Here is a 55,738-nt window from a genome sequence, read left to right as displayed (position 1 = left end):
CGGGAGGTGTACTCCAACAACGGCGTCTTCGTCGGGGAGATCGAAGACGTCCGTCTGGACGTGAACGGCAACACCGTGACCGGACTCGCCGTGGGCGAACTCAACCGCGAACTGTTCTCGGACGTCGTCGGACGCCGAAACGGCGTGATGATACCCTACCGGTGGGTGCGGGCGGTCGGCGACGTGGTGCTGATCAACGACATCATCGAGCGACTCCAGCGCCCCGAGGCCGACGAGCAAGAGGCGGCGGTCTGAGCCCGCCCGGAGCGGAGTCCGCTCGACCGTGGGACCAGTTCGCAATCCACCCCAACGTTTCTGTCGGCCGGCCGAGTAGAGCGCCCATGACGAGCCAGTCACCCGTCGGCGGTGACGTGTCGGACGCCGCGGTGAGAGGCATGGTACGGGCGATCGATCCTGACTGGACCGTCGAGTCCGTCGACCGGAGCGACCACGGCACCGATTTCGTCGCGACCCTCGGAGTCAGATCGCCCGACGGGTCCCGCCTCGTCGTTCTGAAGGCGACGACCGCCGATTTCGTCCCGCCGGAGATCGCCCGGTCGGAGCCCCGACTGCTCGAACTGATCGGGCGGACGACCGAGATTCCGGTTCCGTCGGTGGTCGGCTACCGCGACCGCCACGGGGAGTATCCGGCGCCGTTTTACCTCGCAGACCACGTCGGCGGCGACAACTTCGAAGGGCGACCGGGAGAGCTCTCGGCCGGCGCCCGCGAGCGAGTCGTCCGCGAGGCGGGCCGGAATCTCGCCGAACTCCACGACCTCGGCCCCCTGCCGGCGGTCGGCCGGGTCGGCGTCCGGGACGGCGAACTCGCCGTGCTCGACGCCGACGATCACCCGCGGTACGCCGACTTCCGCGAGTGGCTGGTCGACGACTGCGAGGAGGCCCTCGACGGCATCGCCGACGGCGGGTGGTACCCCGACCGGGCCGACGAGCCCGGGCGGTTTGCGGACCTCGTCCCCGACCTCCGCGAGCGCGTCCGTGAGCTAATCTCCGGGCTCCCGGCGCCCGAGGCGCCGACCTACTGCCACTGGGACTACCGCTACGGGAACCTGCTCGTCGATCCCGAGACGGGCGCGACCCGGGCGGTGCTCGACTGGGCGAACCTCCTGTCGGGCGATCCGGCCTACAACCTCGCGACGGCGGAATCGCACTTGCTGAGGCCCGAAGACGACGGCGAGCGCCGGACCGCGGCGCTCCGGGCGGCCTTCCGGCGGGCCTACGCCGACCGTCGCGACGGGTGGGCCTTCGACGCGGCCATCGAGGAGCGGATCGACGCCTACCGGCTCGCGTGCCGGATCGACGCGATGGCCTGCCTCCCGCTGTGGCACGAGGACGCCACCCCGACCGAACGCGACGAGCGCGCGGCCGAACACAGGGCCTTCGTCTCGCGGTATTTGTGAGTCGGCGGTGGTCGGGAGCCCCGACCGATCGCCGTGCCAGTTTTGTCGGAGCACTCCGAAGCGCCAGTATGACCAGCGACTCGACTCCCGAAGCCGACGAGGACGGCGCGCCCGAGACGACTCGCGTCGCCGAGATGACCTGGCGCGAGATCGAGACGGCGCTCGAACGCACCACCACGCTGTTGGTGCCGGTGGGAAGCACCGAACAGCACGGCACCCACATGCCCCTCGGCGTCGACGTGTTCATGCCCGAGGCCATCGGCGAACTGATCGCCGAGCGCAGTCCCGCACTGCTGGCGCCGCCGATCTGGTACGGCGTCAGCCCCCATCACACGTTCAAGCCCGGGACGTTCACGGTCTCGACCGAGACCTTCCAGCGGTACGTCTTCGACGTCTGTGCGTCGGCCGCCGACTGGGGGATCGAGAACGTCCTGTTGCTCAACGGCCACTACCTCGCACAGGACCCCGAGCTGGAGGTCGTGGTCCGCGAACTCCGGACCGAGCGCGACGTCGAAGCGTTCCACGTTCCGCTCGTCAACCTCTTTGGGGACGTCGCCGAGGAGATCCGGACCGGCGACGTCTCCTTTCACGCCTCGGAGTTCGAGACGAGCATCATGCTCGACCTGTTTCCCGAGCTGGTCGACATGGACGCCGCGGAGGCGGTCGAACCGCCCGAGGAATCGCTGGCCCTGACCGACTACGACGCGCTCGGGGACAACGAGGTCGGGTGGGCGCTCACCGCGGCGGACATGGCCGAACTCACGCCCGCGGGCAACATCGGCGACCCGACCGTCGCCACCGAGGAGAAGGGCGAGGCGCTCGTGGAGGCGGCGGTCGCGGGCGTCTGCGAACTGGTCGACGAACTCGAATCCGGGGAGTGAGCGCCGGGGGTTCGCCCGCCCTAGCTCCCGTTGCTCCCCTCGCCGCTCTCGACGCCCATCGCGTCGAACAGCTTTCGCTTGACCGCCTCCTCGGTCAGCCCGAGCAGGGTGTCGCGGTTGTCGTCGGTGGTCTCGATGCCGGTGAAGATGCCCAGCGGAATCTCGACGCTGGCCTGCGTCGAGTGACCGGCGGCCTCGCCGATCTCGCTGAACGCGTCCTGGAGCACCTTCCCGATGTTCATCCGGATGTCTTTCGACCGGGCCGCGAGGTAGATGGTGTCGTCGGCGATCCCGAAGACGGCCGTCGTCGTGATGCCTTCCAGATTCAGCAGGTGGGAGGCCGCCTGCGTGAGCGCGTCCCGATCGCGGATGAACCCCGCGTTGCTCACGAGGTGGCTCCCCTGGACCTCGCGGTTGGTGATGGCCTCCGCGAGCACGTCGAGGGTCTCTGGGGACATCGACGGCGACTCGACCTGTTCGAGGGTGTCGTGGTTCGCGAACGGGTAGAGGAAGGCGGCGGCGGTCAGGTCGGCCGGGGTGGTGTCGCGTTTGAAGTCGAGGGTCTCGGCGCGGATGCCGTACAACAGCGCGGTCGCGACCTCCTCGGAGACGTTGATGTCGAACTCCTGAACGTACTTCGTGAGGATGGTGGAGGTCGCGCTCACGCTCGGGCGGATGTCGACGAACTCCGCCTCGTAGGCCTCGTCGGGCTCGAAGTGGTCGATGAAGATGTCGACCGGCCGGTCGAAGGTGGCCTCGGTCGCCTTGGCGTGGTCGACGAGCGCGATAGTGTCGTACTCGTCGACGTCGACCTCGTCGTACGAGAGCAACTCGATGCCGAGCAGGTTGACGAACGCGCGGTTCTCCTGGTGGCCGATGTCGCCGATGTAGAGGATGTCGGCGCCGACGCCGAGGCTGTCGGCGATCGCCTGGAGCGCGACCGCGCTCGCGATCGAATCGGGGTCGGGGTTGTCGTGGGTGACGATGGCGAGCCGGTCGCCGGCGTCTTCGATGACCGACGCGAGCTGGTCGGCCTTGTACTCGAGCTCGCCGGTTTCGAGCGCCCGGAGCGCGGAGTCGGCGATCACCGTCGAGGGGTTGATGACCACGTCGGCACCGAGTTCGGTGAGCTCGTCCTCCGAGACGGGGTCGCTGGCCCGGACTACCACGAACTGGTCGCCGTCGTTCTCCCGGATGTTCCGGACCGCCGCCTTGTTGGCCTCGACGTCCGACGAGAGGATCAAGACCACCTCGTTGTCCGAGATGGTTTCGTAGATGTCGTCCTCGCGGATGTCGGCGGTGCGAGCGTTCAGGTCCTGATCGCGCAGGGCTTCGACGCGGTCCTCGTCGCGGTCGATGATGAGAACGTCTTTGCCCTGTTCGACGAGCTCCTCGGCAACCGCGTGTCCGACGCTCCCACACCCCAGAATAGCGTAATCGGACATCGAGGAGATAGTGATCCCGGCGCTCATGTTACTGACCGGTAGCCTCGGACCACACTTAACAGTCCCGAACTATAGGGCAGAGCGACGTATCGGCCACCTATTTACGATCCAATTCTTGGTAATGAAAGGGCCGCCGGTACCGATTCGTAGCGTCTCCGTCGCGGAGTTTCGGTTCGAATCGAAAGGGGTAACAGGCCGAGAAAACGGAAACGTATTTACGTCCGACGCGGCAAGTCGTGAATGCGTTGGGCCGGTAGCTCAGTTAGGCAGAGCGTCTGACTCTTAATCAGACGGTCGCGTGTTCAAATCGCGCCCGGCCCGCTTCTCGCCGCGAGCAAATCCGCGAGCGGTGAGCATCGGATCCGGCGAGATTTGAACTAGACGAGTCACAGCCCGCGCAGCGAGTGAAACGAGCGAGCAGGAATGTCTCGGCGTAGTTCATAATCGCGCCCGGCCCGTACTTCTTCGAGGCGCCTCAAAACTCTGCTTACGGCGTCCCATTCCTTGTCACTCCCGTCGGGTCTCCGTGATGTGAGTGCGTACTGTCGAAGAACGGAGCTCCCGCGACGAGTCCAGTGTCGCCCTCGGAGTCGTTAAAAGCCGGCCCCGGACGAGTCCACCGACGACTTGCCTCGACTTCCGTCGAGGGTCTTGATTTGCTCGGCGTCCGTCTCGGAATCGACAGCGCGGTCCACGTCGCCCCGCACTAGTATCGGGCCGCCGCGCGCTGGTCGTCGCCGTACTCTCCGACGACGTGCTCGCGGACGTTGGCGAGGCGTGTCGCCCCGCCGCGGTCGGCGTTGCTGTCGTCTCCGTACAACGACCGAGGGTATCCCAGACGGTGACACAGTATTTCACTCGGTGAGTACAGGCAGATGGCCCCGGTACTGACGACCGATGCAAAGAGAATCTACCGCCGATTCCGGGAGCGAACATGGAACCGCCTCTCCAAATCTGAGCCGGCGTAGAGTGCTCACAGCGACGGCTGGTCTCACTGTCGGTCTGGCCGGATGCACCGGTAGTAATCAGACGGAACCGGACACCGCCTCGTCGGACGACCGAGAAGACGAGGAAACTGTCGAAGACTCGCCCGATACCCCGTCTGGAAGCGTCTTCGAGGAACTCGCGTTCGACGGCCGTGAGCTGAAGGTCTCCGTCTCCGATAGTTCGGTCGCGAGGATCAACGCTATCCAGAGCGGAGAGCAGGTCGGTAGCGCAGAATTTTCGACGGGCGTCTCTGAGGCGGCTGTCTGGACGGCCGACCGGACACTACACGGGGACGAATTCGAGTTGGTCGCCGTCGACGAGGAAGACAACGAGATCGACTCGACAACCGCGTCGTTCTCCGCCCAGCCAGAGGTTTCCCGGCTCCGCACGCGAGCCATGAAGAACGACCGCGAGGCCACTGCGGAGGTCGCCAAGGAGTACACCGACGAGTTCGGCACCGCGCTCGTCACCATCGAGAACACGGGCGACGCCCCGCTGATCCTCGGCTCGTGGCGCTACAATTACGACGGGACGACCGTGTTTCTCACGGACGGTGTCCCGCAGGCAGTCACGGCCGAAAAACGCAGGAGTCTCGACGAGCCGAACGAACCCGTTCTGGTGCCCGCCGGCGGCTCCGTCGAGGTGGTTCCGTACGTGCCGACCTACAAGCATCTGAAGTTCAAGACGACCGGCGGCGAGCGTGACGCGTGGCCCGAATCCGTCCGCTCGATGGGCGAGTTCCCCGATGGATACGCCGATGGGGACGACGTCGACGTCCCGCTCGTCGTCGAGGACGACACCGGTGAGACGTTCGAGTTCACCGTGACCGCCACCTACGACGGCGGGCTCCTCGATCTGGGCGGATTCAACACTACCACCTACGTCCCGGCGGAGTTCTCCGCGTAGTAACGGGCTAAATTTGTTCTTTTTTCGCAGTGCGGTACCGGGAACGGGTTCGTTCGACCCGATCGATCGTACGCTGGACCCCGGCTTCGCGAGCGAGTTCCGCCGCCTCGTCGAGGCGCGACCGACCGCGGTCCGAGTCGCCTCGTGCGAATGCTACGAGCGACAGGACACGGAGCGTCTCAGCGGCGCCCTTCTTGCGACCGGTCGAACGATAGGTTTCCAGCCCCGCCTGTGCGAGTTCCGCCGCGGTTTCGAGTCGTCCCTCTTGATAGGCGATCCGTGCTTCGATCTCGTCACAGGCGGCGAGGCCGGCCTCTGTTTCCATCTCTTCGGCCAACGTTCGTGCCGCTTCGACATGCTCCTGTGCGGCGTGGTGGTGCTCTGCCGCCAGTTCGACGCGGGCAAGGTTTCGATAGGCAGCCGCCACCCCGTATTTGTAACCGCTTGCTTCGAACGCGTCCAGACTGTCCTCGGCGTACTGGCGGCTTTGCTCCAGATTCCCGCGCTGGCGCTCGATCTCTCCGAATAGATGGAGCGATTCGGTGACGACCCGTCGAACATCTACCTCTCGACTCAGCTCGAGGGCCTTCGCCGCGTGGTCGACCGCCGTTTCGAGATTTCCGCGCTCGGATTCGACACTCGCGATGTTCCACAGTGCGTTGGCTTCGGTGTGTCGTTCCCCTACCTCTCTGGCCAACCGTAGCTTCTCCCTGAACCGATCGAGCGCTCGCTCGAGTTCGTTTCTGTCTCGAGCCATTACACCCATATTTCCCAGTGTATTGGCCTCGTTTCGACGGTCGTTGATTTCGCGGGAGAGGCCGAGCGCCTGTTTGTATCGTTGGTTTGCCCGATCGTACTTCCCGCGTTCCGAGAGAATCGCCCCGGATGCAGTCAAAGCACGCGCGCGTGCCCTTTTGTCTCCGACGCGTTCCGCCGCTTCGATACAGGTCTCGTACCGATCCAGCGCCGCATCGAAATCAGCCCGTTTGTACGCAATATGGGCGTAGTCCAGTCGAGCAGATGGTTCCCGGTCGTCGAGTCCGCCTCGCTCTACGGCGCGGATAGCTTCTTCAGCGAATTCAGCGGCTTCGTCCAGTTTTCCCTGATCGCTCCGGACCGATGCCCTCCCGGATAAGCAGTCACACCGCAGTCGCTTGACTTCGTTCGACCGGAGTTCGGTCAGCGAATCCAGGCGCCTTTCGAGCATCTCGTATTCTGCGAGCGCCTCGTCGTACATCCCGTGAACGCGATACATCCGGGCCCGCCAACTCGATATTCGAGCGGCCATCACGTCGGAGCACTCTGACGGGAGTTCCAGTTCGGCATCAGTACTGGTGCCGAACATCGGAGCGAGCTGGTAGTGGGTCAGCCCGACCTGGAAGAGACGCGTGAGGAACTCCTCACTCCACGTTCCGGGATGGTATTTAATTTGGCTGAGATGCGGGGCGCTGTGGTCGAGGTGCTTCGAAACACGGTCTCGGCGTTCTCGCTCGTCCACGAGCGATACGACCGGCTGGATGCATCGTTCGAATCGAGCGGATGGGTCGGGATCCGAACGGACGAACTGTTCGAGAAAGCGGGCAGACCAGATCTCGCTGTTCGTCCGATATTCGAGCCCGAACCGCCTGTTCGTCGATTCGAACAGGAGCGTCCCCTCTAGCTTTTCGAGACCTCGTGAAACTGCCTCCGTATCGTAGTGGACCGACAGACTGTAGAGGAGTTCCGGCGCGATGGGAAGGCCTGCCGCGTTGAAGATGTTAACGAGAAGAGCGAGATCGCCGAGGCAGTCCGACTCGGCGTTGACGAACCGGTCGTACCAGTACAGCACGTCTTCTTCGAAAGTGGTTGCCGTCGACGTCTCGTACGGCGCCATCGAGTCGAGTCTGGTCACCAAGAACTGCTGCGCCAGAAACATCTCCCCCGGCGTTACCTCATCGTCCGTACGGTTGGCGTCGTGGACGCGTCGTACGATCGCCCTGCCGTCCAAGTCCATCGTTCCGTCGGTCGCCTGGGCAGCCGTATCGACGAGGCTCTGGGCTTCACTCTCCGTGAGTTCGGGCATCGACACCTGCGAGAGCACCTGCCGACGGACGGAGTTCAATCGCGCGTCTCTGAGCGGCTCTGTTGGATCGTCCCACTCTCGCTGTCGGGAGTCGAGCAGGAACGTTACGTCTCCGTCGTTTTTGAACGTCTCGACGACGGAGAGAATCCGACGGGACTCCAGACGGAGCGCGTCCTCGACGACCACCAACGTGTGGCCGTCGGAACGCTGTAGATAATCTTCGAGTACGGCGACCGACTCGAAGGATCGACCGTGGTCGGCTTCTCGATACACGACTGGGCCACGGTCACGGGCGTACCACTCGTGAGCGACCATCTTGCACACGGTGCTCTTCCCCGAACCCGGTGGCCCGAGGAGGACGGTATCCGTTCCTTCGCGTAACTGATCGACGAGCGCGCTCGTCAGAGAGCGTTCTTCGCCGTCGTCGGCCTCGATCGTCCGATCGACGGCCAGCCCTTCGTCTATCTCCCCAAAGGAGAGACCGACCCGAAGTGCGGTGTCTGGGGGAAGTCCGTCCGATTCGAAGTCGGCCTCCGAGAGTAACTCGAAGCCCCCCTCGCGAAGCTCGAGAGGGAACGTCCTCGACGTCGCTCCCGTGTGCGGGGACTCGTCCGCTAACGGCGACAGACGCGACTCCTCGCTCGTCGAACTCGCTTCGAAATCCTCTGTTCGGTCAGTAGCAGCGGATTCAAGCTCCCGAACTCGTTCGAGCGCCCACTCGACGCCCGAGTCGTCCTCCGTTGCTAGACCACCCTGCATCGCGCCCGCCTCGGAATACACGGTAACGGTGGCTTCGCGCTTTTCTGCAGCCGTGGAAACGACGATCCCGTAAGAAGGGCCGTCGACGAACTGTACTTGGAAGTCTCCCTCGTTGGCAAGTTCGCCGAGTATTCCGGGATAGTGCGATCCCAACGACTCGCCGAGTTCGGGCGAGACAAACAGGTTGAGTGATCCGCGTTCCTCTACTACGAGACGCCGGAAGACGCGGAGAAAGTGCGTGCCCGAGAGCGTCGGGAGATAGGCGTGGACGCGTTGGGCGGTAGTCATCTGGTTCGAGATGACTTCGAGTGGTCGAAACGGCGGCGACTCCCCAGACCCGATCGTTCGGGCGTTCGCAACGAACTCTCTGGCGACCACCTCCTCGTCCGGAAGCGATTCGAGCAGATGCCGGGCACCGAGTATCGATCGCGCTTCAGACTCGTAGTCCCGGTACTGCTCGGTCAGGAGCCCACCGTGTTGGGTAACGGTGTAGCCGTTCGCTCGTTTCTCTATCAGATCCGTCTCCTGCAACTGACGAAGGGCTCGCGATACTGTCGACCGCGAATGGGGAAGTTCCTCGACGATCTCGTTCGTCATCCATTCGCCGTCAGAGAGCAGGTCGAGAAATTCGATCCGCTGTGCAACCCGATCGAGAACATCGTCGAGATCGGCCGCATCCGCTACCATTTGACTCCTATTTCTCGATCCCCGTAGTAAGAAATCGACGGAAGCGGCCGAACTCCTGACACAGTGTGTCGGGGAGTGAAGGTAGGCTGTCTCCGACAAATCTTCTCGTCGTGAACGGAGCTACCCACGACTGAAATCACCAGGACCGATCACCTACACAACAGCCGGCCTTTCATCGCCCGAGCAGTTGGACAGGCGGATGACGGCCGTCGCGTCGAGGGACCCGGAACGTCGTACCTGACGAGAGACCGAGCAACCACCAAGGCTATCGCGGACGCCGAACAGTTCGACGCCGGGTTTCAAATACCGCCAGCGCGAGGTGCTTGCGACCGCCATCGGGTCGGGCTACTACCAGCACAAACGCGAGACCACCATCGAGAACATCGCCGACGACGTGGGAATCGCGCCGACGACCGCGTGGGAACACCTGACCCGCGCGGAGGCGAAAGTGATGGCGGAGTTGGGCGAGCACGTATCGCCGCCGGTGAGCGCCGGATCCGAGACGGAGTGACTCGCCGCGGCCCCGTCCGCGGGTCAGGCCGCCTGCGGGGCGGCCTGCGACACGGAGGCGTCCGAGATCACGATCCGGACCCCGTCGGTGTAGTCGGTGTCGATCGTCGAGTTCCAACCGTGGACCCGCGCGATCGTCTTCAGATTCGGCAGGGTCATCCCGGCCTCCGAGTCGGGGACCGCGCCGCCGTACTCCATGAACTCCTCGGCGGTGGCGTCGCCGGGCGGGTCGCCGTCGTCGGTGACGGCGAACCCGTCCTCGCGGAGCGAGACCGTCACCTCGTCGGCGTCGTTGTGCGCCGCGAAAGTGAACGCGTTTCGCAACAGCGCCGCCAGTCGGCCGGCGTCGGCCTCGATCTCGCCCTCTCCGTCGACCGACAGCGAGAGGTCCTCGGCCTCGACGCGGTTCCACGCGGTCGAGACCGCCGCGTCGAGATCGACCCACTGGGTGCGCTCGACCGTCTGACCGTGTCTCGCGAGCGCCGAGAGGTCCTCGACGATGTTCTCCATCCGGTCGCCGGCCGACGACGCCGACCGGAGCGACTCGCGGGCGGCCGAGACGTCGCCGTCGTCGAGCGACCGGCCCGCGATCGACACCTGTCCCGCGACGATCTGGAGGGTGTTGAGCAGTTCGTGTCTGATCGCGGCCGCAAAGCCCTCGAGCTGTTCGTTCTGGCGGTCGAGCTCCCGGCGCTGGCGCTCGGTCTCGGTCACGTCGGTGAACACGACGAGCTGGCCGATGTCGGCCTGCCCGAGCGAGAAGGCGGTGTCGCTGACGAGGTAGTACCGGGTTCCGTCCTCGCTGTCGCATTCGAGAATCGGCTCCTCGTCGCCGAGCACCGCCGAGACCCCCGGAAGCGCGGTCGAGATCGGGTCCTCGCGGTGGTCGGACAGCTCCGGGAATATTTCGAGGGCGGACCCGTTGAAGTCCCGGATGTGGCCGTCGGTGTCGAGATAGACGACCGCGTCGTCGACACCGTCGGTGAGCTGGATCGCGAGGAATCGCTCCTCGAAGAGGTAGAGCACGCCGATCGCGAACACCGCGACGCCGATCGGCTCGTAGTTGATGTCGAGGAGGATCGGCGTCGCGGCCCCGACGACGTCGAAGACGACCGGGAGGCCGGTGAGGGCCGCCACCCCGCCGAGCCCTCGGGTGCCGTAGTCGACTTCGAGGAACATCTCCAGCAGCATGAAGAACCCGACCGCGACCAGCGCGTACGACAGTCCGGAGACGATCCAGTGGAGAGTGCCGTGAGACACCGCGAGGTGGGTGAACGGAGCGTCGACGACTTCGGTAGTGAAGTAGAGTTGGTGGATCGGGTTGGTCGCTTTCACCGCCACGATCGAGAGATACGCCGCGAGCGCGCCGCGTCGGTACGCGGACTTGCGGTGGAACATCCGGTCGGTGTACGCCGAACAGAAGTACAGCCATCCCCCGACCGTCGCGAGACCGACGGTGAGGCTCAGGAGATAGGAGAGATACATCAGGTCCGGCGTCGGCGCGACGAGAGTTCCGACCTGAAACGCCGCCCAGCCGCCGGTAGTGGCGAACAGCCAGGTGAGCCCTCGCCTCGTCTCGGGGTCTTCGACCTTGCGGGCGCGCAGGACGCTCACCCCGCACGCTACCGCGGCAGTTCCGAACGCGAGCGCGTAGACGAGAAGGGGCCCCGAGATATTCGAAATCGCCATCTGTCGACGGTCTTAGGACTAAGCATACTTAAATTATCGTACGGCGGAGAGTGTTTCGACCGACGGGTGCGGTCGGTCTCACGACCGGGTCCGCCGGACGTACCGCGCCAGCGCGTCGATCGCGTCCTCGACCGACCGTCGCTCGGTGTCGAGTGTCAGATCCGGGTCGCGGGGCACCTCGAAGTCGGCATGCATCGCGTGGACGCCCCAGCGATCGATCGAGTCCTCGCGGTTTCGGTTTCGCTTCAGGCAAGTCTCCAGACTCGCCGCGACCGATACCAGATGGGCGTCGGGGAGGGTTCGGAACCGCTCGCGTGTCGCCCGGTCGTAGAAGGTGCCGTCGAGGAGCCAGTCGGCGCTCTGATGGGCGCTCACCCGATCGTACAGCCGATCGTAGGTGTTCCGCGAGAAGTCCTCGGAGTGGACCAGTTCGAAGTCGCCGTCGTCGAGTCGGTCGAACAGTCCGGTCGCGATCGTGGTCTTGCCCGCGCCCGGCGGCCCGCAGACGATGAGGATCACGGACGAACCGAGGGGTCCGACGCCGAAAACGCTTCTCTACTCGACGGGGGCCAGCCGCGCTCTCAGATCGCCTCGCCTCGGGGGGCGCTCACTCGCCCGGGCTGTAGTTGGGCGCCTCGTCGGTGATCATCACGTCGTGGGGGTGGCTCTCCTGTTGGCCGGCCGCCGAGACGCGAACGAACTCCGAGCGCTCTTTGAACTCCGGGATCGTCGCCGCGCCGACGTAGCCCATCCCGGACTGCATCCCGCCGACGAGTTGGTGGAGTTCGCTCTCCAGACTCCCCTTGTAGGGCTTTGCGGCCTCGACGCCCTCGGGGACGTACTCGTCGTCGTCCTCGGGCTCGTCTTTGAGATAGCGGTCGCCGTCGCCCGACGCCATCGCGCCGACCGACCCCATGCCCCTGTACTGCTTGTACTTTTTACCGTCGATGGTGATGACTCGCCCCGGCGCCTCGTCGGTGCCCGCGAAGTACGAGCCGAGCATGACCGCGTCGGCGCCGGCGGCGATCGCCTTGATCGCGTCCCCGGAGTACCGGATGCCGCCGTCGGCGATCACCGGCACGTCGCGGCCGGCGGCGACGTCCGCGACCTCGGCGACCGCGGTGATCTGGGGCATCCCCGCGCCCGAGACGACTCGGGTCGTGCAGATCGAGCCCGGGCCGATCCCGACCTTGAGCCCGTCGGCGAAGTCGACGATCTCCTCGGCGGCCTCGCGGGTGCCGATGTTGCCGACGACCACGTCGGCCTCGACCTCGGCTTTGATCTCGCGGGCGCCGTCGATGACGTTGCGGTTGTGCGCGTGCGCACAGTCGATGAACAGCACGTCGGCGTCGGCCTCGTCGACCGCGACCGCGCGGTCGGTCTCGAACGGGCCGACGGCGACGCCACACCGGAGCCGACCCGTCTCGTCGCGGGCGGCGTTGCCGTACTCCCGGCGCTGGAGGATGCCCTGCATCGTGACCAGCCCGAGCAGTCGGTTTTCCTCGTCGACGACCGGGACGCGCTCGATCTTGTGTTCGTACATCAGTTCGAGCGCCTCGCGGGCGGTCACGTCCTCGCCGGCGGTGATGACCTCGTCGGTCATCGCCTCGCGGACCTCGTCGGACTCGCCGACCTCCAGATACGGGCGGATGTCCGTCCCGGAGATGATCCCCAGCACCTCGTCGTCCTCGTCGACGACGGGGGCGCCGGAGACACCCTCGGACTCCATCATCCGATCGACCGCCCGGACGGTCTGGTCGGGGCTGGCGGTCACGACGTCGCGGATGATGAGCTCGTCGGCGCGCTTGACGCGCTCGACTTCGGCGACGACCTCGTCGACGTCCATGTTCCGGTGGAGCACGCCGAGTCCGCCGTGGCGGGCCATCGCGATCGCGAGTTCGCTCCGGGTCACCGTGTCCATCGCCGCCGAGAGGACCGGCACTTCGAGCTCGACGTTCGTCGAGACCTTCGTGCTCACGTCGGCGTCGTCAGGTTCGACGCGGCTCTCTTTCGGTCGGAGTAACACGTCGTCGAACGTCAGTGCCTCGGGGACGCGCAGCTTGTCGGTGTACTGCCCTTCGGGGTGAGAATCTCTCGCCATATAAGCCGAACGCACCCCCGACTCAAAAACGTTGCGAGATGCTGTCCCTTCGGCGGGTTCTCACTCCGAGATTGTACATGAATATGGATTGACTTTGAAAAACATGGGGTACTTCTACTCTAAGTAATTATCGTAGAAATAAATGCGGTCGGAACTTCGATTGTTCAATTAGATCGGGGGTAAATCTACAGTATTGTTTCGCCTGAGGTTCACTCTCACGCAACTTTTATGCTCAAAACGCGATTCGGTAGAGGTATGGACTCTGCCAGTCCCACTGCACCGTGCATTGCCGGTCAGACGAGTTCCGACTCCGGCGCTCCATTTAAATGGACATGCACGTCGATTTTTACACTGGTAGGGAACCTTCTCGCGGGACGACGGCGGACTGACGCCCGAGACCTCCGCCCCAGATACCGCGACCACCACTCGGCCGATGGTTACGGCCACCCCAGCTAGCGGGTCATGAGTAGTTCACAGCACCCGGTCGCACTTCGCCTGGAGCGGCAGGTAGGTGGCGCGACGAAACTGCTCGCCACCGTCATGGGTCTCCCGCTGTTAGACGGCATCTTCCCGGCGCTGGTGCTTGCGGGGGGCGTCGACACCGTCACCGGCGTCCTGCAGGTCGGGCTCCTCGTCTTCGGCGGGAGCGCCACGGTCGCGGTCATCCTCGCCGAGATGGACGGCACGCCTCGCGAGCAGGCCGGAATCGTCCTGACGGTCGGCGTCGGGGTCATCGCGCTCGCGGCCCTCGAAGCCGCGTTCGCGCCGACCATCGAGAGCGTGCTCGACACCGAGACGTTCAAGCGCTTCGCCGCGCTGGTCATGCTGGCGATCGCCGCGAAGACCGCGAGTTCCCGCATCGGAGAGTATCTGCCCGGACCCGGCGTCATCGTCGGTCTCGGAATGATCGCGACCTTCGAACCGTCCGGGTTCGAGGTGGGGATCGTGAACTACGGACTCATCCTCCGGGCTACGGGCGCGGCCGCGACCGGGGTCGGGTTCGCGCTGTTGGTCGCGTTGACCTCGCCGTGGCTCCGCGGCGTGGTCGACATCGACCGCTTCCGGTTCGGGAGCGCGGTCGCGCTGGGCGTGCTACCGCTGAGCCTGCTCGGCCTCGCGCCCGGCAACGCCCCGCTGGCAGTGCTCGGAGTCACCACGCTGCTCGCGTTCGACCCGGGCGATGCCAGCGAGGACGATGACACCGACGACGTCGTCGACGGGACGGTCACCGAGACCGAAGCGGCGGGGGCGACCGACGACTCCGGGGTGGCCGGCGGTGGCGCCGGCGCGCTCGCGACCGACGGCGCGGGCGACTCGCCGTCCGACGAGCCCTCCTACGGCTACCCCGGCGAGGCCGACGACACCCGCGAACCGTGGCTGTGACCCGGACGGGAAAGCTTACCCCGCCGGACCGAGTTGCATCTCGTATGCCAGACAACCGCGTCGTGCAGGGCCGGATGGTCACGCCGAACTCCCTCGCCGAGTTGATCGAGGGTGAGGACGTAATGGACGCCGAAGCCATCGAAGCCGCCGACCGCGAGTGTCCGGAGTGTGGCGGCGACGTGCTCGAAGTCGGCTACATGCCCAGCGTGACCGCGTTCGTCACCGGGTGGAAGTGTCAGGGTTGTGACTGGTCGGACACCGACCGCGAGTAAGCAATCGAAACCCCTTTAATGCGGATGGACCAACGAATGGCTGCGGGGTCGTGGCCAAGTCAGGGATGGCGACTGACTCCAGAGGCTACGCGCCCGGGACGAAACTCCAGCTGATATACCGAGCGGTCGACTGATCATCGACCGCGTTGACGACCCTCTGGAGTTCCGAGGCGCACCGGAGATATCAGTCGATCGGGGGTTCAAATCCCTCCGACCCCATTCTGAAATTAAGCGTTGCGAAGGTTTCTGGTGTCACCAAGCGACGTAAACCCGTAAGAGTCGTAGCTGTCGTTCTCGGGTCATCTTCGGGGTGGTCGGCGTGATCGAGTACCGCCACTACGAGAGCGGGAAAACCACAGTCATCACCACGAATGCGCGCTCTGTGGCACTCAGATTCGCGACCAGCAGGGAATTCAGGATCACCTCCCGAGTTGCCCGGCCCGCGATATCTACGCCAAACGGCCACACACCGTGGGAGATGACGAACAACCACATGGGGTGTCGAGCCTGTGCAAACCAGTTGGATGACGATTCCGAGTTCTGGGAGATCTACGATCAGAAGTCCGGCGAGACGATGCCGCGCGAGCAGATCGTGCTGGAGGAGTAGGCGGCGTTCGAGACTGCGGTCACGAAGACTCGTCCCATCCTGGTCGTTGCAGTCGTGGCGCCAGACAGCACGCGTCGGGACGATAGCCAGTGTCCCTTTCGATTCGATAGGTGTACGAAGGTTCGAGAGTTGGACGCGAACGGTTTACTGAGGCGGTCCTCACCGCCTATTTGCAATGGCAAGAAAAAAACGACCGACACGCAGTAGCGAGCGATTCACAAACGGGGTGTAACTGATGGTGTCCATTCCAGTCCCCGATAACAAACTCGTCGCCTTCACGCTCGCAGGTGCCCTGCTCACGGCCGTCGTAGCCGGTAGCCGTAGCTTCCCGGAGTTACCCGGTCTACTGGGCGTCTTCTATTCGTCTTCCAGTTCGGCTTTTAGGTCTCAAACTCCGACTCGATCCGTTCGATAGCTCGGGATTGGTCCTGGAGGGCTTCGAGAAACTCCGTCTGCTGTTCGAGGACGTCCTGCATCTGGTCTTGATTCGACTTCACGCGCTGGAGGTGGTGGCGCGTTCGCTCCCCGGAGAGGGGTTTGGGCGTCCGGACGGTAAAGAGGAGTCCCAGTAGCGTCAAGGAAACTCCGAGCAGAGCCAGAATCAGGTTCGAACGCGAAAGCAAAAACGGAACCACGCCAGCAAACGGATTTCCCGGTATCGTGATCGGTGGGAGTAACTCGATTTCGCGGGCGGACCCGATCCACGTTATTACGAACCCGGCGCCGATCACGATCCGCTTCAGCCACAGCAATTCACGATGTCGGAGTTCCAGTCGCTTGTCTAATAGCGCGTCTATCTGAGCGATCAGTACGTCGCGTTCTCCGTCCGATAGAGGCTCGTCGGTGTCCAACTCCGCCATCAGTGTGTGGACGTGACTGTCGAGGTCGTTTTTGGAGATGCCGAATATCGCCTTTTCGAGGGCTTCAGACACCGTATTCTGGTCTTGTGGTGCGAGTTCGTCTGCGTTCAGAAACTCCGAATGGAGCATCGTCTCTCCGTCCTCCAGAGGAACGTCTTGCCACGGCTCGTCTCGCGCCATTATTTCATCCTACATACTCTATCTATCTAAATGTGAACGAACGGAGCGGCCGGATGCCGGATTTGGCCACCGACGTCTCGCGTCCCTGCTTACCATCTACTCCTCAGGAGATGGGTCCGCGAGGCGCCGGTAATCGGGGAGAAGACGACGAACTCGCGGTCCCGTGTCCGGCGGTCGACGATGCTTTGGATGGCGCGGCCGTCTCGGTCGGCCCGACGCCACAGCACGAGTGTCAGCCGAACGAGCCGATCGCGACCGACTCGACCGGCCTACTCGAGCGTTCGGAGTTCGGTCACGGAGCCGTCGGAACTCGGACCGAGGAGCTTCGAATCGGTCGCCGCGAGGCCGCCGTACCCCGTGGTGGGACTGGCGCTGCGCCGGTCGGTCCGCTGGATGAGGCTCCCGTCGGTGTCGAACTCCCGGAGCGAGACGGTACAGCCGTCGCCGTCGCAGTCGTTGCCGAGCCACAGCGAGCCGTCGGCGTAGGCGAGTCCCTGGCCCCACGAGACGTCGGCGGTACTGAACGACCCCTGTTCGGTCCCGTCGGGGTCGAAGGCGACGACGTTGTTCCCCGTGATGTCGACGGCCCAGAGGGATCCGCCACCGAACGCGAGCCCGCGGGGGTCCCAGGACGTCGAGATCTCGGACTCGACGTCCCCCGTCGCGGGGTCGAGTTCGACGATCTTCCCGTCGTAGTCCGAGGCGATCGCGTCGGCGAACCAGAGCGAGCCGTTCCCGTACGCGAGCCCCTCGGGCTGACCGTCGCTCGGCGTCGAGATCCGGTCGGTGATCTCGTCGGCCTCGAGGTCGTACGCGAGTATCTGTCCGTCGGAGACGCCGTACACGACGCCGTCGTGGTGTGCGAGTCCGTGTTCCGCCGAGATCGGCGCGGACAGTTCGTCGGAGTTCGACTCGCCGGTCGCGCCGGCCTCGTGTATCCGAGAGATCTGGGACTCCGAGAGTCCCGTCTCGTAGATGCGGAAGTCCGAGAGCTTCCCGTTCAGAATGTTCGCCCACTTGGCGGGGTTGCCGCCGTACCAACTGCCCAGCGTCAGGTCGCTCCAGTAGTCGCTGTTTTGCTCGCTGTACCCGTCCATCGAGTCGTCGCTGAACTCGCGGTCGCCGTCGACGTAGATCCGGACGGAGTTCGTCGGGTCGACGACGACGGCGACGTGGTGCCACTCGCCGGTCGAGACGACGACGTTGTCGCCGTCGGGCATAGTGTACTTCTGGGCGGCGCTGGCGCCGACGTCGCGGATCGCGAAGCCGATGTCGACGCCGTCTGCGTCTTCGGCCGGCGCTCCGGTGATGACGTAGCCCGTGTCGTTCCGGAGCAGAGTGTGAACCGCCGTCTCGCCGCTGTCGTACGGCCGACCGCCCGCGTCGGTGTCGAAGAGGACCCACGTACTGAACGAACACGCTCCGTCGTTTCGACCGAGGAGACTCAGTTCGCCGTGGTCGCCGCGACTGATCCGGGCGCCGACGTCGCCGTGGAACGCGGTCGCCGACCGGCCGGCGAACGTGTCCGAAGTGGGATCGCCGCGGTCGACGCTCGCGTCGTGGCCGCCGACCGAATCGCCCAGTCCGTCCCGGAGCGGCCAGCGCGCGAGGAGTTGGTCGCCGGCGACGGGGTCCCCGGAGCCGTCGGTCTCGATCGTCACGCTGGCCTCGTCGGTCCCGGCGCCGTCGTTCCCGCTCGCGTCGACGGCGCGGGTGAGCGTGACCGTGAACGTGCCGGTCGTCGTGGCCTGATAGGTCGCCTCGTAGGTGTAGGCGTCGCCGGTTCGACTGGCATCGAAGTCGCTGGCGGTCAGCGTGACCGACGCGGCGCCGCTGATCCGGGCCCGGATCGCGGCGAGTCGCTCGCTGGAGTCGAACGAGATCCTGAGGGTGTCGTCGCCGGTGTTCGCGACGCTCAGCGCTCTGATAGACGGCGGGGTCTCGTCGGGCGTGGTCGTCGTGGACGCGGTAGTCGATCGGGTGGTGGTCGCCGAATCGGTCGTCGGGGCGGTCGTGGCTGCCGTCGTCGGTGTCGAGCGCACGGTGGTCGTGAGCGTCGTCGTCCCCGACGCCGTGAAGCGCCCGAGCGTGGCCGGCGCGTCTTGGCCCGTGTAGACCAGCCGGATCGTCGTCCCGGCGTCGACCGGATCGTCCCAGTTGAGAATCGACGCCCCCAGCTTCGCGGTCGCGTCCGCCCGAATCGGCTCGTCGGTGTCGGCCGTCGTCGACCCGAGCTGCGACCAGGCGATCTGTTTCCCGGTAGTAGATCGGATCTGGAGATCGCCGCCGACGATCCGTGCGCCGCCCCGGTAGGTGATCGCGACCCGCCGGGCTCGCTCGTCGTACTCGAAGCGGAACCGCGCGCTCTCTAAGTTCGGATCCGGCGCCTCGGTCGGCTCCGGTTCGCCGTCGGACTCCTGGACTTGCGCGAGCCGCGCACACCCCGCCAGCCCAAGCATCGAACCCGCGAGGCCCGCCCTGAGGAACTGTCTGCGAAACTGTAACGACCGCTTGTTCGACATATCAGCCACAACCGACAACCGGTACATGAAAGCGTCGATTCGTCGGGTTTCGGGTAAGAACGAAGTCACGTCGAGACGGCGGCTCTCCGGCGATATCGGTCGAAGCGCGGAGAGTCGCCGGCCCGAATCGCGGGCCGACAGAGCGACCCTCAGATCCCGGCCCGTCCGGGCGATTCAACCACGGCCGGTCGTTCGGCCGGGTCGCCGTCGACTACCGTCTCGTTGGCATCGGGGCTGGTCTCGATCACGTAGCGCTGGCCCACCATCGGGTCGAGCAGGCTGTCGACGGGCGCGTGGTCGTCCCGGAGCACCGGCACGTCGTCGGTCCGCTCGTCGCTCCGGTAGAAACTGATCTCGTTCGAGAGGTCGATGCCGACGTCCCGGCGGTCGTTGCGCTCGCGGAGTTGGGCCTTCGTGACCCGGCCGTCGCGCTTTGTGGCGAGGAGTTCGACGTTCTGGATCGCGCCGGTCTCGGAGGTCGGGAAGGCGTACACCTGCGGGAACACCTCCGAGACCGTCTTGTACTCGGCGCGGTAGAACTTCGAGGCCGGCCCGTCGGGCGCGGAGATGAGGTTCGCAAAGAGAATCCCGTGGGCCGAGAGCCGACTGTCGGCGAGGCGCATGAACTCCGCGGTCGTCAGCTGGAACGGGACCTTGTCTTTCTTGTAGGCGTCGAGCACGATGAGGTCGTACGTTCGGTTGGTCTCCCGGAGGTAACGCCGGCCGTCCTCGTTGTAGACGTTGAGCCGGGGTGACTCCTCGACCCCGAAGTAGCGCTTCGCCGCGTCGATCACCTCGGGGTCGATCTCCACGACGTCGACGGTCGCGTTGTACTCCTCGAGGAACCGCTTGGGACCGGTGAACCCGCCGCCGCCGACGAACAGCACCCGGTCGATGTCGTCGGGGTCTTCGGCCATCAGGTACGGCAGGTGAAAGTACCGCGTGTAGTCGAAGACGTGCCTGTCGGGGTCGCTGAGGTCCATCGCGCTGTGTCGCTGGCCGTCGAGGTACAGCGTCCGGGTGTCGCCGAGGTCGATCACTTCGAGTTCCTGGTACGGCGTCTGGGTCTGGTAGACGACCTGTCCGGCGGCCGAGACGCCAAGCGAGCCGCTCGCGGCCGCCGCCACCAGCAACAGCCCGACCGCGAGCGTGGCGGCGACCTGCCGGCGCCGGAACGTCGGGGCCGCGAGCCACAGCGCGGTTCCGACCAGCAGGAGGCCGAACGCCAGTTCGATCTGGACGATCGAGAGCTCGGGGATGAGGAAGAACGTGGTGCCGAACGCGCCGACGATGCTTCCGACGGTGCCGACCGCGTAGACGTGACCCGACGCCTCGCCGACCACTTCTCGACCCGACAGCTCCGCGCCGTAGGGGCTGACGAACCCGAGCAGGTAGGTCGGCGGGCCGAACAACAGCGTCACCGCCGGGAGCGAGGCGAACCGCCCGGGAAGCGGGATGGCGGCCGTCGAGGCCAAAAGCAGGTCGCCCGCGAAGATGAGCACCGCGACGTACGCCGCGGTGCCCAGAAACAGCCGGACGAGCTGGTGGTCGGCCGCCCGTTCGGCCGCGCGCTGGCCGCCGTGGTGGTAGCCGAGGCTCAGCGCCGCGAGGAAGACGCCGATGATACTCCCCCACGTATAGATCGAGCTCCCGAACTGGGGGGCGACGATCCGCCCCGCGAGAATTTCGAGGCCCATGCTCGCCACGCCGGAGACGAACACCGCGGCCTCCGGCTTGCTCACCCGAGAACTACCGAGTCGCTGGCCGGCCATTCGGTGTGAGGTAGGGCGAGGGGGTTGTTAAGGGTTGGCTCGCGCGAGTCGCACCGACCGAACGGCTCCGGCCGGACGCCGGGCGGTCGTCGGCGACCGACTCACCCGGAGAACTCCTCGTAGGAGATCGGTCCCTCCTCGACGATGGTCGAACTCTCGGGCACGTCGCCGTCCGGCGGCATGCTCCCCTCTGCGGGACCGCCGGGCTCGCCGACCACGATCCGCCCGACCATCCCGAGCGTCTTGTGCGGGATGCAGAAGTAGTCGTAGGTCCCCTCGACCTCGAAGGTGTGTTCGAACGTCGCGCCCTCCTCGGTGAGCGTCTCGCTGTTCCACGCCTCGGCGTCCTCGGGGATCCGGGTCACCTCGGCGGAACTGTTCGACTCGGCGTAGGCGGTCGAGGAGTGCGAGCCGCTCTCGTTGACGAACGTGACGGTCGTGCCCGGCTCGACGGCCACCCCGATGGGGTCGAAGTAGTAATCGCTTCCCTCGGTTATCATCGCGACCTCGACGGCTCCGCCCTCCTCGGCCATGGTCGTCTCCCCGTCGGTCGCCTCCGTCGTGGTCTCCGCGTCGGGCTCGGTCGTCTCCTCGTCGGTCGTCTCCTCGTCGTCGGAGCCGGGAGACGAACAGCCGGCCAGCCCGCCCACTGCGGTCGCGCTCGTCGCCGCCAAGAACGTTCGTCGGTTCATGGCCGGGTCTAGTGGCTACAGACGAATAACGCGTACGGCCGATTCGGGCGTATCACGCCTCACGTTGCCAGTTACCACGGGTCTCGGCGTCCGTCGGCTCGCGGTCGGTGCGCGCGACTAATCGTTCGACGCGCTCGTCCATCGTCGGATGGGTCGAGAGCAGACGGGTCAGCGGACCGTCCTCCTCGCCCCGGACCGTCAGCGGCGAGAGCAGTCCCCATCCGGGTTGGGAGGCCCGTTCTATCTTCCGGAGCGCGCGGGCGAGCGCGAGCGGATCGGTGAGTTCGGCGGCCCGGTCGTCGGCCGCGAGCTCGCGGCGCCGCGAGTGTGCGAGCACGAGCAGGGTGAGCCCGGAGAACGCGACCAGCACCACCTGCCCGATCCGACGCCCGAGCCCCGCGCCAGGCCGGTCCCGTTCGGCCGGCGGTCGTCCCCGGAGCCAGTCGAGCGCGCGCTGGAGGCCGGACGCGACGACCGCGAACGGCAACGCGACGACCACGACCACCCAGACCAGCGACTGGCCGGCGCTGTACGCGAGCGTCTGGACGAGGCTGTCCCTGCGTTCGAGGTGCGCGAGCTCGTGGGCGAGCAGCGCCTCGAACTCCGCGCCGGACAGCAGGCCGAACAGCGACCGGTCGACCACGACGGCGCTCCCGCCGGGCGCGTGGACCGCGAGCGCGTTCGGCGCCCCGAGCGCCGCGACCAGCAGGCGCGGGCGCCCGGCGTCCATCCTGTCTGCGAGCCGGTCGAGCCGGCGGTGGGCGCCCGGGGCGCGACTCCGGGGGAGTTCGACCGCGTCGAGGCGCGCCAGCAGGCGTCGCGTACCGAACCGGTAGTTGAGGTATCCGAACGCGACCGCGAGCCCGGTCGTCCACGCCACGATCGTGAACACGTCGCCGCGGGCGAGCCAGATCGCCGCGAGCAGTCGATACCCGAGATACGCGACGCCGACGTACGCCGCGAGAAGCGCGAGGCCGACGAGCCCCGTCAGGACGCGGAGACCGACTCGGCGCATACGCGGACGTAGTGGCGTCGGCGCCAAGGCCGTGTCGGTCGCCGCGACGCGCCACGCGACCGCCCCTCAGAACGGCACGGCGTCGGCGATGTCGGTCCGGTAGCGGCCCGCGAGTTCCCGAACCACCAGCCGATCGCGGGGGTCGATTCCCAGCGCCCGGAGGCTCCCGACGTAGACGGGGAGCCCGACCGCGAGGCCGACGCCGATCGCCCCCGGCGGTGCCACCGTCATTCGGACGGCCGTCATCGACGCCGCCATCGCGACGCCGGCGACGAGGGGCTTGAGGAAGGAGGCGTCGAACGGCCACAGCCCCTCGAAGCGTCTGAGCAGGAGGACCTGCAGTCCGTTCTGCACCGCGATCGCGAGCGAGGTGCCCAGCGCCGCGCCCGCGAGCCCGAATTCGACGACGAACAGGTAGGTCAGGACGACGTTCAGGACGGCCAACAGCCAGTCGAGGGCCATCCGTGCGTACTGGTGGTCGGTCATCATGAGGAGCCAGCCGGTCGCGCCGACCGCGCTACCGACGAACACGCCCCCGAGGTACACCGCGAGCGGGAGATACCCCCGCGCGTAGGTCGGCCCGAACAGCGCGAGCAGTTCCCGACCGAACACCACCTGCACCGCGAGGATCGGCACCACGGTGGTGACGATCAGTCGGGTCACCGACGAGTAGACCGCGTTCAGCGTCTCCGTCCGCCCGTTCGAGTGGAGGTCGGAGGCGACCGGCGGCAACAGCTGATTGAACGACAGCAGGGGGATCCACGCGATCGACACCAACACGAGCACGACGTTGTAGATCCCGGCCGCCACCGCGGTCAGCATCGCGCCCACGAGCAGGATGTCGACGCGGTTCTGGAACACCTTCCCGACGTTGCTCATCGCCACCGGCGCGGCGTGGTCGTAGAACCGACGCGCCTCGGACCGCAGGCCGCGGACGGTCGGTCGGACGCCCGTCGCCTTCACCGTCACCGGGAACCCGACGGCGGCGAGCACCGCCGCGCAGGCGACGAACGCGCCGGTCACGCCGACCACCGAGTAGCCCGCCGCGAGCGCGCCGACCGCCCCGACCAGCCGCACCGCCGGACGGAGGAGCTTGTTGAAAAGCACCTCACCCCGGGCCGACCCGACCGCGCGGAAGGTCGCGGCGTAGACCAGTACGAACCCGAACAACAGGACCAGCGGGCCGAACAGCCTCATCGCGGCCGGGAACGACGGATGCTCGACCGTCGTCTCGTTTATCCACGGCGCAAGCAGTCCCAGCCCCGCCGCGATCGCCACCCCGAACCCCGCCGTGGTGGCGTACGCGAGTCCGGCGACCCGCGATCGGCGCGCCGGCTCTTCGGCGTACGCCGGGAGGTACCGCTGGAGGGTCGGGACGCTCCCGAAGGTGACCAGCCGGATCAGCAACTGCGCGATCCGCCACGCGAGCGCGTACACCCCGTAGGCGACCGGGCCAAGCCCGCGCGCGAGGACGAACTCTGTCGCCGAGATCAGCGCGCGCTGGGCGGAGACGCCGCCCGAGGTGACGACCGCGCCGTGGGCGATCGTCAACAGCGCGTCGCGCTCCTCCTCGGAGACGTCTTCGGGTTCGGGGCTCATCTGTGGGTCGTACCTGCGGGGTGGCAGGTCGGGCCATTAAACGATGTGATACCGGACGACCGGGAGAGCCGGATCGAAACCACTAACCCGAAACCGGGCGGGGATGGGGACAACGGATGGCAGGTTCGTCGCTCTCGGACTCTCTCGCCCGACTCGAACAGTGGTGGCTGGCCCTCGAACGCGGGTGGCGGGCGGTCGCGATCGCCGCGCTCGTCGTCGGCCTCGCGGTGCTGGCGCCGTGACGGCGGGGTCGCTCCGAGGTCTCGCCCCCGGGCTGGGCTTTCTCGTCGCGGTCGGACTCGGTGCCGGCGCGCTCGGAGCGATCGCGCCGGTGAACGCGTTGCTGGCCGCAGTCGCGATCGGCGCGATCGTCGCCAACACCGTCGGCGTGCCGGCCGTGCTCCGGCCGGGCGCCGAGACGTACAAGCTCTGGCTCGAAGTCGGCATCGTGCTGATGGGCGCGCGCGTCTCGCTCGACGCGGTGGTCGAGGCCGGTCCCGCGCTCGGGGTCGCCGTGGTCGGCGTGGTCGCGCTCTCGCTCGCGCTCGTCGAGGCGCTCTCGCGATCGGTGTTCGGCCTCGGGGACCGACTCGGCTCGCTGCTGGCGGCCGGCGCGAGCGTCTGTGGCGTCTCGGCGGTGGTGGGGGTCGCCGGCGCGGTCCGGGCCGACGAGCGCCACGTCGCGTACGCCACGACGACGATTCTGGTCTTCGACGCGGTCACGCTGGTCGCCTACCCGGCGGTCGGCCATCTGCTCGGGGTTCCCGACCGGGTGTTCGGCGTCTGGGCGGGCCTCAGCATGTTCTCGACCGGCCCGGTCACGGCCGCGGGGTTCGCCCACTCGGAGGTCGCCGGACAGTGGGCCACGCTGACGAAACTCACTCGCAACGCCCTGCTGGGGGCGCTCGTGGTCGGCTACTCGATGGTCTACGCCCGGACCGGCCAGTCGGCGGGCGGGTCGATCCGGGCGGTCTGGGACGGCGTTCCGAAGTTCGTGGTTGGGTTCGTCGCACTCGTCGCGCTGGCGAGTTCGGGGGCGGTCGCCGACCCGGCGCTGGCCCGCGTCGAGACGGCCTCCCGGTGGGCGTTTCTGGTCGCGTTCGCGGGCCTCGGCGCGAGCGTCGAACTCCGGGAACTCCGGGGCGCGGGGCTCCGACCGGTCGCGGTGGTCGGGGTGTCGCTGGCGGTCGTGAGCGCGGTGTCGCTGGCGGTCGCCCGGTTGGCGTTCTGAGCCGGCGCCAAAGCGGGTCGCGAACGCCCCGAAACCTCGGGGGCCAAACAGTTTTGGCTTCGCCTTGCGAACTGTTGTCTGTCATGGTTTACAGTGACATCGAGTCGGCGCCCCGCGAGGAGCTCCGGGCCCTCCAAAGCGAACGGCTGGCCGAGACCGTCGCGAACGCCTACGAGAACGTCGATTTCTACCGCGAGGCGCTCGACGAGGCGGGCGTCGATCCGGACGAGATCGAGGGCGTCGAGGACGTCTCGAAGCTCCCGTTCACGACCAAGACCGACTTCCGCGACGAGTATCCGGACGGGCTGTTCGCGGTCGACCACGACGACGTGCGTCGGATCCACGCCTCTTCGGGCACCACCGGCAAGCCCAAGATCGTCGCGTACACCGACGAGGACCTCGGCGTCTGGAGGGAGGTGATGGCGCGGTCGCTCCACGCCGCGGGCGTCCGGCCGGGCGAGACGGTCCAGAACGCGTACGGCTACGGCCTGTTTACCGGCGGGCTCGGCTTCCACGACGGCGTCGAGGAGCTCGGCGCGACCGTCATCCCGACCGGCGGCGGCAACACCGCCCGCCAGCTCGACATGCTCCGGGACCTCGATAGTGACGCCCTCGCGTGCACGCCGTCGTACTGCCTCTACCTCGCGGAGGCCGCCGAGGATCGGATGATGGACGTCCGGAAGCTCCCGCTCTCGCGGGTGATCATCGGCGCCGAGCCGTTCACCGATCCGATGCGCGAGGAGATCGAGCGCGCGCTGGGCGTGAGTGCACTCGACGTGTACGGCCTCTCGGAGATCATCGGCCCGGGCGTCTCGATCGAGTGCGAGGAGGCCCAAGACGGGCTCCACGTCTGGGAAGACCACTTCTACCCCGAAGTCGTCGACCCCGAGACCGGCGAGGTCCTGCCCGAGGGCGAGTCGGGCGAACTCGTGCTCACCACCCTCACCAAGGAGGCCCTGCCGGCGATCCGGTACCGGACCGGCGACATCACCTCGCTGACCTACGAGCGGTGTGCGTGTGGCCGCACGGCGGTCCGGATGGACAACGTCACCGGCCGGACCGACGACCTGCTAATCGTCCGGGGCGTCAACGTCTACCCGAGCCAGATCGAGGACGTCGTGCTCGATCTCGGCGACGTCGCGCCCCACTACCGGATCGACCTCTACCGGGAGGACAGCCTCGACCGGATGGAGATCACCGTCGAACACCATGAGGCGTTCAGGGGGACGCCCGACCAGCTCAGAGACCGGATCGAGTCGGCGCTTCGGGACGTGCTCGAAATCGAGCCGGACGCGGTCGAGGTCGTCGAGCCGGGCTCTATCGAGCGCACGGAGGTCGGGAAGGTAAAGCGCGTGTACGACCACCGCTGACCCCGGCCGAGCTACCGGACCGTGAACTCGACGCGGTACCGAACCGGGACCGACCGCTCGCCGTCGCGCTCGACGCCGACCGAGCCATCGACGGCGTATCGACCGCTCGCGAGCGCCTCGGGGCGAACCCCGTAGGTCGCTTCTACCCGCTCGCCGGGCGCGACCGACGAGGTGACCTCGATGTCCGCGACCCGCTCGACGGACCGGCCGTCGGTTCGGACGTGGTCGCTCGCGGCGTAGGCGTCGCTCCAGAGCAGTCGCCGGTCGTCGGGATCGTCGACCGGGTGGCAGTCGAGGACGCCGAACGGCGCCGGGACGGGTCCGGTCACCGAGAGCTCTCGATCGGCGACGTTGCGAAGCGAGAGCCGGACGATTCCGTCCGCGACCGAGGCGTCGACCGAGACCGACGTCGACTCGCGTCGCTCGACGGAAGCCGCGTAGAACGTGCCGTCGAGGTAGACGTACGGGTGAGCGGCGACGCGCTCGAAGAACCGGTCGGGCGCGGCGTCGACGCCGTACGCGCCCCGGGTCGCCGCCGCGCGCCCGAGGAGTTCGCGGACCGCCGGATCGGCGGTGGCGGCGTTCCACACCGGGGCGTCGACCGCCGCGGAGACCGAGGCCTCGCCGGCCGAGAGCCGGTAGGGCGGGCCCCCGTCGTCGACCTCCACCGACAACGCCGTCACCGTCCCCCGGTACTCGACCGCGTCGTACTCCCGCAAGAATCGTCGGAGGCCGGGCCAGACGTAGGTGAGTTCGACGCCCTCGCGCCGGGCGAGCCGGACCAGCCCGGTCGCGATCCGGCCGTCGTGGGTGACCGCGTCCTCGTAGGTCTGGTGGTCCGCGATCTCGCCGTCGACGGTCGAGGCCGCGACGGCCTCCCCGGAGATCGCGGTCGTCGGGAGGGTGTGTTCGAGTCGGTAGTAGGTCCCCTCGCGCTCGACGACGGCGGTCCCGCTCGCGAACTTCACCAGCCACGTCGGCGGGTCGTCGGTCTCGTAGCCGCCGGCGAGGGCGGCGTCGACGACCGCTCGCTCGCGGTCTCCGAGCCCGGAGAACTCCGCGACCTCGCCGTCGGGGTCCTCGCCGAGATCGTTGAGCCGCACGGCCCGATCGTACGCCGCGACGCGGTCGACGGCGAGCGACCCGTCGGGGGGAGTCGTATCGGCGGTCGCCTCGACAGCGCTCGGGGGCGTCTCGGCCCGACCCACACACCCGCCGGTCCCCAGCGCGCCGGCGACGGTCCGGAGGAACGGACGGCGCTTCATACGCGTGCATGAGACCACTGGTTCAAAAATTCATTGGAATTGAAAAGGAAAGGCGGTCGGCGCGGCGCGAGGCGACCGGGACGAACGCGATCCGCCCGAGCCCGGGGCGTCGGGACTCGACGGGAGCGAACCCACCCCGTACGTGACAGTTCAGAGGACCACAATCGTCATCACCACCGACTGGCTAATATGCGGGTAATGGGGTACCTGTCGCGGGGGGTCGAGGCCGTCGGGGGACGGCGCTTCGTTCTGGGGCTCGGCGGACTCTACGTCGCGGTCGCGGTCGGCTTTCCGATCGTGTCGGAGGCCGGTCGATCAGCCGACGAACTGCAGGTCGTCTCGCTGCTCGTCGGCCTGAGCGGGATCGTGCTCTTGTACGGAGGGTATCGGCTCCCGGAGTCGGACATCCGACCCGACCTCTACCACGTCGTCGCGGTCTGGTGTCTCCGGGCCGTCGGCGTCATCGTCGGCGTTCTCCTCCTGATCGCGGCGGTCTCCTCGCTCACCGATCCCCTCGGGAACTTCCTGATCCTCTCGTCGCTCGCCAGCGTCGCGGGTCTCGGGATGGGATACCACGACGGGCAGGGCCGGACGCGGGCCGTCGACGCCGAGGAGTACAGCCGCCAGCTCGAACGCTACCGCACGATCGTCGAAGCGGTCGACGACGGCATCTTCGTCGCCGACGCCGACAACCGCTTCAGGCTGGTCAACGACGCCTACACCGAACTGGTCGGCTACGACCGCGAGGAGCTTCTGGGGGCACACACCTCCCTCGTCGCCAACGAGACCGAACGCGCAGACGACATCATCGAGGAGGTCGAGCGCAATTTGACGCCCGACTCGGCCACCCCGAGCACCTACGAGACGGCGCTCCAGACAGCCACCGGGGAGACGATCACGGCCGAGTGGAGCGTCGCGCCGCTCGCCCGCCCCGACGGCGGCGACCCCGACCGGGCGGTAATCGTCCGAGACGTGACCGAACGTAACGAGCGCGAGCGCCGACTGGAGCGCCAGAACGAGCGCCTCGACAGTTTCGCCAGCCTGCTCGCACACGAACTCCGAAACCCCGTCAACATCGGCCAGATATACAGCCGCCAGCTCGATTCGGCGACCGACCCCGAGGCGGTCGAGTACGTCACCGAAGCGTTCGATCGGATCGAGGACATGATCGACATCATGTTGCTCGTGACCCGGGGCGGGGAGGCGGTCTCGGAGCCCTCGACGGTCCGACTTGACGACGTGGCCCGTGAGGCGTGGACAGATCTGAACGCATCGGAGGCGACCCTGACGGTCGAGACGGACGCGAGCATCGAGGCCGACGACACCTACACCCGCCACCTGTTCCGGAACCTCTTCGAGAACGCGATCGAACACGGCGGCGACGGCGTCACCGTCACGGTCGGCGATCTCCCCGACGGGTTCTACGTGGCCGACGACGGTGTGGGCATCGGGCCGGCGGAGCGAGAGACCGTCTTCGAGACGGGGTACACGTCGGCGGCCGACCGGGGCGGGATGGGGCTCGGACTGACCTTCGTCCAGGAGATGGCCGACGTCTACGGGTGGCGGTGTTCGGTCACCGAGAGCGCCGACGGCGGCGCGCGCTTCGAGTTCGAGCGGGTGGCCCCGACCCGGCGCGTCACCGATTAAACACCATAATATTTTATCGCCGACCGGAGAACGCGACGGTATGGCGTACAGCTATCGACCCCACCACTTCGAGGACTTCGAGGCGGGCCAGACCTTCGAGAGCGTCGGGCGGACGGTCACCGAGTACGACTTCGTGATGCACTCGGCGTTCGCGGGCGACTGGACCGAACTCCACACCAACAAGGAGTACGCCGAGGAGGGCCACTTCGGCGAGCGGGTGGCCCACGGCCCGATGACGTTCGTGCTCGCGACCGGGTTCGTCTACCGGACCGGGATCCTCGAACGCACGGTCCTCGCGTTCCTCGGGATGAACTACATGGACATCCCGAACCCCGTCTACATGGACGACACCATCAGCCTCGACATGGAGGTCACCGAGACGAAGGAACTGAGCACTCGCGACGACGCCGGACTGGTCGTCATCGACACCACGATGACGAACCAAGACGACACCGTGGTGTTCGAGGGCGACATGAAGTTCCTCGTCAAACGCGAGGAGTGAGTCGGCTTCCGTCCGGTTGGCACGCGTCGTGATCGCTCGCGGCGCTACGACTCCGGCGTGACGATCCGATGGACCGCGCCGGTCCCCTCCGCGAACTGCGTGGTGAGAACGTAGAGTTCACCCGCGGCGTCCCGTCCGAACGACAGGACGAAGCGGTTCGCCATCTCGGGACCCGAGACCACGTCGAGGCTCCGCATCGGCCAGCGGCCCTCCTCGGTCGGCGTCGCGGCGTAGAGCCCCGAGCCGATCCCGCTCAGATCGCCGAAGACGTACTCGTCCCGTATCGCGGGCACCGTCTCGTTCTCGTAGCGGTAGCCCGCGACCACCGCACGGCCGAACGGCTCGCCGTCCCGATCGTGGGGATACGCGACCACGGGATCGATCAGCGGGTCGCCGTCGGGCGTCTCGTCCGGGCAGACCGGGTAAGTCTGGTCGAACCACGGGAGCTTCGCCAGCGCCGCGAGGGCGTACCGGTTGGCGTGACACCGCGTCCCCTCGCGGACGTTCCAGCCGTAGTTGCCGCCCTTCTCGACCCTGTTTACCTCCTCGACGTGCGCCTTCCCGACGTCGCCGACGTAGAGATCCTCGCCCGAGAACGACATCCGATACGGGTTCCGGAACCCCCACGCGTACTGTTCGTCGAGGCCGTCCTCGCCGACCAGCGGATTGTCGTCCGGAATCGCGTACGGCTTCCCGTTCGCCCGGTCGTCGACGTCGAGCCGGAGGACGCTCCCGCGGAGGTTCTCGGTGACGTCCTGCCCGTTCCCGCCCGCGTTGAGCCAGTACCAGTCCTCGGCGTGGCCGGTCCCGCGGTCGCCGCCCCGAGAGTGGCCGTCGCCGACGCCGACGTACAGGTATCCGTCCGGTCCGAAGACGATCGCCCCGGAGTTGTGGTTCGGTCCCTGTTCGGGGATTTCGAGGAGCGTCCGCTCCGAGTCGGGATCGACGGTCCGGAGGTCCGGGCGCGCCCGGAACTCCGAGAGCACGAAGGTGTGACTGAACCCGGCGGGCGTTCCCTCGCGGCGCGGCGCGCTGTAGCGGACGTAACACTTGCGAGAGGTTTCGAACTCCGGGTGAAGTTCGAACCCGAGCAGTCCCTGTTCCCACGTCGAGAGCTCGGCCAACTGGTCGGAGACGTCGAGGAACGGCGTCTCGCGGACCCCCGACTCGTCGTGGACGGCGATTCGGCCGTACTTGTCGGCGACGTAGCGGAGCCGGTCACCGCGAGCGGTCTGGAACGCCACTGGCTCGCGGAACCCCTCGGCGACCGACTCCAGCGCGATCGAGCGTTCGGACCCGAGCGGGCTGAGGTCGCCGTCGGTCGGTCCCGAGCCGACACAGCCCGCCGTCGCGGTCGTCGCGGTCGTGGCGGCCACGGCGAGGAACTGTCGGCGGTTCATCGTCGGCTCACTCGCCCTCCCGCCGGGGCGACTCGCCGCCGGTCGCGACTCGCGCCCGGAGCCGGTCGAACAGGCGGACGACGACGACCGCGATACAGAAGCAGAAGACGGCGAAGCCGGCCCAGAACCCGTACGATCCGGGGGCGTGTCGGACGGCCCCGCCGGCGACGAGGAGGTACGCGTACACGAGCGGGATCACCGGTTCCGTGAGGAGGGCCGAATCGGTGAGGCGACCGAGCGCGGCCCAGGCCACCAGTCCGAGCGCCACCAGCCAGACGCGCCGGTCGGTCGCGACCGTCCCGCGTAGTTGTCGTGGCGAAATCATTTCTGGAGATCTATGTGTACCCAGAATGGTATTCGTCGACTTGAGTTTTCTGCAGGTAGACGACGGGTACGGCCGGTTAGGCGGTAACTGCGGTCGTTTGTGGCGCGGACAGATCGGCCGTAAGCGCCGGCTGAGCCAGCGCCGCCGAACGGCACGGAGAATATACTTTAGGTCCGTCGCGCGATAGCACTCGGTCGATGTCGAACCACTCCGAGCCCGCCCTCGTCGACCGGCGGATAGTACTCGAGGCGGCGGCTGGACTGTCGGTCGCCGGCCTCGCGGGCTGTACGGCGAGCGGCGACGGGACCGACGCCACGTCCGTCGAGTTCGACGGGTGGTTCGACGACGTGTCGAACTACGACGGCGTCGCCGACGAAACGGGGGCCGACGCCGTCGAGGTCACGGTCGGCGCGCCGGGCAACGAGGGCCACTTCGCGTTCGCCCCGGCGGCGGTGTCGGTTTCTCGGGGGACGACGGTGCGCTGGACGTGGACTGGGAAGGGGAGCATGCACAACGTCGTCGCCGACGACGACAGCTTCGAGAGCGAGACGCTCCAGTCCGAGGGCGAAACGTTCGAACGCGAGTTCGATCGGAAAGGGGTGTACAGATACTACTGTCGCCCCCACGAACGGATGGGGATGAAAGGAGCCGTCGTCGTCGAGTAGCCTCGGCGGTCGCCGCGGCGCGCTCCGAACGGTAGAAGTCACTGGCGCCCCACGCTCCCGCCATGACCGAACGCGCACTCATCGTCGGCGCCTCGTCGGGAATCGGCGCCGCGCTCGCCCGCGAACTCGCGGACGCCGGCTACGAGACGGGGCTTGCCGCCCGCCGGCTCGACCGGCTGAAGTCCCTCGGCGAACGGCTCCCGACGAAGACCTCGGTCGCGAAGGTGGACCTCTCGGACCCTGACGACGCCAGAGACCGGCTCGGCCGGCTGATCGAGGCGATGGAGGCCGTCGACGTGGTCGTCCTCAACGCCGGCGTCGGCGACGGCAACGAGGCCCTCGACTGGGAGCCCGAACGCCGCACCATCGACGTGAACGTCCGGGGGTTCGCCGCGGGGGCGAACGTCGCGCTGGACCACTTCGAGCGACGCGGCGAGGGCCACCTCGTCGGCGTCTCGTCGGTCGCGGCGCTGTTCGGAAACGGGGTCGCGCCGGGGTACAGCGCCTCGAAGGCGTGGGTCTCGCGGTACCTCGACGGGCTCCGGTACCGCGCCCAGCGCCTCGACGCCGACGTGACCGTGACCGACGTCCGGCCGGGCTACGTCGACACCGAGATGGCGACCGGCGGGAGCCGGTTCTGGGAGGTCTCGCCCGAGCGTGCGGCCCGCGGCGTCCACCGGGCGATCCGGCGGGCCCCTCGCCGCGCGTACGTCCCCCGGCGGTGGTACGCGGTCGCGTGGCTCTTGAAACTGCTTCCGGACGCCGCCTTCCGGCGGCTGTTCGCCTGACGAACGGCCGAAAAGGAGACTACTCGAACTCGGGCTCCCGGCCGTCGAGGAACGCCGCGACGCCCTCTTCGTGTTCGGCCGTCTCGTAGGCCTGAGACTGGACGACGTTCTCGTAGTCGAGCGCGTCGCTCCATCCCTTCCCGAGGTTCCGGTGGATGGCGCGCTTGGCGAGCCCGATCGTCCGCGTCGGGCGCGCTCGAAGGGTATCGAGCAGGTCGTCGACGGCGTCGTCGAGCGCGTCGTCGGCGACCGCCTCGTTGATCAGCCCCAGTTGGGCCGCCTCCTCGGCGTCGAAGAACTCGCCGGTGAACGCGAGTCGCTTCGCGGTTCGGAGCCCGACGAGTTCCGGGAGCAGGAAGGTACCGCCGGTGTCGGGGATCAGCCCGACCCGGACGAACGCGCAACTGAACGTCGCCGACTCGACCGCGTAGGCGAAGTCCGCGACCGCGGCGATGGCGAGGCCGGCGCCGACGGCGTCGCCGTTCACCTTGGCGACGATCGGGACCCGCGAGGACATCGCCTCCTCGACCACGCGGCCGAACGTCTCGCCGATGCGCTCGTAGGCGGCCTCGGGGCTCTCCTCGCGCTCGGCCATCGACTCGACGTCGCCGCCGGCGCTGAACGCCGGGCCCTCGCCGGTGAGCACGACCGCGTCGTGGTCGTCGGGGTCGAGATCGGCGAGCGCGTCGGCCAGTTGCGCGGCCGTCTCGGTGGTGAACGCGTTCATCACTTCGGGGCGGTCGAACGTGACGGTGCGTACGCCGTCGTCGTCGGTGATGTCCATAGCTTCGACGTGGGAGGCCACACGTTTAATTGCTCGCCGGTCGGACCCGACGTATGGACGTCGAAGCCTTCTTCGAGGAGATGCCGTTCGCCGACTTGCTCGGCGTCGAGGTGACGGAGGTCGGGGACGGTCGCGCCGAGGGTCGCGTCGAGATGCGCGAGGAGCTGTCGTGGAACGCCGACCGCCAGATGGCCCACGGCGGGGTCACGTTCACGCTCGCGGACACCGTCGGCGGCGCGGCGCTGGTCTCGCTCGTCGACCGGCCGGTGCCCACCATCGACATGCGGATCGACTACCTCGAAGCCGGGACCGGCGACCTGCGCGCGGAGGCCGAGGTGGTCCGGTGTGGGAGCGACGTGGGCGCGGTCGACGTGGAGGTGTACGCCGAGGACCGAAAGGCTTCGGAGGAGCCTCGTGGAGACGCCGAAGCCGTCGGGACGCCGGTCGCCGAGGCCCGGGGCGTCTACAAGACGGGGTAGCCGGCGGGGCGACCGCTATTCGGCGGTCGGTTCGTCGTCCGACGCTCCGAAGGTCCGAGTGGCGACGTTCACCGCCAGCAGGACCACGGCACCGACGCCCGCGAGGAGGCCGATCGCGTTCGTCTGGGCGACGGCGACCGCGAGCAGGAGAGCGATCAGTTCGAGCGTCTGGTGGACGTAGGCGAGCCGGCGGCGGAGTTCCGTGTCGGCCATACCCCTCGTGTCAGACGCCGATCGTAAGTCCGGTTCGGTTCGGCGCCGCCGCGAGCGTCCGGCACTTACTTGTCGGTGAGAGGACACGATCTCCGTATGGACGATGCCCTCCGACGGCGACTCGACGCCGTCGTCGTACTGCTGGCGACCATCGCCGCCCTGCTCGCGGGCGTACTCGTCGCCCTCGGTGGGGCGCGCGTGCTGGCCGCGCTGGTACTGGTCGGTCTCCCCGCTGGGGTACTCGGCTGGGCCGCGCTGGCGAACTACCGCGGTCCGGACGACGCCGACGCCAAGTAGTCGGCGCGCTCCGAATCCCGACCCGTTACCGCGTTCTGAACGTTTATCCGCCCGCGCCGAGACCCTCCGGGCATGCCAGACCCCGACGACCCGCTCGCGTGGGCCCGCGATCACACACCGATCCTGCGTTCGTTCGCCGAGGAGTACGGCGAGACCCGGCCGTTCGACGGCTACACCGTCGCGGTCGCCTCCCATCTGGAAGCGAAGACCGGCGTGCTCATCGAGACGCTCCACGCCGCCGGCGCGGAGGTGCTGTTCGCGCCGAGCGAGCCCCAGAGCACCCACGGCGACGTCGTGAACGCCCTCGACGCGGTCGAGGGCATCACCGCCTTCGCCGAGGAGGGGATGTCCGACGAGGCGTTCGACGCCGCCCAGCACGACCTGCTCGAACGCGAACCCGACTTCATCCTCGACGACGGGTGTGAGCTGATCGCCAAGGTCCACGCCGACCACCCCGAGGTCGCCGCCGGCGTCCTCGGCGGGGGCGAGCAGACCACCGCCGGGGTCACCCGGCTCGAAGCGATGGACGAGGAGGGCGTGCTCGAGTTCCCGGTGTACAGCGTCAACGACACGCCGATGAAGCACTTCTTCGACAACGTCCACGGGACCGGCGAGTCGTCGCTCACGAACATCGCCATCTCGACCAACAGCATCATCTCGGGCAAGACCGTGGTGGTCGCCGGCTACGGCTACTGCGGGCGGGGCGTCGCCCGGAAGGCCCGGGGCATGGGCGCCCAGACGGTCGTGACCGAGATCGACTCCCGGAAGGCGCTGGAGGCCCACATGGACGGCCACCGCGTGATGAGCATGGACGAGGCCGCCGAGGAGGGCGACCTGTTCGTCACGACGACCGGCAACCGGGACGTGTTGCGCCGCGAGCACTTCGAGAAGATGGCCGACGGCGCGATGCTCGCCAACTCCGGCCACTTCGACGTCGAGATCGTCGTCGAGGACCTCGAAGCCATGGCCGAGGACGTCTCGGACCCGAAGGAAGGCGTCACCAGATACCACCTCCCAGACGGTCGACGCCTCGATCTGCTTGCCGACGGGCGACTGGTGAACCTCACCGGACCGTACAGTCAGGGCCACCCCGCCGAGGTGATGGACACGACGTTCGCAATGATGTTCGTGGCCGCCCGCGACATGCTGACCGGCGACGACCGGCTCTCGGCGGGCGTGTACGCCATCCCGGACCGGCTCGACCGCGCGGTCGCCGACCGGAAGCTAGAGACCCTCGACGTCTCGATCGACGAACTCACCGACAGCCAGCGGGCGTACTACGACGACTGGGAGCACGCCGACAGCAGTTTCTAGAGCTGGCCGACGCCGAGCCACCACAGCCCGATCACGCCGACGACGACCCCGACCGCCAGCGCGGTCACACCCCAGTCGGCGGCCCGGAACGTCCGGCGGTCGTAGAAGGTCCGCTCGCGGTCGGTGTCGAACCCGCGAGCCTCCAGCGCCATCGACTGGGAGTTGACGTTTCTGACCGCCGTCATCAACACCGGGATCAGCAGGGGGATGTAGTTGCGCATCCGCTGGAGCGGCCCGCCCGCCGAGAGGTCGAGTCCGCGGGCCTCCTGGGCCTGCTTGACCGTCCCGGTCGCGCCGAGGAACGTCGGGAACAGCCGGAGGGCGGTCCCGAGCGCGAAGCAGAAGGCGTAGGGCACGCCGAGGCCCCGGAGCCCCGAGACGATCTCCTCGTTCGAGGTGGTGGTGATGAACGCGAAGCCGCTGACGATGAACGCCACGATGCGCTCGCTCCGGCCAAGCGCGAACAGCAACTCGTACTCGGTCAGGTCGAACACCGGCGTCGACACCACCACCGGACCGCGCGCCGGCGCGTAGGCGGGCCAGACGAGAAAGCCCGCGAGGAACAGCGCGGTGATGACGACCTTGATCCGGCCGAGCTTTCGGAGCCCGCCGGTCAGCGCGAGCACGCCGAGCGCGACCGCCAGCGGCGTCGCCACCGCCAGCGGGTGTTCGAACATGTACGCGGCGACGAACAGCGCGAGGACCATCGCCAGCTTCGCTCGGGGATCGAGCCGGTGGACGAACGTGTCCCGGTCGACGTACAGCGTCGGCGCGGCGCTCATCGGTTCACCCCTCCCCGGACCGGGTCGTCGGCGGCCGGCTCGCCCCCGAGACCCGCGACCACCTCCTCGACCGTGAGCGCGGGCAGGGCGTCCTCGCGGCCCGCGCGGGCCGCCAGCTCGTTCGAGAGCGCGACCGGCTGGGGGGCGTCGAGTTGCCAGCGATCGAGCGCCTCGGGGTCCGCGAACAGCTCGCGCGTCGATCGGTCGGCCACCTTCCGGCCGTCGGCCATGACCACCGTCCGGGGCGCGTACCGGGCCACCGACCCCATATCGTGGGTGACCATCACCACGGTCAGCCCCTCCTCGCGGTTGAGCCGGGCGACGAGGTCCATGAACGCCACCTGCTGTTCGGCGTCGAGGCCGGTCGTCGGCTCGTCGAAGACGATGGCGGACGGCCGAGTCGCGAGGATGCTCGCGAGCGCCACGCGCTGGCGCTGGCCCTTCGAGAGGGCGAACGGGTCGGCGTCGGCCAGCGACCCGAGGTCGACGGTCTCGATCGCGTCGGCGACCCGGGCGTCTAGCTCCTCGCCCTCGATGCCGAAGTTCTTCGGCCCGAACGCCACCTCGTCGCGGACGGTGTCCTCGAAGATCTGGTGGTCGGGGTTCTGGAACACGAAGCCGACCTCGCGGCCGATCTCGCCCGCGTCGTACTCCCGAACGTCCCGACCCCGCCACGACACCCGCCCGTCGTCGGGATCGAACAGCCCGTTGAGTTGCTTGGCGAGCGTGGTCTTGCCGCTGCCGTTGTGCCCGACGATCGCGACGACCTCGCCGGCTCGGATTTCGAGGTCGACGCCGTCGACGGCGGTGACCGGGCCCCTGTCGGTGTCGTAGCTGTACCGGGCGCCCTCGACCGCGAACCGGACCTCGCCGGGGTCGCCGCCCGAGCCCGCGGGCGCCGGCGCGGTCGGTTCGGGCGGCTCCCACGTCAGGTCGCTCTGTTCGACGCGGTCGGCCGCCTCCGCCACCGTCACGGGCAACTGCTCGCGGTCCCAGCCGAGCCGGTCGAACGCGTCGACGACCGGCGGGAGCTCGACCCGGCTCTCCCGGAGCGCCGCGACGTCTGTGAACACCGACTCGGTCGGGCCCTGCCGGAACACCCGGCCGTCCTTGAGCAGGACGGCGCTGTCGGCCAGCAACGCCTCCTCGATCTCGTGGGTGACGAGCACGATCGTCTCGGGCCCGTCGCTGGCGTCGGCCAGCGAGCGGACGATCTCGACGACGTTGCGGGCGCCGAGCGGATCGAGGTCGCTGGTCGGCTCGTCGAGCACCAGCAGTTCGGGTCGCATCGCGAGCACGCTCGCGAACACCAGCCGCTGTTTCTGGCCGCCCGACAGCCCCGCAGGCTCGCGCCGGCGGTCGAGGTCCCCGAGCCCGGCCTGCGAGAGCGCGCGGTCGATGCGTGGCCCGATCTCCTCGGGCGGGACCGCGAGGTTCTCGGGGCCGAACGCGACCTCGGCCTCGACGCTCGTGCCGAACAGTTGGGCCTCGTAGTCCTGCATCACGGTCCCGACCTGCTCGGCGAGGTCGCTCGTCTTGGTCGCGGTGGCGTCCCGGCCGAGCACCTCGACGTCGCCGTCGAACGCCCCGTTGAGGAATCCGGGGATGAGCGCGTTCAGCGTGCGCAACAACGTCGACTTCCCGCCGCCGCTCGCGCCCATCACGACGACCACCTCGCCCGCGGGCACGTCGAGGTCGACCCCGCGCAACACCGCGCCGCCCCGCGAGTCGGGGTCGACGGAGTCGTCCGAGCCCTCGTCGTCGAGGTCGGCGTCCCGATCGTAAGAGAACAACACGTCCCGAAGTCGGGCGGCGACGCCGCCCGTTTCGGCGCTTTCGGTCATTGATGTCGAGTGCATAGAGTAGGGCCGTAAGGGTTTGCAATCCGGGACCGCTATCGGGCGCTCAGCGCCGCCGGGAGCCGGCTCTTCGACAGCGCCGACAGTCCGAACAGGGCGACGAACGCGACCGCGCCGAGCGCGATCTGTGGCGTCGAGCCGCCCTGACCGAACGTCTCGGCGGTGTTCCCGATGAACGCGCCGCCGCCGAGGCCGACGCTGAGGCCGACGCCGATCACCAGCCACGCGATCGAGACCGCCGCGAGCCCGAACGCCGCGAGCGTCGACCGCGAGGAAGAGGCGTCCGACAGGGCGGGCGCGTCCATCACGTCGGGGTACAGTAGTCCCATCTCCCTGACGCGCGGGTAGGTGAGATACAGGAGGGGCGGGCCAAGCACCGCGGCCGCGAGGAAGTTGTTGAGCGCGATGACCGGACCGAGCACCGAGAACGGGAACTGGCCCAGCACTTCGAGCCCCCACGCGATGATGGCCGCACAGACGGCGGCCCCCGCGAGGGCGATGACCCAGAGTTCGGCGACCTGTCGTGCGGAGTCCATGGTGGGCTCTTCGCCCGACGACAGCGGGGCGAGGTTGCCCCAGAGCTTGTAGCTGACGAGCGCGAAAAAGAAGTTGCCGGCGAAGCCGAACGCGCTCCCCGGCCCGAACGTGCCGCCGAAGATGTCGCCGATGAGGTTGCCGATCGCCACGCCCCACGCGCCGGCGGGACCGAACATGATCCCGAACGCGACCGGAATCGCGTTCGCGGGCCTGATCTCGGTGACCCCCGGAACGATCGTCAGCGCCTTGAACGGGATGAGCACGGCCGCGAACAGCGCCGCCACGACCGCGACCAGCATTATCATTCGCGTGTCACGCCACATCGTAATGGTTTCTCGCATGTCGTCAGGACCACTCTGAGGTATGATATAAAGCGTATCGGTAGCGTCAAAAGACCTGTTCGAACAGCGACGCCTGTCCGCGGCGGAGTCGCTCTAAGAACGCCGACTTGCTGATCCCGAGGTCGGCCGCGACCTCGGTGGCGGTCGCCCCCCGGGGCACCGAGAAGTAGCCCGCCGCGAGCGCGGCCCGGATCGCGGCCTCCTGTGCGGGGGTCAGATCCCACCGCTGGGCGACCGCCGTGTCGTCCTCGCCCCCGAGCGGGAACAGTCGCTCGAGGGTGACGCCGACGGTCTCGGCGGCGGCTTCGAGGACGCCGCCGAGCACGTCTCGGCCCACGACCGCGCCGACGTGGCGCTCGGCCCCGCCGCGGTACTGGAGGTTCTCGGCCATGAATCCCGCGTCGGTGAGCTCGTGGACGACGCAGGGGTGTTTCGAGAGACACCGGAAGTTGGTCCGGCCGTCGGCCCGCGAGACGTGGAGATATCGGATGCGGTCGTCGGCGTCGAGAGTCGCGGCAAGATCGCCCGCCTTCGCGCCCGCGCTGAACCGGAGCAACGCGTTGTCGTCGCGCCGGAGTTGGGGCGGTCGGGCGTCGACGGTGGCGCCCGTCTCGCGGGAGGCCGCCGCGAGCGGGCAGTCGTCGCCCGTGACGCCGAACTCCACGACCAGACACTCCTCGATCACGGCGGTGGCTCCGGATTCATAACGGTCGTTCGTCGCCGTTATATTTAAACCCAGTCTATAGACGGGTCAATTGGTATGCGAATCGGTGACTAGTCTCCGGTATATGGACGTCGAAACCGTCAAAGAGCGCGCCGGGCCGCGCGAATTCAGCCCGAAAGACGACCTCCCGGAGGAGTACCGGAAGGCCGCCACCCGGATGATCCAGTTCCACGCCAACAGCGAGATCATGGGGGCGTACTTAGAACGGCCGTTCATCCGGCAGGCGCCCAGCCTCGACCGGAAGCTCGCGTTCTCCGCGAAGGTCCAGGACGAGATCGGCCACGGGCAGTTGCTGTACCGGGCCGCCGAGTCGCTCGGGATCAAGTCCCGCGAGGAGATGCTCGATGAGCTCGCCAACGGGGAGGGGAAGTTCCTCAACTGCTTTCACTACCCGATGGAGAGCTGGGCCGAGGTGCCGATGATCGCCTTTTTCGTCGACGGGGCGGCGATGCGCCGGCAGGCGACGCTCAAGCGCACCAGCTGGGAGCCGTACGCCCACGCGATGGACAAGGTGTGTTTCGAGGAGGGGTTCCACGTCAAGCACGGCGAGGACGTTATGCGCGAGCTCGCGACCGGCTCGAAGAAAGAACAGCAGATGCTCCAGGACGCCTTCGAGCAGTGGTGGCCCCGGATCATCCAGTTTTTCGGTCCGACCGACGACCAGTCGACCCACCACGACTTCTCGGCCGACGTGGGGCTGAAGACGATGACCAACGACGAGCTCCGGAACGCGTTCCTCAACGCCTACGTCCCCAAAGCCCAGAAGTACGGCCTCGAAATCCCCGACGAGCCCCGGATCAGGGACAACGGCGACGGCACCTACGAGGTGGTCGAAGACGACCTCGACTGGGAGGAGTTCTTCACGATCGCGAAAAACGACGCGCCGGGGAGTCACGAACAGATCGGCAAGCGCTCGCGCACCCAGGAGGCCGTCGAGTGGGTCCGATCGGGCCTCGAAAGCTGGGAGCACGGCGAGGATACCACCGCCCCGCAGGCGGCCGACTAACCATGATCTGGGAAGTGTTCCGACAGGAGGACGCCGGCGAGTACCACACCCACTGCGGGAACGTCCACGCGCCCGACCGCGAGATGGCCAAGCTGTTCGCCCAGATCCAGCACGGTCGCCGGAAGCCGACCAACAGCCTCTGGGTCGTCCCGAAAGACGAGATCGGCGAAGTAGACGCCGAGGAGGCCGCGTTCGGCGGGACGACCGACAAGTCCTACCGGTGGGTGATGGGGTACAAGGATCTGGACGCCGCCTTCGCCGAGGAGGTCGCCGAGTCCGAGAGCGAACAGGAAGACGCCGACCGGGCGTCGGCCGGGGGTGACGACTGATGGCCGCCGAAAGCGACCGGCTCGGAGGTCCCGCGGAGCTCGCCGACGACGAGCGGGCGGCCGTCGAGGCCCTGCTCTACCGGCTCGCCGACGACGAACTCGTGCTCGCCGAGCGCTACACCGAGTGGCAGGTGCGGGCCCCGACCCTCGAATCCGACCTCGCGCTGGCGAACATCGCACAGGACGAGCTCGGCCACGCCCGGCTGTGGTACGATCTGCTCCGGGACTTCGGGTACGACGAGGCCGACCTCATCTTCGAGCGCGACCCCGCCGACTTCCGGCACGCGTCGCTCGCCGAACTCCCCTTCGAGGACGGCGACTGGGCCGACGCCGTCGTCCGATCGTATCTCTACGACGTGGCCGAACAGCTCCGGCTCGAAGCGCTCGCGGACGCCTCGTACCCCCGGATCGCCGACCGGGTCGGAAAGATTCAGAGCGAGGAGGCGTACCACCGCGAACACGCTCAAAACTGGCTCGAGCGGCTCGCGGACGACGAGGCGAGTCTGAAGCGTCTGCAGGCGGCGGTCGATCGACTGTTCCCGCACGCGCTGGCGCTTTGGGAGCCAAGCGACCACGAGGAGACCATCGAGGACCTCGGGCTCCGGACCGAGTCGCTGGCGGCGATGCGCGAGCAGTGGTTCGACACCGTGATCCCGTTCCTCCGGTCGCTCGGCCTCGAACCGCCCGAGGGCGTCCGCGAGAATCCCGAGGCGGTCCGGCCCGCGACGATCGGCCGGGACGGCGACCACACCGACGACTGGGACGCGCTCCACGAGGAGATGACCCGCACGTACCGCGAGCTGGGCCGCGAGGAGGCCCACAAGATCATGCCCGACCCCGACGAGGCCGATGCGTAGCGACCCCGACTCAGCCGGCGAACCGACCCCGTGTGCACACACCGACTACTCGCCGGGCGGCCCCGATCCCGACGACCTCCCGGCGACCGGCGAGGGCGCCGAGGGCGTCGCCGCCCGCGTGTGGGACGCCCTCTACGGCGTCGAGGACCCGGAGATGCCGGTGTCGATCGTCGACCTCGGACTGATCTACGGCGTCGAGGTGACGGACGGACACGCGGCGGTGACCATGACACTGACCTACACCGGCTGTCCGGCCCGGGACATGCTGACCGGCGAGATCGAGGCGGCGGTTCGTGGCGTCGACGGCGTCGAGTCGGTCGACCTGCGCCTCGTCTGGAGCCCCGAGTGGTCCGTCGAACTGGTGACCGAGGACGGCCGAGACGACCTGCGGGAGTTCGGACTGAGCGTCTGACCATGCGAGGACTCGATCCGAGCGTCGACACGACCGGTACGGACGGCGGCGCGGAGTGTCCCTACTGTGGGTCGACCGACACCGAGCGCGAGCACCCGAAGGGGCCGTCGCTCTGTCGGTCGATGCACTACTGTAACGACTGCGAACAGCCGTTCGAGAAGTTCGAGTGAGAGACGGGACCGCGGGCCGAGGCCAGCGAGACGGTGGGGCGTAGAGGGCTGGAGGGCGACCGCCCGCGTCCGGGAGCAGGAGACGCGGACGGCGAGCGGGGTCGACAGGCCATCGTCCGGCGGTGGGGCGCCACCGCAGTTCAGCCCTGTGCCACCACTCTCATAGCCTTTTTGGCCGTCGGCGCGCGTCGGTCGGGCCGTCATTTTCTCGACCGCGGTCCTCACAGCGAGCGACCCTCCCGACGACGAGGGACTCCGGCCCGAAGCGACCGTCGATCCCGAACAGTCGAGCGCCGACGACGAGGCGCCGATTAACGGGCTTCGAGCGCGAGCAGTCGCGCCTTGAGTTCGACCCCGCCCGCCGCGGAGTAGCCGCCCAGCGACGCCGCGCTCACCACCCGGTGACACGGGACTACGATCGGGACGGGATTGTGGCCACAAGCCTGCCCGACCGCGACCGGCGCGGTGTCGAGTTCGGTCGCGAGGTCGCCGTAGGTTCGGGTCTCGCCGTACGGGATCGCGGCCATCGCCGCCATCACGTCGCCCGTGAAGTCGTCGGGGACCGCGACCGGGAGGTCGAACTCCCGGCGGTCGCCGGCGGCGTACGCGGCCACCTGCTCGCGGATCTCTCCGTCCGGGGCGTCGATTAGCCCCGCGTCGACGTCGACCGTGCCGCCCAAGAGTTCGACGTGCATCGACTGGAACTCCGGGCGCGTGGTCTTTCCGGTTTCGGTTCGGGCGACCGCGAGCGCGCCGGCCGAGTCGCGTGGGTTTAAACGCGACGACGGGCAACCAACGGGTATGACCGACGACACCGACCGCGACCCCGGCGGTAGCGGAGCCGGCGCGGCCCCGAACGGCTGGTTCGAGGGGGACGCCGCGGGCGGCGCCGACCGAATCCGCGAGGGTCGGGCCGACGCTCCCGCCGACTGGCCGGCGCTCGCCGTCGAATCGGGGTTCGCCGACGACGAGTCCGACTACTACGCCCGCCTGCGCGAGGCGACGATCGGCGCCGCCCGCGAGGCCGCGGCGGAGCGCGAACGGGCCGACGACCAGCAACTCGTCCACGCCGTCCGGGCGATGGACGACCTCGACCAGCGGGCCAACGAGCTGGCCGAGCGGGTCGCAGAGTGGGCCGGAAGCCGGTACCCCGACGCGGCCACCGGCGTCGACTACGCCCGGGAGCTTGCAGGCCGCGACCCCGACTCGACGGTCGACGAGCGACTGGTTTCGCTCGCCCAGCGAGTCGCGGGACTCGCCGACGAGGCCGACGAGCTCCGGGCGTTCGTCGAGCGCGAGACGCCCGAGGTCGCGCCGAACCTCGCCGCGATGGCGGGGCCGGTGCTCGCCGCACGGCTGATCTCGCTGGCCGGCGGACTCGACGCGCTCGCGAAGAAGCCCGCGGGGACGGTTCAGGTGCTCGGCGCCGAGGACTCGCTTTTCGCCCACCTCCGGGGCCACGCACCCTCGCCCAAGCACGGCGTCATCTTCACCCACGAGTACGTCCGCGGGACCCGGCCCGGAAAGCGGGGCTCGGCGGCCCGCGCCCTCGCAGGCAAGCTCACCATCGCGGCGCGAGTCGACCGCTACTCCGGGGAGCGCAAGCCCGAACTCGACGCCGAACTCGACGAGCGCATCGCTCAGATCCGAGGCGGTGAGGCCGAATGAGCGAGGATCTCCCGACCGGCGTCGAGCGCCGGTCGTTCGACGGGGAGTCGCGGCTCGCGACACGGGGCGAGCCGGTGTACGGCGAGCCGACCGACGAGGGGTGGCGCCTCTGGGACGCCGGGCGATCGAAGCTCGGCGCGATGGTCGAACTCGGGATGGACGCCGGGCTGGCGGGCGGGGACACCGTCCTCTATCTGGGGGCGGCCAGCGGGACGACGGTGAGTCACGTCGCGGACTTCGCCGCCCCGACCTACGCGGTGGAGTTTGCGCCCCGGCCCGTCCGGGACCTCGTGGGGGTCGCCGAGGACCGCCGGAACCTGTTCCCGCTCCTGAAAGACGCCCGAAAGCCCGAGACGTACGCCCACGTCGTCGAGTCCGACGTCGACGTGGTGGTCCAGGACGTCGCGACTCGCGGACAGGCCCGCGTCGCGGTCGAGAACGCGCGGTTTCTCGCGGACGACGGCCGACTGGTGGCCGCGATCAAGGCCCGGAGCGAGGACGTGACCCGAGAGCCGGCGGCGGTGTTCGAGGACGCGCTGGCGGCGCTCGAACCGACCTACGAGGTGGTGGCGACCGAGCGCCTTGAACCGTACCACGAGGACCACCTCGGCGTGGTCGCCCGGCCGCGGTAGGGCTCGCGACCGACCCTGCCGGGTTCGGAACTATTTATACCGCGGGTTACGAAAGCTCGAAAAATGGACTCGGGTTCGGCTTCGAACTTCACGGAGATGGGCACGCTGGGCGTCGAGGAGGAGTTCTTCGTCGTGGACGGCCGGGGCCGGCCGACCGCGGGGACCGACGAACTCGTCTACGAGCGCGACCCGCCCGAGATACTCGACGGACGCCTCGACCACGAGCTTTTCAAGTGCGTGATCGAGACCCAGACGCCGAGGATCGACCGGGTGAGCGAGGCCCGCGACCGGGTGCTCGCGGTCCGATCGGCGCTGGTCAACCACGCCGAGGCCGCGGGGTACCGCATCGCGGCCGCCGGGCTCCACCCGGGCGCACTGTGGCGGGAGCTCGAACACGCCGAGAAGCCCCGGTATCGCGCCCAGCTCGATCGGATCCAGTACCCACAGCACCGGAACACGACCGCAGGACTGCACGTCCACGTCGGCGTCGACGACCCCGAGAAGGCGGTGTGGGTCGCCAACGAGGTGCGGTGGTACCTCCCGGTGATGCTCGCGCTGTCGGCGAACTCGCCGTACTGGAACGGCTACGACACCGGGCTCCAGTCGGCCCGCGCGAAGATCTTCGAGGCACTCCCGAACACCGGGATGCCGACGACGTTCGACTCCTACGAGGCGTTTGCGTCGTTCGAGGAGACGATGGTCGAGACGGGGTCGATCAACGATCGGGGCGAACTCTGGTACGACGTGCGTCCTCACACCGGCCACGGCACGGTCGAAGTCAGGACGCCCGACGGGCAGGCCGACCCGGAGGTCGTGTTGGCGTTCGTCGAGTACGTCCACGCGCTGGTGACCGAACTGGCCGAGCGCTACGAGGACGGCGAGACGGGGTATCGCCACCGCCGAGAGCTCCTCGACGAGAACAAGTGGCGCGCCATGCGGTACGGACACGCGGCGTCGTTCGTCGACCGCGACCGCGACGGCGAGATCGATCTCGGGGAGGCGGTCGATCGGGAGTGCGATCGGCTCGGCGTATCAGGGATCCGAGACGTGTACGACGCCGAGAGCGGCGCGGCCAGCCAGCGCCGGATCAGCGAGGAGGACGGCGTCGAGGCGCTCTACGAGTCGCTGATCGTCGAGTAGCTGTGGTCGGGGATCGCCACGTAAGCAAGGCTTTTACCCGGTGGCGACTTTTGTCCTCGTAGAAAGGACATGTCCGGAGAGAATTCAGACGACGCAGACGGAGACGACGGTGTCGACGAGACGGTCGACGGCGTCGAGGACGGGACGGTCGACGACGAACGGGACCCCGGCGAGTCGATCCCGGTCGACCAAGAGACTCCCGCCGAAGAGGGCCGCGAGCGACTGAACAAGGGCCGCGAGCGCCTCGAAGAGGAGGCCGACAGGGCGGTCGATCAGTTCGATCAGGGCATCGTCGACCTGCTTTCGTGGGTGCTCGACACCGACACGCGCGCCCGGATATACGTCTACCTCCGCCAGCACCCCCACAGCACGAGCGAGGAGATCGCAGAGGGGACCGGCCTCTACCCGAGCACCGTCCGGGAGTCGCTCGCGGAGCTCCACGCCGAGGAGAAAGTCGAGCGTCGCAAACGCGAGAGCGAAGGCGCGGGCAACAACCCCTACGAGTACACCGCCATCGCCCCGAGCGAACTCGTCTCGGGCGTCGTCGGACAGGTCCAAGACGAGCTCAACACCGTGTTCAACCTCGACGACCACCTCGAACGCGGAGAGGGGACCGCCGAGACGACCGAGCCGGTGAGCATCGAAGTCGAGGACGGCGACCCCGACGACGAGTCGTGAAGTGACGCGGTTCCGAAGGCACTAAGCCGCGGGGTGCCCTTCGCCGGGGTATGGAGGTTGCCCTGGGCGGGACCTTCGACCCGGTCCACGACGGCCACCGCGCGCTGTTCGAGCGCGCGTTCGAACTCGGGGACGTGACGGTCGGACTGACGAGCGACGAACTCGCGCCGAAGACCCGCCACGAGGATCGGTACGTCCGCTCGTTCGACGAGCGCCGCCGCGACCTCGAAACCGAGCTCGCGTCGTTCGCCGACGAGTACGACCGGGAGTTCGAGATCCGCGAGCTCACCGAACCCACGGGCATCGCCACCGAGCCGCAGTTCGACGTGCTGATCGTCTCGCCCGAGACGACCGACGGCGCGGCCCGCATCAACGACCGACGGACGGAACTGGGCCGAGCGCCCCTCGAAGTAGAAGTGGTCCCCCACGTCCGCGCCGAGGACGGCGACATCATCTCGAGCACCCGCATCGTCAACGGCGAGATCGACGAACGCGGCAACGTCACGCCCGACCGCGACGGCCGGGCCGCCGAGCAGTGAGCGTCCGACCGGGCGGACGAGTCGTCGGGGTGCGAGCGCCGGGCGCCGCTGGGACCTACCACGACGGCGGTTCGAGCCCCGCCCGTTCGAGCAGGTCCTTCCAGCGCTGTTGGACGGTGAGTCGGGACACCCCCGCGGCGTCGGCGACCGCGCTCTGTGAGCGCTGGTCGCTCTCGATGAGCGAGCCGGCGTAGAGGCTGGCCGCGAGGACCGCCCGCTTGGACGCCTCGTCGGCGTCGTCGTCCCAGTCGGTGACCGTCGAGAGGTAGAGGTCGGTCGCCCGCGACCGGGCGGCCGTTTCGAGGTCGAGCCGGTCGGCTATCTGCTGGAGCTCCGCGAGCCACCGCTCGTTTTCGACGTGATCGCGCGCTCGATACACGGGCGGGGGTAGCGCGCGGTCCCACATAAACGCTCGCAGAGAACGACACCTTCTTGTCTCCCTCGCGGGTAGCGTGAGTCGAGCGCGGGTTGCCAAGCCAGGCCAACGGCGTAGCGCTTAGGACGCTATCCCGTAGGGGTCCGCCGGTTCGAATCCGGTCCCGCGCATGAACGAACGCAGTGAGCGAAGAGCAGGACCGATTCGAACCTTGCGAGGTCGACCGTCTCGCTCCGGTTCGAATCCGGTCCTGGGGATGCTTCTCCAACAGTTCGGTTGATAGAGGCCTCGCGATAAGGTAAGAGCCATGCGAGTCTGACTGATAATTCCGAGCGAACATTGTGCTTCGAATCGGGTCCGACTCGAAATATTTGTGCCTGTGTCTTCTCTTTCGAGTACCTTTTTGAAGACCAGTTGAGTGGAACGGAGTAATGGCAGACGCTTCCGGGCTCCACGATGCCCTCCATGCGATCGCAAAACAGACTGACGGGGAAATGAGCGAGCGTGACGTGGAGAATCTGTTCCTCGAACGGGGTTTCTACGACGCCCTCGACTACGAAGGAACTGGGGTTGATCTCAGAAGCGAATTCACACTCCCCGACGACCGTCGTCCGGATTACCTCACGTTAGATAACAACGAAGCCGTCACTGCGGTCTATGAATTCAAGACCACCGGCCGTGACCTCGTGCCACACGAATCACAGTTGTTCCACTACATGGACCATCTTCGGGCCGAGTACGGGGTTCTGACAAACGGCGAGCAGTTGCGTCTCTATCGTCGAGGGCAGGACCGTCCGATGGTGGTCGTCTCGCTGGACGCGGTAAGCGAAAGCCAAGCCCGCGACATCACTAGTGCGCTCCAAAAGCGAACGTTCGATCTAACGGATCCCGACGACGTTAACAGATTTCTCGGGGCCCTCGATCCGATTCCGCTACACGATCAGGCCCAACTCGGACAGGAGCACTTCTTCGATACCTTTCGGCTCGAAGAAGGGAGTCCGTTTGCCAACCTCGTCGTCGGGATGCTAGACCTTTTGGAGGAACTCCGGGACGAACAAGAAGCGAAGTTCGTTAAGGGTGCGTACGACTTCTGGGAAGCAACGTACGCCGACGAGCCGGACGAGGTACCAAAGTCGTGGGAGCCGTTCATCGATGGTAAACAGTCGCTTCGAGACTTCATGTTCTGTCTGGAAAGCGGGCACGCGCTCCTCGCTCGGCTCCTGCTGGCGAAGGCGACCGAGGACCACGACTTCTTCGCCGGGACCGGATACGAGGGGATGGACGACTACTTCCGGGGGTTGCAGGGCTTCGGCGACAGCATCAACCTCGATGCGTTCCCCGTCGCGGCGGACAATCTCATCGATGATATGCAGGACCAGTTGGTGGAAGGGCTGTTTCAGGACGACATCTTCATTTGGTGGACCGATGGGTACGCCGAACAGCTCTCTCGCGGGCACGAATCGGGCCCGAACCAGTTCGAGGCCGTGGCCAAGGAAACGGGTGGTGTAGAGCGCGTAAGCGAGGCCACGCGGGACCGCTTCAGCCGAGCGGTAGCCGAGGTATTCTTCAACGTACTCCGGTTCGACTTCTCGGACGTACAGGGCGACCTGCTCGGTGATCTGTACCAGCGATACTTCGACCCTGAGACGCGCAAAGCGCTCGGGGAGTTCTACACTCCTCAGCCGGTCATCGACTACATCATGGACGGGGTCGGGTACGAGCATGGTGTCTCGAACGAACGGCTTATCGACCCGTCGTGTGGGTCCGGTACGTTCCTCGTCGAAGCAGTCGAGCGATACATCGAGGACGTGGAACGCTACGAGGACGACCCCGACTGGGAAGAGCATTTACGTGATCTGTGTACGCGTCCGCGAATCGTCGGGCTCGATATCCATCCGTTCGCGGTGCTGATGGCACAGATCCGGTTCGTAGTGGCGATTCTCCCGGCCTACCGTGAGGCCAAAGGACAGAACCCGGAGTTCACGCTTCGTCGGCTCCCGATCTACCGGACCGACACGCTCCGCAACGAACGGGAACTGACTGGCGCGGATCTGGGCGACGACGGGACGCGCCAGATGACATTCGATGCGATGACCGAAGACGAACAGGACGTACGAATCCCGGTTCCGCTTCCAGTCGAGGTGGACGAGGAGGAAGCGCCCGAAACGGAAGACGGCTTCCTCGTGCGCCGGGTTCGGATGCCGCTGTTCGACACCATCCAATTGGAGACGGGCGTGGGGAACTTCGGGGAATACTTCGCGGCGCTACAAGGCGTCTTGGACACCGTCAAGGACCACATGGCGCTGGCCGAGGAGTTCGGCGGCGACTTCGACTGGGAGTACAAAAGCGGGCTCGAAGAGCGCATCAATCAGCACACCTCACAGGACTACTCTGGCGTCGAGGAGTTCTTCGCACCGTACGTCGACGACATGCTGGAGAACGTGCGGTATCTCAAGGAAGAGCACAACGACGGGCGTTTGTTCAAGATGTTCGAGGACACCGTGCTCGCGCTCGTCGTGAAGAACTACATGGAGTACGACTACGTCGTGGGGAATCCGCCCTACGTGAATATCCAAAATATCAGAGACGAACAAAAGGAAATAATTCAGAGTCTATATGACTCCGCAGTAGGCCAATTTGACCTATACTGTCCGTTTTACGAAAGGGGGCTTGATTGGTTGGTAGAAGGAAGCGGGAAACTTGGGTTCATTACTCCGAATCAGTTCATGGTTACCGACTACGGGGAAAATACCCGGGAAATTATCCTGGAAGACTCACTCATACGGGAAATCTACGACTTCAGGGACTCCGGAGTATTTGAGGACGCTACGAACTATCCTGCTGTCGTAATATTGGAAGACGAGCCTGACAAAAAGACACGTAATGACAACACTATCAGATGTGTCCGGGTTCGAGCAGAAACAGATGAAAACACTGACCGAGAGTTAGACGAGGACGTTATTGAATCAGTACGTGAGCATCGAGATGAACCCGGTTACACTGATGAACTTATCGACGTATTCGATTATCCCCAGCGTGAGCTCGGGACTGATTACTGGGCGCTGATGCCTCCTCAGGAACAGGAAATCTTCGACAAGATGGAGCAAGAGGGCGACAATCGGATGCGGGATATTACTGATGCGATCTTCCCGGGTCCAACAACAGGGTCAAATAGCGTCTATGTGGTCGAAGTAATGGACGCTCACCAGATTCGTTCCAACGACGAGGGCGACACTGTGACCGTAATCCCCAGCGGAGGGACACAAGAATACGAAATTGAAACGGACTTCTTACGGCCTTGGCTAAGTGGCAGTGACGTTCAGCGTTGGCGGTGCGAGTGGTCGGGTAATCACGTCATCCTTCCATACACATCCTTAGGTGAGGGAAGCCGGGAAGACCAACTAATCTCAAAAGAAACCCTACGCGACGAATATCCTCTCACTTGGAAGTATTTCAAGGCTCACGAAGACGAATTGCGGAGTAGACAGGGTGGCCGGTGGGAAGATAGCGAGAACTGGTGGGAGTTTGCTTATCCTCGAAATCTGGAACGGTTTGAGCGTCCAAAGACGGTCTTTGCCCATATTACAGATGAGCCCGCGTTCATGTTAGACGAAGAAGGAACGTGGTACTTCAAGACAGCCTATGCGGCCTTACTGAGTGAAGATTGGCAAGGGCTGACAGAGGTAATTGCCTGTCAACTAAACTCCAAGGCTTTGGAGTATTACTTCAAACACATATCGACGGTCAAGGCCGGTGGGTACTATGAGTATCGGGCGCAGTATGTGAATCCGATACCTTGTGCTACCGAGGATAGCGTTGGCGTCTTCGGAACGATGCGCGAGAAGGCCGAGGAGATAGTTGATACCATCGACCTCGACAGCAGGACCGACCGCTTCCCCGAAGCCTACCTCGGCGACTACGACGGCGAACTCGACTACGTCACCTACGAGTGGCAGACTCGCCGGTATCCGGTGGATGCCGAAGTACAGGGCGACGTAGACGGGAATTTCACCGTGCAGGCCGGGCGATCGGATACCATCAACGACCCGGCGATGTACTCCGAAGATCGCGAGGCTCGAAAGCGAAGGGCCGAGTACGTCCACGACGCCGTGGACGGTCGGAACGTCAAGAGCGGCGAGGAAATGACAATTCCGATTCCCCGCACCGATGGCGGCGTAGTCGAACTGCTCGACCGACTCGAAGCAGACCGCGAGGACGTCCGACAGACCGACATCGAAGATCTCGAAGCCCAAATCGACGACGCGGTCTACGACCTGTTCGATCTGACCGACGACGAGCGCGAGGTCGTCGAGGAGTATCTCGACGTGTTCTGAGCGACGGGGCGCTGTCACGTATCGAACGTCGGGGAGACCAGTCGCGGTAGCGCATACGATGCACTCTTGGGGCCCCCAATCGCCGCACAACTGACACATACTCCCACAAACCTTTTCTCCGGTGACTGAGTCGTTTCGGGTAATGGCAGACGTGAGCGAACTCTTGGGGGATATCGTCGACGACGCGGACGCCGTTTTCCTGTTCTCGCCGAGCGGCTCTTACTACGATCGGTTCGCCGACCTCGATTCGGACGTGGAACTCGTGGTCGTCTCGCCGGAGAACACGGTCGGGGCCGACACCTTCGTCGAGCTCCCGCTTGAGTTCGACGGCGTCGAGGACCGGATCGCCTTCGGCGTCGAGGGCGCGATGGAGGAGGGGCTCGTCGACGACGGCGATGCGGTCGTCTGCACCACCTCGATGTTCGGGGAGAACACCGACACCGCCACGCGCGTGCGGGTCAGCGAGTCGATGCGGTCGGGCGTCTACGAACTGTTCGCCGGCTCGCGGGCCGAGCCCGGGGTCATCCGGGACGTGTTCGACGTCGCGATCGAACTCGGCAAGAAGGGCCAGAAGGGCAAGCCCGTCGGCGCGCTGTTCGTGGTCGGCGACGCCGGCAAGGTGATGAACAAGTCCCGCCCGCTCAGTTACAACCCCTTCGAGAAGTCCCACGTCCACGTCGGCGACCCCATCGTGAACGTGATGCTCAAGGAGTTCTCGCGGCTCGACGGCGCGTTCGTCATCTCCGACGCCGGCAAGATCGTCTCGGCGTACCGGTACCTCGAACCCTCCGCCGAGGGGGTCGACATCCCGAAGGGGCTGGGGGCTCGCCACATGGCCGCCGGCTCGATCACCCGCGAGACGAACGCGACCGCGATCGTGCTCTCGGAGAGCGACGGGATGGTCCGGGCGTTCAAAGGTGGCGAACTGGTCTTGGAGCTCGATCCGGAGGAGTACTGATGGCGCCCCTGCAGGTCGACTGGACCGTCCTGATGCGCGACGAGTTTCAGTTCGTCCTCGCGGTCCTCGTGCTCGCGGCCGGACTGGTGGCTGGCTACGTCATCGGCCGACTGAACAAGCGCCTGCTGGTGGCCGCCGGCGTCCCCGACGCGGTCGAGCGGACGCCGTTCGAGCGCACCGCCCAGAGCCTCGGCACCGACACGGTCTCGCTGGTCGCGCGGCTCAGCTCGTGGTTCATCTACGGCGTCGTCGTGCTCATCGCGCTCAACATCGCGGAGCTGTTGAACGCCCAGCTGTTCTGGAGCGGCGTGCTCACGTTCATCCCCGACCTCTTCATCGCGGTTCTGGTGTTCATCGTCGGCTTCGTGGTCGCCGACAAGGCCGAACTGGTCGTCAGCGAACGCCTGCGCTCGGTCAAGCTCCCGGAGGTCAACATCATCCCGCGGACGGTCAAGTACACCATCGTCTATCTGGCCGCGCTGGTCGCGCTCGGACAGGTCGGCGTCGACATCGAGGCGCTTTTGATCCTGCTCGGCTCGTACGCGCTCGCTATCATCCTGTTCAGCGCGGTCGCGTTCCGGGACCTCCTGCAGTCTTCGGCCGCGGGCGTCTACCTCCTGTTGAACCAACCGTACGGCATCGGCGACGAGGTCCGGGTCGGCGAGGACCGCGGCATCGTCCAGGAGATCGACGTCTTCGTGACCCGCATCGAGGGCGACGGCGAGGAGTACATCATCCCCAACAGGCGAGTGTTCGAGGACGGCGTCGTCCGGATCCGAGACTGAGATGCCCGGGACGCCCGACCCCGCGCTGGGGAGCGAGGCGCTCACCGTCGCGATCGCCTGTGGCGCCGGCGCGTTCGCCGCCGCGATGCCGTTCGCGGTCCGCGAGCGCCTGCCGGCGCCGTGGGCGTTCGCGGTCGGGGGCGGACTCGCGTACGCCGCGGTCTCGCTCGGCGTGTGGGCCGGGGCACGATTCGTCACCGACCTGTTTCCGACGGCGACCGCCCGCGTGTGGCTACTCGTCGGCGGGGCCACCGCGGTCGTGCTGGTCGGCCACGCCGCGATCCCCTACTACGCCTACGCCCGGTGGGGGCTGGTCGCGCCGCTGGCGGGGCTGTTCGGCGCGACCGCACTGGTGTGGTATCTCTTTCTCCGAGTCGGCGGGGAGTCCGACCCGCTCGCGATATACCCCTTCTTCGGGGCCGCGGTGGTCGCCGGGCTCTGTGTCCTCGCACTCGTCGAGGCCGGGGTCCGACGACTGATCGTCGCCGGATAGCGATCTCGGTGCGCACGCCGAGTCGATTCCGGCCAGATCAGTCCGACAGCTCGTCGCTGTTCATCGGGCGGGCGGGGACTCCCGCGACCGTCGCGCCCGCCGGCACGTCTTCGGTCACCAGCGAGTTTGCGGCGACGCTCGCGCCGGCGCCGATCTCGACGCCCGGGAGCACGACCGCGCCCGCGCCGATCATCGCCCGCTCGCCGACGACGACCTCGCCGGTGCGGTACTCGTCCTGGAGGAACTCGTGACAGAGCAGAGTGGCGTCGTAGCCGACGATGGCGTGGTCCTCGACGGTGACGAGTTCGGGCCAGAACACGTCGGGCGTGGATTCGAGCCCCCACGAGACGCCCTCGCCGACGGTGACGCCGATCGAACGCAACAGGTAGTTTTTGAGCCGCAGGCTGGGCGAGACGCGAGCCAGAACGATGACGACGTAGTTCAGCGCGACCCGGAGCGGGTGTTTGGCGTCGAGCCACGACTGGAGGGAG

55 protein-coding genes and 3 tRNA genes (2 of these 58 only partly in view) are annotated in these 55,738 nt (G+C 67.1%); 35 read left to right on the top strand and 23 right to left on the bottom strand.

Annotation, left to right across the window (positions count from 1 at the left end):
• The 3 genes from EPY72_RS03670 to EPY72_RS03660 form a co-directional block, all read left to right on the top strand.
• A protein-coding gene (locus EPY72_RS03670; RefSeq protein ID WP_134670388.1) for a PRC-barrel domain-containing protein crosses the window boundary here: on the top strand, positions 1–255 show its 3' portion. The gene continues 39 nt to the left of window position 1, outside the view; only the last 255 of its 294 coding nucleotides appear in the window; its start codon lies beyond the left edge, outside the window; the stop codon is at positions 253–255.
• Positions 256–341: 86 nt separating this feature from the next.
• Positions 342–1,418 (top strand): phosphotransferase family protein, encoded by a 1,077-nt coding sequence (locus EPY72_RS03665; RefSeq protein WP_244605514.1) that lies wholly within the window; start codon positions 342–344, stop codon positions 1,416–1,418.
• Between the two features lie 68 nt (positions 1,419–1,486).
• Positions 1,487–2,299 carry a creatininase family protein gene (locus tag EPY72_RS03660; RefSeq protein WP_244605513.1) on the top strand — a complete coding sequence of 271 codons (813 nt, stop codon included), beginning with the start codon at positions 1,487–1,489 and terminating at the stop codon, positions 2,297–2,299.
• Positions 2,300–2,319: 20 nt separating this feature from the next.
• On the opposite strand, the gene EPY72_RS03655 is transcribed toward EPY72_RS03660, so the two are convergent.
• The gene (locus EPY72_RS03655; RefSeq protein WP_134670391.1) at positions 2,320–3,771 is read right to left on the bottom strand and encodes a DHH family phosphoesterase; all 1,452 of its coding nucleotides are present in this window, start codon (positions 3,769–3,771) and stop codon (positions 2,320–2,322) included.
• Positions 3,772–3,991: 220 nt separating this feature from the next.
• Between EPY72_RS03655 and EPY72_RS03650 the strand changes: the two genes are divergently transcribed.
• A tRNA-Lys gene (locus tag EPY72_RS03650) sits at positions 3,992–4,065 on the top strand.
• Between the two features lie 648 nt (positions 4,066–4,713).
• On the top strand, positions 4,714–5,637 hold the full coding sequence (locus tag EPY72_RS03645; protein ID WP_135805598.1) for a hypothetical protein: 924 nt from the start codon (positions 4,714–4,716) through the stop codon (positions 5,635–5,637).
• Between the two features lie 7 nt (positions 5,638–5,644).
• Here the strand turns inward: EPY72_RS03645 and EPY72_RS03640 are convergent, their stop codons facing one another.
• Complete coding sequence (locus EPY72_RS03640) at positions 5,645–9,145, bottom strand: tetratricopeptide repeat protein (protein WP_135805597.1); 3,501 nt, start codon at positions 9,143–9,145, stop codon at positions 5,645–5,647.
• Positions 9,146–9,464: 319 nt separating this feature from the next.
• Between EPY72_RS03640 and EPY72_RS03635 the strand changes: the two genes are divergently transcribed.
• Positions 9,465–9,656 (top strand): helix-turn-helix domain-containing protein, encoded by a 192-nt coding sequence (locus tag EPY72_RS03635; protein WP_135805596.1) that lies wholly within the window; start codon positions 9,465–9,467, stop codon positions 9,654–9,656.
• 23 nt (positions 9,657–9,679) lie between these two features.
• Here EPY72_RS03635 and EPY72_RS03630 read toward each other — a convergent pair whose 3' ends face one another.
• The 3 genes from EPY72_RS03630 to guaB form a co-directional block, all read right to left on the bottom strand.
• Positions 9,680–11,344 (bottom strand): histidine kinase N-terminal 7TM domain-containing protein, encoded by a 1,665-nt coding sequence (locus tag EPY72_RS03630; protein WP_135805595.1) that lies wholly within the window; start codon positions 11,342–11,344, stop codon positions 9,680–9,682.
• A gap of 78 nt (positions 11,345–11,422) precedes the next feature.
• Entirely contained in the window at positions 11,423–11,863 is a 441-nt protein-coding gene (locus EPY72_RS03625; RefSeq protein WP_135805594.1) for an AAA family ATPase, read from the bottom strand.
• A gap of 88 nt (positions 11,864–11,951) precedes the next feature.
• On the bottom strand, positions 11,952–13,445 hold the full coding sequence (gene guaB / locus EPY72_RS03620) for an IMP dehydrogenase (protein ID WP_134670405.1): 1,494 nt from the start codon (positions 13,443–13,445) through the stop codon (positions 11,952–11,954).
• 462 nt (positions 13,446–13,907) lie between these two features.
• On the opposite strand from guaB, the gene EPY72_RS03615 reads away from it, so the two are divergent.
• The 4 genes from EPY72_RS03615 to EPY72_RS19945 all read left to right on the top strand — a co-directional run bounded on the left by EPY72_RS03615 (position 13,908) and on the right by EPY72_RS19945 (position 15,707).
• Positions 13,908–14,828, top strand: a complete 921-nt coding sequence (locus tag EPY72_RS03615; RefSeq protein ID WP_134670407.1) for a DUF5794 domain-containing protein — start codon at positions 13,908–13,910, stop codon at positions 14,826–14,828.
• Between the two features lie 44 nt (positions 14,829–14,872).
• The gene (locus EPY72_RS03610; protein ID WP_135805593.1) at positions 14,873–15,100 is read left to right on the top strand and encodes a DUF5795 family protein; all 228 of its coding nucleotides are present in this window, start codon (positions 14,873–14,875) and stop codon (positions 15,098–15,100) included.
• 44 nt (positions 15,101–15,144) lie between these two features.
• Positions 15,145–15,319: transfer RNA gene (locus EPY72_RS19205), tRNA-Trp, on the top strand.
• A 259-nt stretch (positions 15,320–15,578) separates the two neighbouring features.
• Positions 15,579–15,707 carry a hypothetical protein gene (locus EPY72_RS19945; RefSeq protein WP_280177951.1) on the top strand — a complete coding sequence of 43 codons (129 nt, stop codon included), beginning with the start codon at positions 15,579–15,581 and terminating at the stop codon, positions 15,705–15,707.
• 380 nt (positions 15,708–16,087) lie between these two features.
• Here the strand turns inward: EPY72_RS19945 and EPY72_RS03595 are convergent, their stop codons facing one another.
• From EPY72_RS03595 to EPY72_RS03570, 6 genes are all read right to left on the bottom strand, one after another.
• Positions 16,088–16,747, bottom strand: a complete 660-nt coding sequence (locus EPY72_RS03595; RefSeq protein WP_135805591.1) for a hypothetical protein — start codon at positions 16,745–16,747, stop codon at positions 16,088–16,090.
• 269 nt (positions 16,748–17,016) lie between these two features.
• A complete protein-coding gene (locus EPY72_RS03590) occupies positions 17,017–19,269 on the bottom strand; it encodes a LamG-like jellyroll fold domain-containing protein (protein ID WP_135805590.1) in 2,253 nt (750 codons plus the stop codon).
• A 149-nt stretch (positions 19,270–19,418) separates the two neighbouring features.
• Entirely contained in the window at positions 19,419–21,041 is a 1,623-nt protein-coding gene (locus EPY72_RS03585) for a spermidine synthase (protein ID WP_135805589.1), read from the bottom strand.
• Between the two features lie 101 nt (positions 21,042–21,142).
• Positions 21,143–21,733, bottom strand: coding sequence for a plastocyanin/azurin family copper-binding protein (locus EPY72_RS03580; protein WP_134670478.1), 591 nt, complete (start codon positions 21,731–21,733; stop codon positions 21,143–21,145).
• 52 nt (positions 21,734–21,785) lie between these two features.
• A complete protein-coding gene (locus tag EPY72_RS03575; protein ID WP_135805588.1) occupies positions 21,786–22,748 on the bottom strand; it encodes a M48 family metallopeptidase in 963 nt (320 codons plus the stop codon).
• 66 nt (positions 22,749–22,814) lie between these two features.
• Positions 22,815–24,347 (bottom strand): lipopolysaccharide biosynthesis protein, encoded by a 1,533-nt coding sequence (locus EPY72_RS03570; RefSeq protein ID WP_135805587.1) that lies wholly within the window; start codon positions 24,345–24,347, stop codon positions 22,815–22,817.
• Between the two features lie 116 nt (positions 24,348–24,463).
• On the opposite strand from EPY72_RS03570, the gene EPY72_RS19940 reads away from it, so the two are divergent.
• From EPY72_RS19940 to paaK, 3 genes are all read left to right on the top strand, one after another.
• Positions 24,464–24,589, top strand: coding sequence for a hypothetical protein (locus EPY72_RS19940; RefSeq protein WP_280177950.1), 126 nt, complete (start codon positions 24,464–24,466; stop codon positions 24,587–24,589).
• Complete coding sequence (locus EPY72_RS03565; RefSeq protein ID WP_244605512.1) at positions 24,586–25,578, top strand: YeiH family protein; 993 nt, start codon at positions 24,586–24,588, stop codon at positions 25,576–25,578. Before EPY72_RS19940 ends, EPY72_RS03565 begins: the two co-directional genes overlap by 4 nt.
• Positions 25,579–25,661: 83 nt before the next feature.
• Positions 25,662–26,948, top strand: coding sequence for a phenylacetate--CoA ligase PaaK (gene paaK / locus EPY72_RS03560; RefSeq protein WP_135805585.1), 1,287 nt, complete (start codon positions 25,662–25,664; stop codon positions 26,946–26,948).
• An 11-nt stretch (positions 26,949–26,959) separates the two neighbouring features.
• On the opposite strand, the gene EPY72_RS03555 is transcribed toward paaK, so the two are convergent.
• Positions 26,960–28,213, bottom strand: a complete 1,254-nt coding sequence (locus tag EPY72_RS03555) for a DUF8130 domain-containing protein (RefSeq protein WP_135805584.1) — start codon at positions 28,211–28,213, stop codon at positions 26,960–26,962.
• 198 nt (positions 28,214–28,411) lie between these two features.
• Between EPY72_RS03555 and EPY72_RS03550 the strand changes: the two genes are divergently transcribed.
• The gene (locus tag EPY72_RS03550) at positions 28,412–29,860 is read left to right on the top strand and encodes a PAS domain S-box protein (protein WP_168215993.1); all 1,449 of its coding nucleotides are present in this window, start codon (positions 28,412–28,414) and stop codon (positions 29,858–29,860) included.
• Between the two features lie 40 nt (positions 29,861–29,900).
• Entirely contained in the window at positions 29,901–30,362 is a 462-nt protein-coding gene (locus EPY72_RS03545; RefSeq protein WP_134670485.1) for a MaoC/PaaZ C-terminal domain-containing protein, read from the top strand.
• 44 nt (positions 30,363–30,406) lie between these two features.
• Here the strand turns inward: EPY72_RS03545 and EPY72_RS03540 are convergent, their stop codons facing one another.
• Together EPY72_RS03540 and EPY72_RS03535 are read right to left on the bottom strand one after the other, a co-directional pair.
• Positions 30,407–31,762: a PQQ-dependent sugar dehydrogenase gene (locus EPY72_RS03540; RefSeq protein WP_135805582.1), complete on the bottom strand. Its 1,356-nt coding sequence runs from the start codon at positions 31,760–31,762 to the stop codon at positions 30,407–30,409.
• Positions 31,763–31,769: 7 nt separating this feature from the next.
• Positions 31,770–32,087, bottom strand: coding sequence for a hypothetical protein (locus EPY72_RS03535; RefSeq protein ID WP_135805581.1), 318 nt, complete (start codon positions 32,085–32,087; stop codon positions 31,770–31,772).
• Between the two features lie 197 nt (positions 32,088–32,284).
• On the opposite strand from EPY72_RS03535, the gene EPY72_RS03530 reads away from it, so the two are divergent.
• Together EPY72_RS03530 and EPY72_RS03525 are read left to right on the top strand one after the other, a co-directional pair.
• A complete protein-coding gene (locus EPY72_RS03530) occupies positions 32,285–32,752 on the top strand; it encodes a halocyanin domain-containing protein (RefSeq protein ID WP_135805580.1) in 468 nt (155 codons plus the stop codon).
• Between the two features lie 62 nt (positions 32,753–32,814).
• The gene (locus EPY72_RS03525) at positions 32,815–33,540 is read left to right on the top strand and encodes an SDR family NAD(P)-dependent oxidoreductase (protein WP_135805579.1); all 726 of its coding nucleotides are present in this window, start codon (positions 32,815–32,817) and stop codon (positions 33,538–33,540) included.
• Between the two features lie 19 nt (positions 33,541–33,559).
• Here EPY72_RS03525 and EPY72_RS03520 read toward each other — a convergent pair whose 3' ends face one another.
• Positions 33,560–34,324 (bottom strand): enoyl-CoA hydratase/isomerase family protein, encoded by a 765-nt coding sequence (locus EPY72_RS03520; protein ID WP_135805578.1) that lies wholly within the window; start codon positions 34,322–34,324, stop codon positions 33,560–33,562.
• Between the two features lie 53 nt (positions 34,325–34,377).
• Here EPY72_RS03520 and EPY72_RS03515 point away from each other — a divergent pair, with 53 nt between their 5' ends.
• Positions 34,378–34,803 carry a PaaI family thioesterase gene (locus EPY72_RS03515; RefSeq protein ID WP_134670491.1) on the top strand — a complete coding sequence of 142 codons (426 nt, stop codon included), beginning with the start codon at positions 34,378–34,380 and terminating at the stop codon, positions 34,801–34,803.
• 15 nt (positions 34,804–34,818) lie between these two features.
• On the opposite strand, the gene EPY72_RS03510 is transcribed toward EPY72_RS03515, so the two are convergent.
• Positions 34,819–35,016: a hypothetical protein gene (locus EPY72_RS03510; RefSeq protein WP_135805577.1), complete on the bottom strand. Its 198-nt coding sequence runs from the start codon at positions 35,014–35,016 to the stop codon at positions 34,819–34,821.
• A 96-nt stretch (positions 35,017–35,112) separates the two neighbouring features.
• On the opposite strand from EPY72_RS03510, the gene EPY72_RS03505 reads away from it, so the two are divergent.
• The gene (locus EPY72_RS03505) at positions 35,113–35,313 is read left to right on the top strand and encodes a hypothetical protein (protein WP_135805576.1); all 201 of its coding nucleotides are present in this window, start codon (positions 35,113–35,115) and stop codon (positions 35,311–35,313) included.
• 72 nt (positions 35,314–35,385) lie between these two features.
• Entirely contained in the window at positions 35,386–36,627 is a 1,242-nt protein-coding gene (locus EPY72_RS03500) for an adenosylhomocysteinase (RefSeq protein WP_134670494.1), read from the top strand.
• Here the strand turns inward: EPY72_RS03500 and EPY72_RS03495 are convergent.
• Genes EPY72_RS03495 through EPY72_RS03480 form a run of 4 tightly spaced genes read right to left on the bottom strand, consistent with a single transcriptional unit; the run spans position 36,624 to position 40,831 of the window.
• Positions 36,624–37,409: an energy-coupling factor transporter transmembrane component T family protein gene (locus tag EPY72_RS03495; RefSeq protein ID WP_134670495.1), complete on the bottom strand. Its 786-nt coding sequence runs from the start codon at positions 37,407–37,409 to the stop codon at positions 36,624–36,626. The two genes, EPY72_RS03500 and EPY72_RS03495, sit on opposite strands and share 4 nt — an antisense overlap.
• Positions 37,406–39,253, bottom strand: coding sequence for an ABC transporter ATP-binding protein (locus EPY72_RS03490; RefSeq protein ID WP_134670496.1), 1,848 nt, complete (start codon positions 39,251–39,253; stop codon positions 37,406–37,408). The genes EPY72_RS03495 and EPY72_RS03490 overlap by 4 nt, the downstream gene beginning before the upstream one ends.
• A gap of 50 nt (positions 39,254–39,303) precedes the next feature.
• Positions 39,304–40,146: a QueT transporter family protein gene (locus tag EPY72_RS03485; RefSeq protein WP_244605511.1), complete on the bottom strand. Its 843-nt coding sequence runs from the start codon at positions 40,144–40,146 to the stop codon at positions 39,304–39,306.
• Between the two features lie 46 nt (positions 40,147–40,192).
• Complete coding sequence (locus tag EPY72_RS03480) at positions 40,193–40,831, bottom strand: helix-turn-helix domain-containing protein (protein WP_134670497.1); 639 nt, start codon at positions 40,829–40,831, stop codon at positions 40,193–40,195.
• Positions 40,832–40,934: 103 nt separating this feature from the next.
• Here EPY72_RS03480 and paaA point away from each other — a divergent pair, with 103 nt between their 5' ends.
• Genes paaA through paaE form a run of 5 tightly spaced genes read left to right on the top strand, consistent with a single transcriptional unit; the run spans position 40,935 to position 43,644 of the window.
• Positions 40,935–41,876, top strand: a complete 942-nt coding sequence (gene paaA, locus EPY72_RS03475) for a 1,2-phenylacetyl-CoA epoxidase subunit PaaA (RefSeq protein ID WP_135805575.1) — start codon at positions 40,935–40,937, stop codon at positions 41,874–41,876.
• A gap of 2 nt (positions 41,877–41,878) precedes the next feature.
• On the top strand, positions 41,879–42,205 hold the full coding sequence (paaB, locus tag EPY72_RS03470) for a 1,2-phenylacetyl-CoA epoxidase subunit PaaB (protein WP_134670499.1): 327 nt from the start codon (positions 41,879–41,881) through the stop codon (positions 42,203–42,205).
• The gene (gene paaC / locus EPY72_RS03465; protein WP_134670500.1) at positions 42,205–43,062 is read left to right on the top strand and encodes a 1,2-phenylacetyl-CoA epoxidase subunit PaaC; all 858 of its coding nucleotides are present in this window, start codon (positions 42,205–42,207) and stop codon (positions 43,060–43,062) included. Before paaB ends, paaC begins: the two co-directional genes overlap by 1 nt.
• A complete protein-coding gene (paaD, locus tag EPY72_RS03460; RefSeq protein ID WP_134670501.1) occupies positions 43,055–43,474 on the top strand; it encodes a 1,2-phenylacetyl-CoA epoxidase subunit PaaD in 420 nt (139 codons plus the stop codon). Before paaC ends, paaD begins: the two co-directional genes overlap by 8 nt.
• Before the next feature lie 2 nt (positions 43,475–43,476).
• The gene (gene paaE / locus EPY72_RS19200) at positions 43,477–43,644 is read left to right on the top strand and encodes a 1,2-phenylacetyl-CoA epoxidase subunit PaaE (RefSeq protein ID WP_167599434.1); all 168 of its coding nucleotides are present in this window, start codon (positions 43,477–43,479) and stop codon (positions 43,642–43,644) included.
• A 311-nt stretch (positions 43,645–43,955) separates the two neighbouring features.
• On the opposite strand, the gene EPY72_RS03455 is transcribed toward paaE, so the two are convergent.
• A complete protein-coding gene (locus EPY72_RS03455; RefSeq protein ID WP_135805574.1) occupies positions 43,956–44,339 on the bottom strand; it encodes a methylated-DNA--[protein]-cysteine S-methyltransferase in 384 nt (127 codons plus the stop codon).
• Between the two features lie 106 nt (positions 44,340–44,445).
• On the opposite strand from EPY72_RS03455, the gene EPY72_RS03450 reads away from it, so the two are divergent.
• The 5 genes from EPY72_RS03450 (at position 44,446) to EPY72_RS03430 (ending at position 48,301) form a co-directional block, all read left to right on the top strand.
• Positions 44,446–45,312, top strand: coding sequence for an NOP5/NOP56 family protein (locus EPY72_RS03450; protein ID WP_134670503.1), 867 nt, complete (start codon positions 44,446–44,448; stop codon positions 45,310–45,312).
• Complete coding sequence (locus tag EPY72_RS03445) at positions 45,309–45,944, top strand: fibrillarin-like rRNA/tRNA 2'-O-methyltransferase (protein WP_135805573.1); 636 nt, start codon at positions 45,309–45,311, stop codon at positions 45,942–45,944. Before EPY72_RS03450 ends, EPY72_RS03445 begins: the two co-directional genes overlap by 4 nt.
• Positions 45,945–46,007: 63 nt before the next feature.
• A complete protein-coding gene (locus tag EPY72_RS03440; protein WP_135805572.1) occupies positions 46,008–47,084 on the top strand; it encodes a glutamate--cysteine ligase in 1,077 nt (358 codons plus the stop codon).
• Between the two features lie 69 nt (positions 47,085–47,153).
• The gene (locus tag EPY72_RS03435; RefSeq protein ID WP_135805571.1) at positions 47,154–47,762 is read left to right on the top strand and encodes a winged helix-turn-helix domain-containing protein; all 609 of its coding nucleotides are present in this window, start codon (positions 47,154–47,156) and stop codon (positions 47,760–47,762) included.
• A 50-nt stretch (positions 47,763–47,812) separates the two neighbouring features.
• Positions 47,813–48,301 (top strand): phosphopantetheine adenylyltransferase, encoded by a 489-nt coding sequence (locus EPY72_RS03430; RefSeq protein WP_135805570.1) that lies wholly within the window; start codon positions 47,813–47,815, stop codon positions 48,299–48,301.
• Between the two features lie 55 nt (positions 48,302–48,356).
• On the opposite strand, the gene EPY72_RS03425 is transcribed toward EPY72_RS03430, so the two are convergent.
• Positions 48,357–48,680 carry a transcription initiation factor IIB family protein gene (locus EPY72_RS03425; RefSeq protein WP_134670508.1) on the bottom strand — a complete coding sequence of 108 codons (324 nt, stop codon included), beginning with the start codon at positions 48,678–48,680 and terminating at the stop codon, positions 48,357–48,359.
• Between the two features lie 82 nt (positions 48,681–48,762).
• Between EPY72_RS03425 and EPY72_RS03420 the strand changes: the two genes are divergently transcribed.
• The 5 genes from EPY72_RS03420 (at position 48,763) to EPY72_RS03400 (ending at position 55,247) form a co-directional block, all read left to right on the top strand.
• Positions 48,763–48,847 (top strand) — tRNA-Leu (locus EPY72_RS03420).
• Between the two features lie 261 nt (positions 48,848–49,108).
• Entirely contained in the window at positions 49,109–53,011 is a 3,903-nt protein-coding gene (locus tag EPY72_RS03415; protein ID WP_135805569.1) for an Eco57I restriction-modification methylase domain-containing protein, read from the top strand.
• Between the two features lie 142 nt (positions 53,012–53,153).
• On the top strand, positions 53,154–53,969 hold the full coding sequence (gene dacZ / locus EPY72_RS03410) for a diadenylate cyclase DacZ (protein ID WP_135805568.1): 816 nt from the start codon (positions 53,154–53,156) through the stop codon (positions 53,967–53,969).
• Positions 53,969–54,754: a mechanosensitive ion channel domain-containing protein gene (locus EPY72_RS03405; protein ID WP_135805567.1), complete on the top strand. Its 786-nt coding sequence runs from the start codon at positions 53,969–53,971 to the stop codon at positions 54,752–54,754. The genes dacZ and EPY72_RS03405 overlap by 1 nt, the downstream gene beginning before the upstream one ends.
• Before the next feature lies 1 nt (position 54,755).
• On the top strand, positions 54,756–55,247 hold the full coding sequence (locus EPY72_RS03400; protein WP_134670512.1) for a hypothetical protein: 492 nt from the start codon (positions 54,756–54,758) through the stop codon (positions 55,245–55,247).
• A gap of 37 nt (positions 55,248–55,284) precedes the next feature.
• Here EPY72_RS03400 and EPY72_RS03395 read toward each other — a convergent pair whose 3' ends face one another.
• Positions 55,285–55,738 carry the 3' portion of an acyltransferase gene (locus tag EPY72_RS03395; protein WP_135805566.1) on the bottom strand. It continues 62 nt past the right edge of the window, so only the last 454 of its 516 coding nucleotides appear in the window; its start codon lies beyond the right edge, outside the window; the stop codon is at positions 55,285–55,287.

Source organism: Halorussus marinus, from assembly GCF_004765795.1.
Lineage (GTDB): Archaea > Halobacteriota > Halobacteria > Halobacteriales > Haladaptataceae > Halorussus > Halorussus marinus.
The sequence above is the reverse complement of the archived record's forward strand: the minus strand, read 5'-3'. Positions and strand labels throughout refer to the sequence as shown.

Coding starts and splice junctions, on each gene's coding strand:
- EPY72_RS03550 (WP_168215993.1), top strand. CDS start 28,412: ATGGGGTACCTGTCGCGGGGGGTCGAGGCCGTCGGGGGACGGCGCTTC.
- EPY72_RS03490 (WP_134670496.1), bottom strand. CDS start 39,253: ATGACCGAAAGCGCCGAAACGGGCGGCGTCGCCGCCCGACTTCGGGAC.
- EPY72_RS03400 (WP_134670512.1), top strand. CDS start 54,756: ATGCCCGGGACGCCCGACCCCGCGCTGGGGAGCGAGGCGCTCACCGTC.
- paaK (WP_135805585.1), top strand. CDS start 25,662: ATGGTTTACAGTGACATCGAGTCGGCGCCCCGCGAGGAGCTCCGGGCC.
- EPY72_RS03505 (WP_135805576.1), top strand. CDS start 35,113: ATGGACGATGCCCTCCGACGGCGACTCGACGCCGTCGTCGTACTGCTG.
- EPY72_RS03450 (WP_134670503.1), top strand. CDS start 44,446: ATGACCGACGACACCGACCGCGACCCCGGCGGTAGCGGAGCCGGCGCG.
- EPY72_RS03570 (WP_135805587.1), bottom strand. CDS start 24,347: ATGAGCCCCGAACCCGAAGACGTCTCCGAGGAGGAGCGCGACGCGCTG.
- EPY72_RS03590 (WP_135805590.1), bottom strand. CDS start 19,269: ATGTCGAACAAGCGGTCGTTACAGTTTCGCAGACAGTTCCTCAGGGCG.
- dacZ (WP_135805568.1), top strand. CDS start 53,154: ATGGCAGACGTGAGCGAACTCTTGGGGGATATCGTCGACGACGCGGAC.
- EPY72_RS03555 (WP_135805584.1), bottom strand. CDS start 28,213: ATGAAGCGCCGTCCGTTCCTCCGGACCGTCGCCGGCGCGCTGGGGACC.
- EPY72_RS03495 (WP_134670495.1), bottom strand. CDS start 37,409: ATGAGCGCCGCGCCGACGCTGTACGTCGACCGGGACACGTTCGTCCAC.
- paaA (WP_135805575.1), top strand. CDS start 40,935: ATGGACGTCGAAACCGTCAAAGAGCGCGCCGGGCCGCGCGAATTCAGC.
- EPY72_RS03445 (WP_135805573.1), top strand. CDS start 45,309: ATGAGCGAGGATCTCCCGACCGGCGTCGAGCGCCGGTCGTTCGACGGG.
- EPY72_RS03435 (WP_135805571.1), top strand. CDS start 47,154: ATGTCCGGAGAGAATTCAGACGACGCAGACGGAGACGACGGTGTCGAC.
- EPY72_RS03535 (WP_135805581.1), bottom strand. CDS start 32,087: ATGATTTCGCCACGACAACTACGCGGGACGGTCGCGACCGACCGGCGC.
- EPY72_RS03575 (WP_135805588.1), bottom strand. CDS start 22,748: ATGCGCCGAGTCGGTCTCCGCGTCCTGACGGGGCTCGTCGGCCTCGCG.
- EPY72_RS03610 (WP_135805593.1), top strand. CDS start 14,873: ATGCCAGACAACCGCGTCGTGCAGGGCCGGATGGTCACGCCGAACTCC.
- EPY72_RS03485 (WP_244605511.1), bottom strand. CDS start 40,146: ATGCGAGAAACCATTACGATGTGGCGTGACACGCGAATGATAATGCTG.
- EPY72_RS03455 (WP_135805574.1), bottom strand. CDS start 44,339: ATGCACGTCGAACTCTTGGGCGGCACGGTCGACGTCGACGCGGGGCTA.
- EPY72_RS03660 (WP_244605513.1), top strand. CDS start 1,487: ATGACCAGCGACTCGACTCCCGAAGCCGACGAGGACGGCGCGCCCGAG.
- paaB (WP_134670499.1), top strand. CDS start 41,879: ATGATCTGGGAAGTGTTCCGACAGGAGGACGCCGGCGAGTACCACACC.
- EPY72_RS03665 (WP_244605514.1), top strand. CDS start 342: ATGACGAGCCAGTCACCCGTCGGCGGTGACGTGTCGGACGCCGCGGTG.
- EPY72_RS03615 (WP_134670407.1), top strand. CDS start 13,908: ATGAGTAGTTCACAGCACCCGGTCGCACTTCGCCTGGAGCGGCAGGTA.
- EPY72_RS03580 (WP_134670478.1), bottom strand. CDS start 21,733: ATGAACCGACGAACGTTCTTGGCGGCGACGAGCGCGACCGCAGTGGGC.
- EPY72_RS03655 (WP_134670391.1), bottom strand. CDS start 3,771: ATGAGCGCCGGGATCACTATCTCCTCGATGTCCGATTACGCTATTCTG.
- EPY72_RS19945 (WP_280177951.1), top strand. CDS start 15,579: ATGACGAACAACCACATGGGGTGTCGAGCCTGTGCAAACCAGTTGGAT.
- paaC (WP_134670500.1), top strand. CDS start 42,205: ATGGCCGCCGAAAGCGACCGGCTCGGAGGTCCCGCGGAGCTCGCCGAC.
- EPY72_RS03585 (WP_135805589.1), bottom strand. CDS start 21,041: ATGGCCGGCCAGCGACTCGGTAGTTCTCGGGTGAGCAAGCCGGAGGCC.
- EPY72_RS03500 (WP_134670494.1), top strand. CDS start 35,386: ATGCCAGACCCCGACGACCCGCTCGCGTGGGCCCGCGATCACACACCG.
- EPY72_RS03595 (WP_135805591.1), bottom strand. CDS start 16,747: ATGGCGCGAGACGAGCCGTGGCAAGACGTTCCTCTGGAGGACGGAGAG.
- EPY72_RS03515 (WP_134670491.1), top strand. CDS start 34,378: ATGGACGTCGAAGCCTTCTTCGAGGAGATGCCGTTCGCCGACTTGCTC.
- EPY72_RS03430 (WP_135805570.1), top strand. CDS start 47,813: ATGGAGGTTGCCCTGGGCGGGACCTTCGACCCGGTCCACGACGGCCAC.
- EPY72_RS03640 (WP_135805597.1), bottom strand. CDS start 9,145: ATGGTAGCGGATGCGGCCGATCTCGACGATGTTCTCGATCGGGTTGCA.
- EPY72_RS03440 (WP_135805572.1), top strand. CDS start 46,008: ATGGACTCGGGTTCGGCTTCGAACTTCACGGAGATGGGCACGCTGGGC.
- EPY72_RS03520 (WP_135805578.1), bottom strand. CDS start 34,324: ATGGACATCACCGACGACGACGGCGTACGCACCGTCACGTTCGACCGC.
- EPY72_RS03510 (WP_135805577.1), bottom strand. CDS start 35,016: ATGGCCGACACGGAACTCCGCCGCCGGCTCGCCTACGTCCACCAGACG.
- EPY72_RS03545 (WP_134670485.1), top strand. CDS start 29,901: ATGGCGTACAGCTATCGACCCCACCACTTCGAGGACTTCGAGGCGGGC.
- EPY72_RS03530 (WP_135805580.1), top strand. CDS start 32,285: ATGTCGAACCACTCCGAGCCCGCCCTCGTCGACCGGCGGATAGTACTC.
- EPY72_RS03405 (WP_135805567.1), top strand. CDS start 53,969: ATGGCGCCCCTGCAGGTCGACTGGACCGTCCTGATGCGCGACGAGTTT.
- EPY72_RS03415 (WP_135805569.1), top strand. CDS start 49,109: ATGGCAGACGCTTCCGGGCTCCACGATGCCCTCCATGCGATCGCAAAA.
- EPY72_RS19940 (WP_280177950.1), top strand. CDS start 24,464: ATGGCAGGTTCGTCGCTCTCGGACTCTCTCGCCCGACTCGAACAGTGG.
- paaE (WP_167599434.1), top strand. CDS start 43,477: ATGCGAGGACTCGATCCGAGCGTCGACACGACCGGTACGGACGGCGGC.
- EPY72_RS03540 (WP_135805582.1), bottom strand. CDS start 31,762: ATGAACCGCCGACAGTTCCTCGCCGTGGCCGCCACGACCGCGACGACC.
- EPY72_RS03630 (WP_135805595.1), bottom strand. CDS start 11,344: ATGGCGATTTCGAATATCTCGGGGCCCCTTCTCGTCTACGCGCTCGCG.
- paaD (WP_134670501.1), top strand. CDS start 43,055: ATGCGTAGCGACCCCGACTCAGCCGGCGAACCGACCCCGTGTGCACAC.
- EPY72_RS03525 (WP_135805579.1), top strand. CDS start 32,815: ATGACCGAACGCGCACTCATCGTCGGCGCCTCGTCGGGAATCGGCGCC.
- guaB (WP_134670405.1), bottom strand. CDS start 13,445: ATGGCGAGAGATTCTCACCCCGAAGGGCAGTACACCGACAAGCTGCGC.